50 protein-coding genes and 1 pseudogene (2 of these 51 running past the window's edge) are annotated in these 56,921 nt (G+C 59.8%); 25 read left to right on the forward strand and 26 right to left on the reverse strand.

Going from position 1 to position 56,921, the window contains the following annotated elements; translation table 11 throughout:
• On the forward strand, positions 1–930 hold the 3' portion of the coding sequence (gene ppnN / locus ACZRN6_RS01070) for a nucleotide 5'-monophosphate nucleosidase PpnN (RefSeq protein ID WP_322144005.1). 444 nt of this gene lie to the left of the window's left edge; 930 of the gene's 1,374 nt are visible here — the last part of the coding sequence; its start codon lies off the left edge, out of view; it ends in the stop codon at positions 928–930.
• A 1-nt stretch (position 931) separates the two neighbouring features.
• Here the strand turns inward: ppnN and ACZRN6_RS01075 are convergent, their stop codons facing one another.
• Positions 932–1,324: a RidA family protein gene (locus ACZRN6_RS01075; RefSeq protein ID WP_322144004.1), complete on the reverse strand. Its 393-nt coding sequence runs from the start codon at positions 1,322–1,324 to the stop codon at positions 932–934.
• Between the two features lie 170 nt (positions 1,325–1,494).
• Here ACZRN6_RS01075 and ACZRN6_RS01080 point away from each other — a divergent pair, with 170 nt between their 5' ends.
• The 3 genes and pseudogenes from ACZRN6_RS01080 to ACZRN6_RS01090 all read left to right on the forward strand — a co-directional run.
• A complete protein-coding gene (locus tag ACZRN6_RS01080; RefSeq protein ID WP_322144003.1) occupies positions 1,495–1,737 on the forward strand; it encodes an AbrB/MazE/SpoVT family DNA-binding domain-containing protein in 243 nt (80 codons plus the stop codon).
• Positions 1,734–2,129 carry a PIN domain-containing protein gene (locus ACZRN6_RS01085; protein ID WP_322144002.1) on the forward strand — a complete coding sequence of 132 codons (396 nt, stop codon included), beginning with the start codon at positions 1,734–1,736 and terminating at the stop codon, positions 2,127–2,129. The genes ACZRN6_RS01080 and ACZRN6_RS01085 overlap by 4 nt, the downstream gene beginning before the upstream one ends.
• Before the next feature lie 16 nt (positions 2,130–2,145).
• Positions 2,146–2,367, forward strand: a pseudogene (locus ACZRN6_RS01090) (hypothetical protein); the annotation flags it as partial.
• A gap of 15 nt (positions 2,368–2,382) precedes the next feature.
• Here ACZRN6_RS01090 and ACZRN6_RS01095 read toward each other — a convergent pair.
• Together ACZRN6_RS01095 and ACZRN6_RS01100 are read right to left on the reverse strand one after the other, a co-directional pair.
• Positions 2,383–2,712 (reverse strand): YXWGXW repeat-containing protein, encoded by a 330-nt coding sequence (locus ACZRN6_RS01095; protein WP_464007026.1) that lies wholly within the window; start codon positions 2,710–2,712, stop codon positions 2,383–2,385.
• A gap of 159 nt (positions 2,713–2,871) precedes the next feature.
• Positions 2,872–3,771 carry a DMT family transporter gene (locus tag ACZRN6_RS01100; protein ID WP_464007027.1) on the reverse strand — a complete coding sequence of 300 codons (900 nt, stop codon included), beginning with the start codon at positions 3,769–3,771 and terminating at the stop codon, positions 2,872–2,874.
• 97 nt (positions 3,772–3,868) lie between these two features.
• On the opposite strand from ACZRN6_RS01100, the gene ACZRN6_RS01105 reads away from it, so the two are divergent.
• Positions 3,869–4,717 (forward strand): LysR substrate-binding domain-containing protein, encoded by an 849-nt coding sequence (locus ACZRN6_RS01105; RefSeq protein ID WP_322143999.1) that lies wholly within the window; start codon positions 3,869–3,871, stop codon positions 4,715–4,717.
• Positions 4,718–4,762: 45 nt separating this feature from the next.
• On the forward strand, positions 4,763–7,852 hold the full coding sequence (locus tag ACZRN6_RS01110) for an HD domain-containing phosphohydrolase (RefSeq protein ID WP_464007028.1): 3,090 nt from the start codon (positions 4,763–4,765) through the stop codon (positions 7,850–7,852).
• Between the two features lie 89 nt (positions 7,853–7,941).
• Here ACZRN6_RS01110 and mqo read toward each other — a convergent pair whose 3' ends face one another.
• Complete coding sequence (mqo, locus tag ACZRN6_RS01115) at positions 7,942–9,588, reverse strand: malate dehydrogenase (quinone) (RefSeq protein ID WP_464007029.1); 1,647 nt, start codon at positions 9,586–9,588, stop codon at positions 7,942–7,944.
• A 490-nt stretch (positions 9,589–10,078) separates the two neighbouring features.
• On the opposite strand from mqo, the gene ACZRN6_RS01120 reads away from it, so the two are divergent.
• Positions 10,079–11,266 (forward strand): MFS transporter, encoded by a 1,188-nt coding sequence (locus ACZRN6_RS01120; protein ID WP_464007030.1) that lies wholly within the window; start codon positions 10,079–10,081, stop codon positions 11,264–11,266.
• Between the two features lie 101 nt (positions 11,267–11,367).
• On the opposite strand, the gene ACZRN6_RS01125 is transcribed toward ACZRN6_RS01120, so the two are convergent.
• Complete coding sequence (locus ACZRN6_RS01125) at positions 11,368–11,589, reverse strand: hypothetical protein (protein ID WP_322143995.1); 222 nt, start codon at positions 11,587–11,589, stop codon at positions 11,368–11,370.
• 248 nt (positions 11,590–11,837) lie between these two features.
• Between ACZRN6_RS01125 and ACZRN6_RS01130 the strand changes: the two genes are divergently transcribed.
• The 3 genes from ACZRN6_RS01130 to tal all read left to right on the forward strand — a co-directional run bounded on the left by ACZRN6_RS01130 (position 11,838) and on the right by tal (position 14,278).
• Positions 11,838–11,975: a hypothetical protein gene (locus tag ACZRN6_RS01130; RefSeq protein WP_322143994.1), complete on the forward strand. Its 138-nt coding sequence runs from the start codon at positions 11,838–11,840 to the stop codon at positions 11,973–11,975.
• A 105-nt stretch (positions 11,976–12,080) separates the two neighbouring features.
• Positions 12,081–13,076, forward strand: a complete 996-nt coding sequence (gene dusA / locus ACZRN6_RS01135; protein WP_464007031.1) for a tRNA dihydrouridine(20/20a) synthase DusA — start codon at positions 12,081–12,083, stop codon at positions 13,074–13,076.
• Positions 13,077–13,351: 275 nt separating this feature from the next.
• On the forward strand, positions 13,352–14,278 hold the full coding sequence (tal, locus tag ACZRN6_RS01140; protein WP_464007032.1) for a transaldolase: 927 nt from the start codon (positions 13,352–13,354) through the stop codon (positions 14,276–14,278).
• A gap of 86 nt (positions 14,279–14,364) precedes the next feature.
• On the opposite strand, the gene rssC is transcribed toward tal, so the two are convergent.
• The 3 genes from rssC to ACZRN6_RS01155 form a co-directional block, all read right to left on the reverse strand.
• Positions 14,365–14,847 (reverse strand): anti-sigma factor antagonist RssC, encoded by a 483-nt coding sequence (rssC, locus tag ACZRN6_RS01145; RefSeq protein ID WP_068587814.1) that lies wholly within the window; start codon positions 14,845–14,847, stop codon positions 14,365–14,367.
• Positions 14,847–16,028: a two-component system response regulator RssB gene (rssB, locus tag ACZRN6_RS01150; RefSeq protein WP_177089715.1), complete on the reverse strand. Its 1,182-nt coding sequence runs from the start codon at positions 16,026–16,028 to the stop codon at positions 14,847–14,849. Before rssB ends, rssC begins: the two co-directional genes overlap by 1 nt.
• Positions 16,029–16,374: 346 nt before the next feature.
• Entirely contained in the window at positions 16,375–17,064 is a 690-nt protein-coding gene (locus ACZRN6_RS01155; RefSeq protein ID WP_322143991.1) for an MlaA family lipoprotein, read from the reverse strand.
• Between the two features lie 195 nt (positions 17,065–17,259).
• Between ACZRN6_RS01155 and ACZRN6_RS01160 the strand changes: the two genes are divergently transcribed.
• Together ACZRN6_RS01160 and ACZRN6_RS01165 are read left to right on the forward strand one after the other, a co-directional pair.
• Positions 17,260–17,871, forward strand: coding sequence for an HAD family phosphatase (locus ACZRN6_RS01160; RefSeq protein WP_322143990.1), 612 nt, complete (start codon positions 17,260–17,262; stop codon positions 17,869–17,871).
• Positions 17,872–17,981: 110 nt separating this feature from the next.
• Positions 17,982–18,248 carry a DUF4404 family protein gene (locus ACZRN6_RS01165; protein ID WP_322143989.1) on the forward strand — a complete coding sequence of 89 codons (267 nt, stop codon included), beginning with the start codon at positions 17,982–17,984 and terminating at the stop codon, positions 18,246–18,248.
• Positions 18,249–18,308: 60 nt separating this feature from the next.
• Here the strand turns inward: ACZRN6_RS01165 and queF are convergent, their stop codons facing one another.
• Positions 18,309–19,139: an NADPH-dependent 7-cyano-7-deazaguanine reductase QueF gene (gene queF / locus ACZRN6_RS01170; RefSeq protein ID WP_322143988.1), complete on the reverse strand. Its 831-nt coding sequence runs from the start codon at positions 19,137–19,139 to the stop codon at positions 18,309–18,311.
• 57 nt (positions 19,140–19,196) lie between these two features.
• Positions 19,197–19,721, reverse strand: a complete 525-nt coding sequence (gene copI, locus ACZRN6_RS01175) for a copper-resistant cuproprotein CopI (protein WP_464007033.1) — start codon at positions 19,719–19,721, stop codon at positions 19,197–19,199.
• A gap of 156 nt (positions 19,722–19,877) precedes the next feature.
• Here copI and ACZRN6_RS01180 point away from each other — a divergent pair, with 156 nt between their 5' ends.
• Both ACZRN6_RS01180 and ACZRN6_RS01185 read left to right on the forward strand, forming a co-directional pair.
• Positions 19,878–20,558, forward strand: coding sequence for a heavy metal response regulator transcription factor (locus ACZRN6_RS01180; RefSeq protein ID WP_322143987.1), 681 nt, complete (start codon positions 19,878–19,880; stop codon positions 20,556–20,558).
• Positions 20,558–21,910: a heavy metal sensor histidine kinase gene (locus ACZRN6_RS01185; protein WP_464007162.1), complete on the forward strand. Its 1,353-nt coding sequence runs from the start codon at positions 20,558–20,560 to the stop codon at positions 21,908–21,910. Before ACZRN6_RS01180 ends, ACZRN6_RS01185 begins: the two co-directional genes overlap by 1 nt.
• A 115-nt stretch (positions 21,911–22,025) precedes the next feature.
• Here ACZRN6_RS01185 and ACZRN6_RS01190 read toward each other — a convergent pair whose 3' ends face one another.
• Genes ACZRN6_RS01190 through ACZRN6_RS01200 form a run of 3 tightly spaced genes read right to left on the reverse strand, consistent with a single transcriptional unit; the run spans position 22,026 to position 25,270 of the window.
• Positions 22,026–23,270, reverse strand: a complete 1,245-nt coding sequence (locus ACZRN6_RS01190; protein WP_322143986.1) for a lipoprotein-releasing ABC transporter permease subunit — start codon at positions 23,268–23,270, stop codon at positions 22,026–22,028.
• Between the two features lie 58 nt (positions 23,271–23,328).
• Positions 23,329–24,012 (reverse strand): lipoprotein-releasing ABC transporter ATP-binding protein LolD, encoded by a 684-nt coding sequence (gene lolD, locus ACZRN6_RS01195; protein ID WP_017477213.1) that lies wholly within the window; start codon positions 24,010–24,012, stop codon positions 23,329–23,331.
• Positions 24,013–24,019: 7 nt separating this feature from the next.
• The gene (locus ACZRN6_RS01200; RefSeq protein WP_322143984.1) at positions 24,020–25,270 is read right to left on the reverse strand and encodes a lipoprotein-releasing ABC transporter permease subunit; all 1,251 of its coding nucleotides are present in this window, start codon (positions 25,268–25,270) and stop codon (positions 24,020–24,022) included.
• Between the two features lie 94 nt (positions 25,271–25,364).
• Here ACZRN6_RS01200 and ACZRN6_RS01205 point away from each other — a divergent pair, with 94 nt between their 5' ends.
• Both ACZRN6_RS01205 and ACZRN6_RS01210 read left to right on the forward strand, forming a co-directional pair.
• A complete protein-coding gene (locus ACZRN6_RS01205) occupies positions 25,365–25,949 on the forward strand; it encodes a PilZ domain-containing protein (RefSeq protein ID WP_322143983.1) in 585 nt (194 codons plus the stop codon).
• 66 nt (positions 25,950–26,015) lie between these two features.
• Positions 26,016–26,738 (forward strand): glycerophosphodiester phosphodiesterase, encoded by a 723-nt coding sequence (locus ACZRN6_RS01210; RefSeq protein WP_003218946.1) that lies wholly within the window; start codon positions 26,016–26,018, stop codon positions 26,736–26,738.
• A 42-nt stretch (positions 26,739–26,780) separates the two neighbouring features.
• Here ACZRN6_RS01210 and sthA read toward each other — a convergent pair whose 3' ends face one another.
• A complete protein-coding gene (gene sthA, locus ACZRN6_RS01215; protein WP_063032248.1) occupies positions 26,781–28,175 on the reverse strand; it encodes a Si-specific NAD(P)(+) transhydrogenase in 1,395 nt (464 codons plus the stop codon).
• Between the two features lie 235 nt (positions 28,176–28,410).
• Here sthA and ACZRN6_RS01220 point away from each other — a divergent pair, with 235 nt between their 5' ends.
• Complete coding sequence (locus tag ACZRN6_RS01220) at positions 28,411–28,953, forward strand: chalcone isomerase family protein (protein ID WP_322143982.1); 543 nt, start codon at positions 28,411–28,413, stop codon at positions 28,951–28,953.
• A gap of 197 nt (positions 28,954–29,150) precedes the next feature.
• A complete protein-coding gene (tcuC, locus tag ACZRN6_RS01225) occupies positions 29,151–30,449 on the forward strand; it encodes an MFS transporter (RefSeq protein ID WP_322143981.1) in 1,299 nt (432 codons plus the stop codon).
• Between the two features lie 162 nt (positions 30,450–30,611).
• Here the strand turns inward: tcuC and ACZRN6_RS01230 are convergent, their stop codons facing one another.
• A complete protein-coding gene (locus ACZRN6_RS01230; protein WP_029616136.1) occupies positions 30,612–32,075 on the reverse strand; it encodes a glyceraldehyde-3-phosphate dehydrogenase in 1,464 nt (487 codons plus the stop codon).
• Between the two features lie 339 nt (positions 32,076–32,414).
• On the opposite strand from ACZRN6_RS01230, the gene mfd reads away from it, so the two are divergent.
• The 3 genes from mfd to ACZRN6_RS01245 are packed head-to-tail and all read left to right on the forward strand — an operon-like array spanning position 32,415 to position 39,145.
• The gene (gene mfd / locus ACZRN6_RS01235) at positions 32,415–35,864 is read left to right on the forward strand and encodes a transcription-repair coupling factor (RefSeq protein ID WP_464007034.1); all 3,450 of its coding nucleotides are present in this window, start codon (positions 32,415–32,417) and stop codon (positions 35,862–35,864) included.
• 11 nt (positions 35,865–35,875) lie between these two features.
• Positions 35,876–36,445, forward strand: coding sequence for a CsiV family protein (locus ACZRN6_RS01240; protein ID WP_322143979.1), 570 nt, complete (start codon positions 35,876–35,878; stop codon positions 36,443–36,445).
• Positions 36,446–36,454: 9 nt separating this feature from the next.
• Positions 36,455–39,145 carry a DEAD/DEAH box helicase gene (locus ACZRN6_RS01245; RefSeq protein ID WP_464007035.1) on the forward strand — a complete coding sequence of 897 codons (2,691 nt, stop codon included), beginning with the start codon at positions 36,455–36,457 and terminating at the stop codon, positions 39,143–39,145.
• Positions 39,146–39,238: 93 nt separating this feature from the next.
• Here ACZRN6_RS01245 and nagZ read toward each other — a convergent pair whose 3' ends face one another.
• Both nagZ and ACZRN6_RS01255 read right to left on the reverse strand, forming a co-directional pair.
• Positions 39,239–40,249: a beta-N-acetylhexosaminidase gene (gene nagZ / locus ACZRN6_RS01250; protein ID WP_464007036.1), complete on the reverse strand. Its 1,011-nt coding sequence runs from the start codon at positions 40,247–40,249 to the stop codon at positions 39,239–39,241.
• A gap of 170 nt (positions 40,250–40,419) precedes the next feature.
• Positions 40,420–41,127: a TetR/AcrR family transcriptional regulator gene (locus ACZRN6_RS01255; protein WP_464007037.1), complete on the reverse strand. Its 708-nt coding sequence runs from the start codon at positions 41,125–41,127 to the stop codon at positions 40,420–40,422.
• Between the two features lie 262 nt (positions 41,128–41,389).
• Between ACZRN6_RS01255 and lexA the strand changes: the two genes are divergently transcribed.
• Together lexA and sulA are read left to right on the forward strand one after the other, a co-directional pair.
• Positions 41,390–41,998 carry a transcriptional repressor LexA gene (lexA, locus tag ACZRN6_RS01260; protein WP_322143976.1) on the forward strand — a complete coding sequence of 203 codons (609 nt, stop codon included), beginning with the start codon at positions 41,390–41,392 and terminating at the stop codon, positions 41,996–41,998.
• A gap of 10 nt (positions 41,999–42,008) precedes the next feature.
• Complete coding sequence (gene sulA / locus ACZRN6_RS01265) at positions 42,009–42,482, forward strand: SOS-induced cell division inhibitor SulA (protein ID WP_322143975.1); 474 nt, start codon at positions 42,009–42,011, stop codon at positions 42,480–42,482.
• Between the two features lie 216 nt (positions 42,483–42,698).
• Here the strand turns inward: sulA and ACZRN6_RS01270 are convergent, their stop codons facing one another.
• From ACZRN6_RS01270 to ACZRN6_RS01300, 7 genes are all read right to left on the reverse strand, one after another.
• Positions 42,699–42,932, reverse strand: coding sequence for a hypothetical protein (locus ACZRN6_RS01270; RefSeq protein ID WP_003218969.1), 234 nt, complete (start codon positions 42,930–42,932; stop codon positions 42,699–42,701).
• Positions 42,933–43,040: 108 nt separating this feature from the next.
• Complete coding sequence (locus ACZRN6_RS01275; protein WP_088424509.1) at positions 43,041–43,562, reverse strand: DUF6586 family protein; 522 nt, start codon at positions 43,560–43,562, stop codon at positions 43,041–43,043.
• Between the two features lie 126 nt (positions 43,563–43,688).
• The gene (gene topA / locus ACZRN6_RS01280) at positions 43,689–46,310 is read right to left on the reverse strand and encodes a type I DNA topoisomerase (protein WP_322143974.1); all 2,622 of its coding nucleotides are present in this window, start codon (positions 46,308–46,310) and stop codon (positions 43,689–43,691) included.
• Positions 46,311–46,424: 114 nt separating this feature from the next.
• The gene (locus ACZRN6_RS01285) at positions 46,425–46,661 is read right to left on the reverse strand and encodes a DUF1653 domain-containing protein (protein WP_464007038.1); all 237 of its coding nucleotides are present in this window, start codon (positions 46,659–46,661) and stop codon (positions 46,425–46,427) included.
• Positions 46,662–46,757: 96 nt separating this feature from the next.
• Positions 46,758–47,933, reverse strand: coding sequence for an acetyl-CoA C-acyltransferase FadA (fadA, locus tag ACZRN6_RS01290; protein WP_017137418.1), 1,176 nt, complete (start codon positions 47,931–47,933; stop codon positions 46,758–46,760).
• Positions 47,934–47,960: 27 nt separating this feature from the next.
• Positions 47,961–50,108 (reverse strand): fatty acid oxidation complex subunit alpha FadB, encoded by a 2,148-nt coding sequence (fadB, locus tag ACZRN6_RS01295; protein ID WP_322143972.1) that lies wholly within the window; start codon positions 50,106–50,108, stop codon positions 47,961–47,963.
• 452 nt (positions 50,109–50,560) lie between these two features.
• Positions 50,561–50,998 (reverse strand): hypothetical protein, encoded by a 438-nt coding sequence (locus ACZRN6_RS01300; protein WP_322143971.1) that lies wholly within the window; start codon positions 50,996–50,998, stop codon positions 50,561–50,563.
• 105 nt (positions 50,999–51,103) lie between these two features.
• Between ACZRN6_RS01300 and ACZRN6_RS01305 the strand changes: the two genes are divergently transcribed.
• Entirely contained in the window at positions 51,104–51,541 is a 438-nt protein-coding gene (locus ACZRN6_RS01305) for a universal stress protein (protein WP_464007039.1), read from the forward strand.
• Positions 51,542–51,651: 110 nt separating this feature from the next.
• On the opposite strand, the gene ACZRN6_RS01310 is transcribed toward ACZRN6_RS01305, so the two are convergent.
• Positions 51,652–53,571, reverse strand: coding sequence for an ATP-binding cassette domain-containing protein (locus ACZRN6_RS01310; protein ID WP_322143969.1), 1,920 nt, complete (start codon positions 53,569–53,571; stop codon positions 51,652–51,654).
• A gap of 212 nt (positions 53,572–53,783) precedes the next feature.
• Here ACZRN6_RS01310 and ACZRN6_RS01315 point away from each other — a divergent pair, with 212 nt between their 5' ends.
• Positions 53,784–55,712: a transglycosylase SLT domain-containing protein gene (locus ACZRN6_RS01315; protein ID WP_464007040.1), complete on the forward strand. Its 1,929-nt coding sequence runs from the start codon at positions 53,784–53,786 to the stop codon at positions 55,710–55,712.
• A gap of 60 nt (positions 55,713–55,772) precedes the next feature.
• Here ACZRN6_RS01315 and ACZRN6_RS01320 read toward each other — a convergent pair whose 3' ends face one another.
• A protein-coding gene (locus tag ACZRN6_RS01320; protein WP_464007041.1) for an ABC transporter transmembrane domain-containing protein crosses the window boundary here: on the reverse strand, positions 55,773–56,921 show its 3' portion. It continues 621 nt past the right edge of the window; 1,149 of the gene's 1,770 nt are visible here — the last part of the coding sequence; its start codon lies beyond the right edge, outside the window; it ends in the stop codon at positions 55,773–55,775.

Genomic DNA, 56,921 nt, shown 5'->3' on the forward strand with positions numbered 1-56,921 from the left:
GAGCCGAAGATCGTGGTGTGCTGGGGCGGGCACTCGATCAATACCGAAGAATACAAATACACCAAGAAAGTCGGCCACGAACTGGGCCTGCGCAGCCTCGACGTGTGCACCGGCTGCGGCCCTGGCGTGATGAAAGGCCCGATGAAGGGCGCGACGATTTCCCACGCCAAGCAACGCATTACCGGCGGGCGCTACCTGGGCCTGACCGAGCCTGGGATCATCGCCGCCGAGGCACCGAACCCGATCGTCAACGAACTGGTGATCTTGCCGGACATCGAAAAGCGCCTGGAAGCCTTTGTGCGCGTCGGTCACGGCATCATCATCTTCCCGGGCGGCGCGGGCACGGCTGAAGAGTTCCTGTACCTGCTGGGCATCCTGATGCATCCGGACAACCGCGACGTGCCGTTCCCGGTGATCCTCACCGGGCCGAAACACGCCGCGCCGTACCTGCAACAGCTGCACGCGTTTGTCGGCGCAACCCTGGGGGACGCGGCCCAGGCCCATTACCAGATCATCATCGATGACCCGGCTGAAGTGGCACGGCAGATGACCGCCGGCTTGAAAGCGGTCAAACAGTTCCGCCGTGAGCGCAACGACGCGTTCCACTTCAACTGGCTATTGAAGATCGACGAGGGCTTCCAGCGCCCGTTCGACCCCACCCACGCCAACATGGCCAGCCTGCAACTGAGCCACGCGCTGCCGCCCCATGAACTGGCAGCCAACCTGCGCCGGGCGTTCTCGGGGATCGTGGCGGGCAACGTCAAGGACAAGGGTATTCGCCTGATCGAGCAGAACGGGCCGTATGAGATTCATGGCGACCCGGCGATCATGAAGCCGCTGGATGAGTTGCTGAAGGCATTTGTGGAGCAGCACCGGATGAAACTGCCGGGCGGCGCTGCCTATGTGCCGTGCTATCGCGTGGTGCAGTGAGTCAGCGCTGAACCGCGACGCACTTGATCTCCAGCAGCAAGCCCGGGTTAGCCAGTTCTGATACACCGATGACTGTCCAGGCGCACAACCCGCGGGGGAACAGGCGGTTTTTCACTTCACGGAAAACCGCCATGTGTTCGCTCATGTTCACGTGGTAGGTGGTCATGTCGACCACGTCTTCGAACGTACAACCACCTTCCTCCAATACCCGCCGCAGGCTCTCCCAGGCGGCGACGAATTGCGCCTCGGGGTCGGTGATGACTTCCAGGTTTTGCGTACGGCCGACCTGGCCCGCGCAGTAGAGGGTCTTGCCGACTTTTACCGCCGGGACGTAGCCGGCGCGCTCGACGATGGGGCGCATGGCAGCGGGGATGATGAGCTGGCGATCCGTCATATGTTGTATCTCTTCAGGCCGTTATCAGGCGTGTCGATGGGGATGGTTCGGACTATCGTTTTACCTGTTCCCACCCACCTATGCCAGATGAGCAACCTATGGACCAATTTATCTTGCCCTCCCCTATTCCTTACCCTAAGGTAAGGAGTATCACGAGAGAGGCTGTCAACATGGCTACCGCCACACTCACATCAAAAGGACAAATCACTATCCCCGTTCAAGTCCGGGCCGCACTTGGGCTGGACACTGGTGACCGCGTCGAGTTTGTCGAAATGGAAGATGGCAAATTTGCCATCATCGCGGCCAGCAAAACGGTAACGGACCTCAAGGGGCTGATCCGCAAACCCGCCAAGCCCGTCAGCCTCGAAGAAATGCACCAGGCCATCGCTGCACAGGGAGCAAAAGCGCGATGATCGGACTGGATACCAATGTGCTGGTGCGCTACGTCACCCAGGATGACCCTGTTCAATCGCCAAAGGCATCCAGACTGATCGAATCCCTCACCACGGCCTCACCGGGTTTTGTCAGCCTGGTTTCAGTGGTGGAATTGGTGTGGGTCCTGCAGTCCTGCTACCAGTCAGCCAAGAGCGATGTGGTTGCGGTCCTGGAGACGCTGCTACGCACTCGGGAACTGACCGTAGAGCACGCGGAAGTTATCTGGCAGGCACTGCGGCGATTTACAGGCACCAAGGGCGATTTCGCCGACTGCCTGATTGAACGCTGTGCCCACGCAGCGGGATGCGAATATACGGCGACATTTGACCTCGACGCAGCCAAGGCTACGGGCATGCGGCGGCTTACCTGAAACGCCGCGTTGCGGCAACGTGAAGGGCAAGGCCGCCGGCACGCCGATCAACCTGGATATCCCGCAATACGCACTGCATGTTGACGAAGGCACAGGCAAGCAAACACCGGTGATTCTCATCCAGGCAGAAGAGAACGGCGACGTAGAAGCGGTGGGTTACAAGGAGCTGGGCACCGGCCAGTTGGGCGCGGCGCTGTTCAGGGAAGTTCGGCTTCTGGGTACAAAGAAGCCGATTTAAGCCACCGGAAAACGGTCAGCGAACCCAACCGCCGCCCTGCCAGTGATAGCCGTCATTGCGCTGTACCCAATGCGGATGCACATAGCGATAGCCTGGGCGCTGCGGCTCCCAGTGGCCATGCACGGCCATATAACGCCCGCCTTCCCAACGCCAGTAACCGCGCGACCACAGGTAGCCCGGCCGCCCTTCGGGCTCGACCTCGATAACCTGCACCGGCGGCGGTTGTGGCGCGACGACTTCTACATATTCACGCTGCACCGGTCGTCGATCATGCACGACCCGCTCCTCTACACACCCGGAAGCCGCGACGACCAACGCCGCCAATGCCGCATAACGTAACAACATACAGAACCCTCGGGCGTCACCGCCCAGCGTTTATTCCAGTAAAAAAATGCCCCCTTGTTCCAGCCGCGCTCCTGCTTGGCTATAAGACTTTTTAACAGGTGCCAACTGTCAGGTTGCTGAACCCACAGGCAGACTTAAGGTAAAGAAAAACTGACCTTTTCAGGAGGTACACACGGCCGCTGGCTGTTTAACGCGGACCAGAATCAGCCCCGCCACCACCACGGCGATCCCTGCGTACGTCGATGCATGAATCACGTCGCCAAACATCACGGCGGCCCACACCAGCGTCACGGGTGGCTCCAGGTACACCAACGCCGCCACGTGGGTGGCCGTCATGACCCGCAGCAACAGCCACAGGCTCAGGTAAGCGACGAAGGTAGAAAACACCGTCAGCCAAATGATGGAGATCAATACGTCCGGGGATCGAGGAATACTCAACGTATCGGTGTACAACACTGCTGCGCTAAAGCCGATCAAGGTCAACAACGATTGGATAAACAACGCCAGGCCAAGGTCGCCGGACTGAGCCCGTGCCGCCCGTCGTTCGTACAGCGTGGCCACGGTGAGACCGAGCGCCGACACCAGCGGCAGTAAATAGGTGACCAACCCGACGTCGGTGCCGCCGTTGCGGTATTGCCCGGCGATCACAATCGACACACCGGCGAAACCGATCACCAACCCCAGCCACTGCCAGGCGCCACTGCGCTCGGCCACGCAGCCCGATGACAAAGCAGCCGTCATCAACGGTTGCAATGCCGCAATGATCGCCGCAATCCCCGGCGGCAAACCGTTCTGGATCGCCACGTAGACACAGGTCAAATAGAGAAACTGCGAGAGAAAACCAATCACCGCGTGATGGCGGATGCACGTCCAGGAAACCTTCAGCAGCCGCACGTTCAAAAACACCGCCAGGCACACCGAGACCAACAAAAACCGCCAGAACAGCACGTTGAAAATGCCATCGCTGCGGGTCGCCAATTTCGCGCCGATAAAGCCCGAACTCCACGACAGCACGAACACCATCTGTAACAGCAGCAGCCCCAAGGTTGATCGTTTCATAGAGCCTCCGGTTGGCTTGATTGACCGAAAGGCTAAGGGCCGCGCATGATTCTGTATATTTGAATAAGCCGCACCACTAATCCTTAAAAGTGGAATCATGAGCAAACACCTGAACATCGACCTGTTGCGCACCTTCCACGCGGTGGCCCGCTTTCAGCGATTCAACGAAGCGGCCAATCACGTGCACCGCAGTGCCTCGACCGTGACCACTCAGATTCAAAAGCTCGAAGACCAAGTTGGCCAACGCCTGTTCAGCCGCAACAACCAAGGGGTTGAGCTGACCATGTATGGCAAGAAACTCCTCGGTGAAACCACCGAGTTCCTCAAGAGCCACGACCGTTTGCTGGCGTCCCTTACGCCGCAACGCATGCAGGGCAAAATCCGCCTGGGTTTACCTGACTCGTATGCGCCAGACTTCATGCAGGATTTTCTGCCCCGTCTGGTCGCCGACAACCCGCTGCTGGAACTGGAGGTGGAAGCGCGCTCCAGCGGCGAATTGCTCGCATTGTTCAACAGCAAGCAACTGGACCTGGCCCTGGTTGTCAGCGCCCAGCCTTTGGAGCAAGGCGAACGCCTGGGGAAAATTCAGCCGCTGTGGGTCGCCGCCGAACACTTCAGCTATCCACAGCAGGCGCCGCTGCCGATTGCCGTGCAACTGTCAGGCTGCCCTTATCGGGCTGCGGCGATTCGGGCGCTGAAGGAGCACGGCACTTACTACCGGGTGCTGCTGGAAAGCGCCAGTTCGCCCGCCGTTGAGGCCTGTATCCGCAGCGGGATGGCGGTGGGCCTGATGGAAGAAAGCCGGATGGGTAAGGGATTGACCCGTGTGATTGCCAGGGCCGGATTGCCCCCATTGCCGGTGCATCACCTGTACCTGCTGGGCGATAGCAGCAACCTGTTGGCGCTGCATGTGCATGAGCAGGTCAAAGCCGGCTTCAGCGTCTAGGACGAACCGAACCGCAGCAGCACCGCGTCGACAAATCGCCGCAGCGTGACGCAGTGGCGCTGCCCGCCGGTGACGGGTACACGCCCAGACAGTAAACCCTGTAGAAACCCGCTGGCGAGTATCGTATCCGGCCGGTCCTTACGCGCCGCGGGTCCCGCAAATACGACCTATAGTCACACGACGAACCATTTCGAAGGGTTGCTGCACATGCCATCTCGCCGCGTCCCGCTCTACGTGCATATCTCCTATCTGTTCGTCGGGTTACTGGTGCTATTTGCACTGATCAACCTCAGCTATCAGTTCCTGCAGACCAAGCGATTCATGGCTGATGAAGCACGTCTGCGCTTCGAGATTGCCGGGCAACTCACTCTCAAGGAATTACAAAACCTCTACGGTCCCGCCGAACTCAGCGCGGGCCTGCTGTCCCAACAACGCTTGATGAACGCCACCACGCTGGAAGAGCGGCTCGACAGCATCCCGTTTCTGGTGACCCTGCTCAAGAGCCAGCCTGCGGTGCAGAGCGCATACATAGGCTATGGCACCGGCGACTTCTTCATGGTGTTTCGCGGGAGTGAAAGCTCAACCCTCGATCCCAGGTTCTTGCCCCTGCCAGGTACCGCCTGGGTCGTACAGAACATTCACGCGCGTGACGGCAAGCACGCTGGTGAATACCTGTACCTGGCGCAAGACTTATCCGTCCTGGAGCGCCGGGCCGATCCTGGTGATCAGTACGACCCGCGCACACGCCCGTGGTACGACGGGGCAAAGTCCCAGGGAAAGCTTTTTGTAACAGAGCCATATCCGTTTTTCGATACAGGAGAAGTCGGCGTCAGTTTTGCCCAGCCGACACAAAATGGCGCCGGGGTTGTGGGCGTTGATATCAGTTTGCACTCCATCGACCGACTGCTGCTGTCGGCCAAAATAACCCCGGGGTCGCACCTGACCATACTCAATAGCAAGAACGAGGTGATCAGCTCTGAAAAGGGATCGCGTTTGATCTCAACCAGTAATGGCGAAAACCGCCTGGCGCGCCTGGATGAGCTAAGTCTGCCGGTGACTCAACAATTTGTGGCGGCAGCGGCCACCCAACACAACGACCGATTAAGCCTCGGTACGCGCGACGGTGAATGGCAAGGCATGCGCGTTGCACTGCCGCTGGCAGACACCGGAAATCTCGCGCTATGGATGACAACGCCCTATAGAGAGCTCATGGCCGATGCCATCGCCACTCGAAACAAAGGCTTGCTCATCTCCCTCGCGTTTCTTGCCGTGGGCATCCTTGTTGCGCTGGCAATGTCTCGGGCGGCATCCCGGCCCCTGGCAGCATTGACCCAACAAGCGGGGCAGATAGAACAGTTCAACTTTGAAGCGTCCACGCAAGTTAAATCAAATATCGCTGAAGTGATCGACCTGGCGCATGCGATGGGCAGCATGAAGACGACCATTCAGCATTTTTTGGAACTGTCGAGGGTGCTGTCCAGCGAGACCAACTTTCAGAACCTGCTGGCGCGTTTGCTGATGGAAATGCAGGGGATCACCGGTGCCCAAGGCGGCTTGATCTATCTGGCTGATGCCAATGCCAGCCATTTGAAAGTGGCGCGAGTGCGTTGGGGCAATCAGCTGCGGGAAACAGCCGAGGATACGCCAATTGAACTGGCCGATAACCCGGGCGATCCGCTGGTGCAGGCCCTGAACACACCCCTGGCAAAACCTGAGCGATTAAGCCGGGAACAACTTCAGACCCACTTTGGTTTTCTGGGCGATATCCAAACGTCACTGACGCTTTGGGCGTTACCGCTGAAGGACCGCAACGGTGTATTACTGGGTGCCCTGGCCTTGCTCGTGGATGAGAACGAGCGACCACTTACACCCTCGCTGATGGCATTCGTAGAAGCACTGTCGAGTACGGCCGCCATCGCCCTTAACACCCAGCGGCTGATTGACGAGCAGAAGACGCTGCTGGAGTCGTTTATCCAGTTGATTGCCGGTGCGATCGATGCCAAAAGCCCCTACACAGGCGGCCACTGCCAGCGCGTCCCCGAACTCACCAAAATGCTCGCCCATGCGGCCTGCGCGGAAAAAGACGGGCCATTCAAGGATTTCGCGCTCAGTGAAGAACAGTGGGAAGCGTTGCATATTGCGGCGTGGCTACACGACTGCGGCAAAGTCACTACGCCTGAATACGTAGTCGACAAAGCCACCAAACTTGAAACACTGTATGACCGCATTCACGAGGTGCGGATGCGCTTCGAGGTGCTCAAGCGCGACGCCGAACTCGACTACTGGAAAGGTCTCGCCGCTGGCGGCGCAGCCGAAGCATTACAAACCGAATTGACCGAAAAACTGGCGCAACTGGATGACGATTTCGCCTTTGTGGCCCAGTGCAATATCGGCGGGGAGTTCATGGCGCCGGAGCGCGTTGAGCGCATGCAGCAACTGGCCAACTACACGTGGCGACGCACACTGTCGGACCGTCTCGGCGTCTCCCATGAAGAAAATGCGCGTAAACAACGTTCGGCTGAAGCAGAGCTTCCCACCCTGGAACCATTATTGGCCGACCGCCCCGACCACCTGTTCCCGCGCAGCGAGCGTGAAACCCTCAGTGACGACAATCCTTATGGCTTCAAGGTCAAGGTTCCCGAGCACCTCTATAACCGTGGAGAGCTATACAACCTGTGTATTGGCCGCGGCACCCTGACCGAAGAAGAGCGCTACAAGATCAACGAACACATCATCCAGACCATCAGCATGCTGGAAAAACTGCCGTTCCCGCGCCACCTCCAGCAAGTCCCGGAAATAGCTGGCGGCCACCATGAAAAAATGGACGGCAACGGCTACCCGAAACGCCTCACCCGTGAGCAAATGAGCTGGCCGGCACGCATGATGGGCATCGCGGATATTTTCGAGGCACTGCCGGCCGTCGACAGGCCCTACAAAAAGGGCAAGAAGTTGTCGGAAGCGATCAAGATCATGGGCTTTATGAAACAGGACCAGCACATTGATCCGCAGGTTTTCGACCTGTTCCTGCGCTCGGGAATCTACCTTGAATACGCCAGGCGCTACCTGCCCGACGAGTTGATTGACACCGTGGACATCCAGCCCTACCTGGACGTGAACAGCCCAGAAGACGCTTGACCCACAGCCAACAAAAAGCCCGCTGACCGTTACCGGTTCAGCGGGCTTTTTACATCGGCGGGGTCCTGAGCCAGGACCCCACCAACGTCTTACAGCGCGAGGTCAGAAGCTGGCTTGCTCGGCTCAACCGCAGGCTGGGCAGCCTCGGTGGCCTTAGGAGCGGTCAGCTGCGGAATCGCTGGTGGAGGCGTCAGTTGCAGAATGTTGGCGGTGTAGGCCCATTCTTTAGCCACAGCTTCAGGACTGTCGTTCAGCTTGGTGCCGTAGCTAGGCACGATCTGATGCAGCTTTTCCTGCCAGGCCGGGGAAGCCACCTGATCCTTGAACACTTTCTGCAGCACGGTCAGCATGATCGGAGCCGCGGTGGACGCGCCTGGCGATGCACCCAACAGGCCTGCGATGGTGTTGTCGGCGGAGCTGACCACTTCGGTACCGAGTTTCAGGACGCCGCCCTGCTCTTCGTCACGCTTGATGATCTGCACACGCTGACCGGCTTGCCACAGGCGCCAGTCTTCTTTCTTGGCGTTCGGGAAGTATTCTTTCAGGGCGTTGAAGCGGTCGTCATCCGACAGCATCAGTTGGCCGGCAAGGTACTCGACCAGCGGGTATTCGCGGATACCGACTTTGGTCATTGGCCAGATGTTGTGGGTGGTGGTGCTGGTCAGCAGGTCCAGGTACGAGCCTTCTTTCAGGAACTTGGTCGAGAAGGTGGCGAATGGGCCAAACAGAATCACACGCTTGCCATCCAGCACGCGGGTGTCCAGGTGCGGAACCGACATCGGCGGTGCGCCAACCGAAGCTTTACCGTAGGCCTTGGCCAGGTGCTGCTCGGCAACCGTTGGGTTATCGGTCACCAGGAACGAACCACCCACAGGGAAGCCTGCGTATTCCTTGGCTTCAGGAATGCCCGACTTCTGCAGCAGGTGCAGTGCACCGCCGCCTGCGCCGATGAACACGAACTTGGCGTCGGTTTCAGTCTTGCTGCCGTCTTTCAGGTTTTTGTAGCTGACACGCCAGGTGCCGTCGGCGTTCTTGGTGATGTCCTGCACTTCGCTCGACAGTTTCAGGTCGAACTTCGGCGTAGTTTGCAGGTGAGCGACGAACTGGCGAGTGATCTCGCCGAAGTTCACGTCCGTACCGATCGGGGTCCAGGTGGCCGCGATTTTCTGGTTCGGGTCACGCCCTTCCATCATCAACGGGACCCATTTGGCGATTTGCGCCCGGTCTTCGGAGTACTGCATGCCGGCGAACAGCGGGCTCGCTTGCAGCGCTTCGTAACGCTTCTTCAGGAACTTGATGTTGTCATCGCCCCACACGAAGCTCATGTGCGGAGTGGAGTTGATGAACGAACGCGGGTTCTTCAGGACGCCCTGCTGAACCTGCCACGACCAGAACTGACGGGAGATCTGGAACGCCTCGTTGATCTCGACCGCTTTCGGGATTTCAACGTTGCCGTTCTTGTCTTCCGGGGTGTAGTTCAGTTCAGCCAACGCCGAGTGACCGGTACCGGCGTTGTTCCAGCCGTTGGAGCTTTCTTCGGCCACGCCATCCAGGCGCTCGACCATCTCCATCGACCAGTCCGGTTGCAGCTCGTTGAGCCACACACCCAGGGTTGCACTCATGATGCCGCCGCCGATCAGCAGCACATCGACTTTCTTTGCCTCTTCCGCGTGAACGGACGTGATCCCCATCGACAAAGCCAGCCCCAGCAGGGCAGTGTTTACTTTTTTAAACATCAGTAGCACCTATGATAAAACGCCATCCGCCCCACTGCCCCTGATCCTGGGAGACCCTGATTTACGCCGCGCCAGGCAACGCACCGCAGGTTTCCACATTCATGAGGGCCGCAGGGTGGGCACACAAGGTCGATGCATCGACCTCACTTTTATGTCCCTTCTGCGCTGACTTCTTATCATTATTGGCTTCAGCTACCTGGGCGACAGCCAACCGCCGGGACGTATACGGATGTACGCACGGAGGAAAGACTAGACCAGGACGGCGCGCAGAATATCACGGCAGGCGGCCGATATGCGCTGTTTGGCCAATTGACAGCTCTAAATCGCGGGTTTTGGCGCGAGCGTGTCAAGCCTGGCAGCCGCGACGTGGCGTCACAGGCGCCTTGATGAAACTGAACGATCACGCGTCACGCCGTTCTAGACACCTTCACCGCCGCTTGCGTAGCATCGTCGGCTCTGCACCGTGTCATCCATCCAAACAGAGCGATCCATGTCTATCCACCAAACTCCCGGGCACGTGCTGCCCGCGCGCAGCGCCGCCAAAATGGAAGCTGCCATGGCCGTGGGCGCATTCGCGATCGGCACCGGCGAATTTGCCATCATGGGCTTGATGCCCGACATCGCCCACAACCTCAATCTCAGCGAACCTCAGGTCGGCCATGCCATCAGCGCCTACGCGTTAGGCGTGATGGTCGGCGCTCCACTGCTGGCGATCCTCGGCGCCAAATTGCTGCGCAAACACATGCTCCTGCTGCTGATGGGCCTGTATGCCCTGGGCAACCTGGCCACGGCATTTACCCCGACCTTCGGCTCACTGGTGGCTTTTCGCTTTATCAGCGGCCTGCCTCACGGCGCCTACTTCGGCATCGCCGCCGTGGTCGCCTCCAGCATGGTGCCCAACGACAAACGCGCCGGCGCCGTGGCCCGCGTAATGATGGGCCTGACCCTGGCCATGCTGCTCGGCAACCCCATCGCCACCTTCCTCGGTCAACACTTTGGCTGGCGCTCGGCGTTCGCGCTGGTCAGCGCCATCGCCCTGTGCACCATCGCGCTGGTGTGGCAATTCGTCCCGGACCGCCACGACGAACCGCGCAGCGACCCACGCAAAGAACTGCGCGCCTTCACCAAACCACAGGTGTGGATGGCGCTGTCGATTGGCGCTATTGGGTTTGCCGGGATGTTTTGCGTGTTCAGCTACCTGGCGCCGACCATGCTGGAGGTGACCAAAGTGTCGCCGCAGTGGATCCCATTCGGCTTGGCTGCGTTTGGCGTAGGCGGCATCATTGGCAACATCGCCGGCGGCAAGCTGTTTGACCGCCTGCAATTTCGCGCAGTGGGTTGGATCATCGTGTGGTCGATGGCCGTGCTGATTTTCTTCACCTTCGCCGCGAGTTCGCTGTGGAGCGTACTGCTGGGCATCGGCCTGGTCGGCACCATGATTGCCATGGCCGCACCGCTGCAAATCCGCTTGATGGACATTGCTCATGAAGCACCAAGCCTGGCGGCGGCGTCCAACCACGCGGCGTTCAACCTGGCGAATGCGCTAGGCCCGTGGTTGGGTGGGATGGCGATTACGGCGGGGTATGGATGGACCAGTACTGGATACATCGGTGCTGCAACAGCGTTGGTAGGTTTGGGCATCTACCTGATAGCCCGCCGCATGAAGGGCGGCCATTAACACCACACCTCCAAAGCCCGCCCACGATCCAATGTGGGAGCGAGCTTGCTCGCGAAAGCGGTGGGTCAGTCACCCAGTAAATGACTGCCCCGCCCGCTCAGTCAGTCATCATGCAACAACCCCGAACCATACTCCCCATAGCTACTCCCCAGCGCACTGCCCCCAAAACTCATCTTGGCGGCTTTGCTGGGGCTATGGTCACCAAAGGCCTGGCATCCGCCGGTGAAACAAGGGTCGCTACTCACGCCCGATGAACCCGACGAACAAGCAGCCAACAGCAACGTACCAGCGACCATCGCGACTTTGACGAGATTGGAGATCATTTTAAATTCCCTGTGGACTGGAGGCGTGGGCATACCCTCTTATCGGTGTGAGCGTAGGCCTTAACATCCGTGAGAATTATGAAACCTTACCGGGCGACAGTGTTGGTTCAGCTTGATGTCGTTTTGGCGACGAATTATCCCGGCACATATTCTGATTGGCGATATCAACAGTTAGCTCCTACATATTAAATCCGACCGGGGCATCAATTCAGATGATCCGGCGACCTACATTCAGGGAACCTCAGGTAATGGCTAAAGACGAAAAAACCAGTGAAAGCGTCGCGTCAAAAGCAGCGAAGCTGCTGGCGGATCCGAGCACGCCGCCGGATGTAAAATCTGTGGCCGCGTCGGCGCTGACTCAAGCGCCTGACAAACAGAAGAAATAGGCTGAAACCGTGCCAGGGTGGCTGAAGCTCTGGCACTGACGGCCACGGGAGTGGACCCATTCCTGTTAAACTGTCGGCCCTTCGCCTTTTCCACCTCAGATCCCAATGTCCTCACCTATCGCACCAACCCCATCGTTCTCCCGTCGCTTCTCCGTTGCACCTATGATGGATTGGACTGACAGACACTGCCGCTTCTTCCTGCGCCTGCTCTCCAAAAACACCCTTCTCTACACCGAGATGGTGACCACCGGCGCGATCCTCCACGGCGACCACGAACGCTTCCTGCGCCACAACGAGGCCGAGCATCCACTCGCCCTGCAGTTGGGCGGCAGCGTCCCCGCGGACCTGGCCGCCTGCGCCCGTATGGCCCAGGACGCCGGTTACGACGAAGTGAACTTGAACGTCGGCTGCCCAAGCGACCGGGTGCAAAACAACCTGATCGGCGCGATCCTGATGGCGCACCCTGCTTTGGTGGCGGATTGTGTGAAGGCCATGCAGGACGCGGTCTCGATCCCCGTGACGGTTAAGCACCGCATCGGTATCAATGGCCGGGACAGTTACGCCGAGCTATGCGATTTCGTCGGCCAGGTGAAGGACGCGGGCTGCACCAGTTTCACCGTGCATGCGCGCATTGCGATTCTGGAAGGTCTGTCACCGAAGGAAAATCGGGACATCCCGCCCTTGCGCTACGACGTCGCCGCGCAGTTGAAGCAGGATTTTCCGCAGCTTGAGATCATTCTCAACGGCGGGATCAAGACGCTTGAGCAATGCCAGGAGCATTTGCAGACCTTTGACGGTGTAATGCTCGGTCGCGAGGCTTATCACAATCCGTATTTGCTGGCCGAAGTGGATCAACAGCTGTTTGATAGCACCGCGCCGGTGATCACCCGTGCGGAGGCGCTGGCGCAGTTGCGTCCTTATATAGCCGAACACTTGGCGACAGGTGGCTCGATGCATCACATCACCCGCCACGTGCTGGGGCTGGGGACGGGTTTCCCGGGGGCGCGGAAGTTTCGGCAGTTGTTGTCGGTGGATATTCACAAGGCCAGTGATCCGCTGGCGTTGCTGGATAAGGCTGGGGAATTGTTGGAGGGGCGGTGATTGGGGTGTCAGTGGGTTTATCTGGAGCCTGACACTGCGCTTTCGCGAGCAAGCTCGCTCCCACATTTGAATGGGAGTACATCATGGAGATTGGGTGGTCATCGGGCAGTCAGGTTGAACCTGCTGACTGTTTTGGCCTCTTATTCAGCAGTGGCCGGTGATTCAAACGGCTGTTTTCAGGTTGTTGCCCTCGCAAACGATCGAATGCATTTGCGCCCTTGAGCGGCTGTCAGCGCTCGGGTAATGTCATCAGACCCACAGGACAGAGCACGCCCATGACTTCCAAGCTGGAACAACTCAAGCAATTCACCACCGTAGTAGCCGATACCGGCGATTTTTCGACTCTCGCCAAGCTCAAGCCGCAAGACGCCACTACCAACCCTTCCCTGCTGCTCAAGGCCGCATCGATCCCGGCGTATGCCAAGCTGCTGGATGAGTGCGTTGCCGACTGCAACGGCGACGTAGGCCTGGCCAGCGACCGTTTCGCGGTAGCCGTCGGCCAGGAAATCCTCAAAGTGGTGCCCGGCCGTATTTCCACCGAGGTGGATGCCCGCCTGTCATTCGATACCGACGCGGTACTCAAGCGCGCGCATCGTTTGATCGACCTGTACGACAAGGCCGGCGTTGGCCGCGACCGCGTGCTGATCAAGATCGCCTCCACCTGGGAAGGCATCCGCGCCGCCGAGCAGCTGGAAAAAGAAGGCATCCAGACCAACCTCACGCTGCTGTTCTCCTTCGCCCAGGCCGTGGCTTGCGCTGAAGCCGGCGTGTTCCTGATTTCGCCGTTCGTGGGCCGTATCTACGACTGGTACAAGAAGGCCAACGGCAACGACTACACCGGTACCGATGATCCGGGCGTGCAGTCGGTGACGCGCATCTACAATTACTACAAGGCCAATGGCTACAAGACCGTGGTGATGGGTGCGAGCTTCCGTAACCTGAGCCAGATCGAAGAGCTGGCCGGTTGTGACCGCCTGACCATCAGCCCGGACCTGCTGGAGAAACTGGCTGCCGACGATGGCAAGGTGGAGCGCAAGCTGGCGCCAGGCCATGCAGGTGAGGCTCGTGTGCACTTGACCGAAGCGCAGTTCCGTTGGGAATCCAACGAAGATGCGATGGCCACCGAGAAGCTGGCCGAGGGCATTCGTCAGTTCGCCCGTGACCAGGAAAAACTCGAAGCGCTGTTGACCGCCAAGCTCTAAAAACGGGCGACGGCAAAAAGGGCGGTACCCTCGCGGGTACCGCCCTTTTTCGTGCCTGGCTCTTTTTTAAAAGAGGCAGCTATAACTCAGTGGCGCTCCAGCGCATTCACCAGGTCGTGGAACGCCTCGCGGTTGGAGTCGTTCAAGCCCATCAGGATCTTGTGGGCTTCCAGCACCTTGATCCGTACCACTTCCTCGGACTGGTCCTGGGATGGCAGGTCGGTCAGGCATTCCGGGCACGGGATCGGGCGGTCAACGATGTTGAACACTTGATCAAAACCCATGGACTGCAACAGACGGGTGATGTCTTCGTGGGTGGTGACGACAGTCGGCAGCAGTCCGACCTTCTGCCGAGACAGAATGGACAACTTGGCCAACAACCCAAGGGTGGTGCTATCGATGCTGCGGGTTTCGGTCAGATCGATCACGATCGCCGAGAAATTCAAGGCTGTGAAGATCCGCTCAATCGTCGCGTCCAGCGCCGAACACAAGGTAAGGCGCACTTCACCGACAAACTTCAGGACAAAAGTCCCGTCTTGCTCGGCGAATTGGATTCTTCCGGTACTCATCAAAGATTCCTGCTCAACACCAATAGGGCGATATCATCCGGCATCTCCCCTAGCGTGGCCAATCCAAAAACCTGCCGCAGGCCATCCAGGCTGCCGCCCGCCGACCTGACCCGTTGGGGCAAGGCGGCTTCTTTCTCTTTGAGTGTAGGCTCTGGCAAAAGGTCCAGGATACCGTCGGACATCAGCGTCAGGCTGAATGTCGGCGGTAGCTCCAGGATGTGGTCTTCATAGGTGGCTTCATTGAACAAGCCCACTGGTAAACCACGCCCTTCCAGGTAACGCACACTGTCTGGAGTGTATAAAACCGGCAATGGCAGGTGACCGCCAATGCTGTAGGTCAAAAGACCCGTTTCTTCATCAATCACGCCGCCGACCATCGTCACGTGCTTGCCCAGCTTGCAGCTGATCAGGCCTCGGTTGATGTGGCCCAGCACTTGCGAAGGGGTGAACTCCGGCAAGGTGCCATTGCGCTTGGATTCGAACAACAGCCGTGTGGTCATGAACTTCAACAACACGGTCACGAATGCCGAGGAGGCGCCGTGGCCGGAAACGTCGGCCAGGTAGAACGCGACACGCCGCTCATCAACGCGGAAGTAGTCGACAAAATCACCCGACAGGTACAGCGACGGGATGATCTGGTGGGCAAACTTGAACTCGTCGATGGTCCACGGGCTCACCGGCAGCATATTCATCTGCACCTGGCGACCGGCATTCTGGTCTTCCTGGAGCAGGTTCAGGCTGGCTTCGAGTTCGCGGTTGGCGGTTTCGAGCTTTTCACGGTAACGCTGGTTTTCCAGCAGCAACCGTGCACGATCCAGGGCGCGGCGCACCGAGTGCTCCAGCACCGCCAGGTCTTCCAGGGGCTTGATCAGGTAGTCGGCGGCGCCCAGGCGCAAGGCCTCGACGGCATCGTTCATCACGCCGGCACCGGACACGACGATCACCGGCGTCTGCGGGGAAAGGTCGGTCACCTGGCGGATCAGCTCAAGGCCGCCCACCTGAGGCATGCGCAGGTCGCAGATCACAAGGTCGGGCTTGTCGCGCTCGAATACCTGGAGACCCTGGAGGCCGTTGCTGGCCTGCAGGACGCTGAAGCCACTGTCTTCCAAATAGGCCGCGAGACTCGCGCGCACTACTTCGTCGTCATCGATTATCAGCAGCGTGGCACTGGTTTTCTGCATGTGGGCAAACGGCGCCAGAATTAGGTTGGCGTAGGCAGCTCGACAATGGCCGGGCTCACTACTGGATTCGCTTTCTAGCCTCTCTGTCCTACAAAGCGCCGGGATATTGCCCATGCACAAAGGTAAAGCAGAGGTGCCCTTCTAAGGCGCAGACGGTACTCCCATCCGCCAGGGGTTTCAAGCTCATGGCGATGGTCGCCGGGCGTCTTTACATCGCAAATCACCGGTGGTTATAAGAACGCATAAAACCGCGACGCAAAGTAAGGACGTAACCCACGGGCAAACCTCAAATTCCGCTCGCAAAAAAGGCGGCCCGAGGGCCGCCTTCTGCATTCAAGCCCGAGGCTTAAAAATCGTCTACAACCTTGCCATCCTTGACCTTGTACTCGCGATTTTGCAGGTACGCATTGCGGATGAAGGTGTATTTGTCGCCGCTGATCAGCTTCTCGGAAGACAGCAGGCTGGCGCGGGTGTCGATAATGTCGAGCCCCATGGTGCTGTTACGCCAGTCGATATCATTCATGTAGCGGTACGGTTCGGTGTAGCTGTCCACGTACTTGGACGGCGCGTCACGCAGGGTGCTTGGGCCCAGCAACGGCAGCATCACGTAAGGACCGCTGCCGACACCCCAGTGGCCGAGGGTCTGGCCGAAGTCTTCGTCGTTGCGTTGCAGCCCCATTTTGGTGCCGACATCAATGAAACCCAGCACGCCGAACGTGGTGTTCATCAGCAGGCGGGCAGTGTCGACGCCGGCAGCATGCGGCTTGAGTTGCAGCACGTCGTTGGCAAAGTTGCCGACGTCGCCGATGTTGCGGAAGAAGTTGTGCACACCGTCCTGCACGAACTGCGGGGTGACGAACTGATACCCTTGGGCCAAAGGCTTGAGGGCGTAGGTGTCAACGGTGTCGTTGAAGGTGAAGATCGGGCGGTTGATGCTTTCCCATGGATCATCTTCCGAGGCCGCCTGGGCCGCGAAAGGAACCAGCAACACACTGGCACACACGGTTAGCTGAGCTAGACATTGGCTCCAGCGCATAGCTTGAACTCCTTGAATGGTCTGTCATGGGCGCTATGCCCTGAATGAGGCCGTCAGTATATGACGGAAGTGTCGGATTAGGCAGCCTTGCAGAAATGTCATTCGGCAAATGCACAAAATTCCTACAATTACAGCCGATGTAACTTGCCTGTCATCAGCGTTCGGTAGCGTCACTGTTATTTCAGGGACGTCGAAATGCCACACGCCGAAATTGTTACTGCCAGTGTCCCGTCCCTGACGGCCGTACTGTTCGGGCTTAGTGGCTGCCTGGTGGATTTTGGTTCCCAGGCCCGCGCCGGCTCTGCGCGCTCAAGCGACTCCCATGCCACTGTCGGCGCCCTCAAAATCCTGCGCAGCCTCGAAGAACAGCGCGTTCCTTGCGCATGGCTGGATGAGTTACCTGTTTCGGTTTGCATGCCTTTGGCCGCGGGGTTACCACGTTGGATCAAGGCCGCCAAACCCTCCTCTACCCGCTGGCCCGCGCCCCACGCATGCTGGCAAGCGTTGATGGAACTGAACATCGAACGCCTTGAAGGCTGCGTCCTGGTCAGCGGCGAACCGCGCCTGCTGCAATCGGGGCTCAACGCCGGCCTGTGGACCATCGGCCTGGCATCCTGCGGTTCACTGTGCGGGGTCTCTACGGAGCAATGGCAAGCACTCAGCGAGAAGGAACGCGAGCATAAGCGTGCCAAAGCCACTGTCGCGCTCTATGGCCTGGGCGTGCATTCGGTAATTGACCACCTCGGCGAACTGCACACCTGCCTGGCAGACATCAGCCTGCGCCAGCTCAAAGGCGAGAAGCCCTGATCGAGATCATGCACAGTCGGCGCCAGTGGATTAATCTACAGGTCAGCCCGCAGACCTTTCCCGGCCTGCCGCGGTCTATGCCAGTGCCTATCGATAAAAGGAAGAACGCCATGCCTGCCCGCGAACAACTGCAAGAACAGGTCAAAATTTTGCGCGAGCAATTGGATCAGAATCCAGAAATGCCACTCGAAAAGCGCGAAGAGCTGCAAACATTGATTGCTGAACTGGAGGTTCAGGAGCCGCTGGAAGGCGCCATTCAGGATCCGAGTATCGCCGACGGTGTGAACCAGGCGGTAGAGCGCTTCGAACTGGACCACCCGGGCATCGCCGGGACCCTGCGCAATATTGTGCTGACCCTGGGTAATATCGGGATCTAACAGCCGGGCACCTACCCAATGTGGGGGCGAGCCCGCTCCCACATTTATTTTGTGTGAAGGCTACTGACGAGCCAGGCGCAAGTTCTGGAACTGCAGATCTTCAGTGCTGCGATACGGGTTGATATCCAGCCCACCGCGACGCACATACCGCGCATACACCGTCAGTTTCTCCGGTTTGAGCAAACGCTGCAGATCGAGGAAGATCCGCTCCACACACTGCTCATGGAAGTCCGAATGCTGGCGAAAGCTCACCAGGTATTCCAGCAGGCTGGCGTGGTCCAGCGCCGCACCGCGATACTCCACCGCCACGCTGCCCCAGTCAGGCTGGCTGGTCACCGGGCAGTTGGACTTGAGCAGATGGCTGTGGACGCTCTCTTCCACCACACGCGAATCGTCGCAACGCAGCAGTTCCGGGCGCGGGTGCTCATAGTTGCTGACCGTAATGTCCAGGTCATCAATGCACACACCAGGCAACGCGACCACACCTTCGGCTTCAACCTCGCCCAGGCTGCGGATGCGTACGCCAACCGGCTTGCCGGCGGCTGCACTCAGGTCGGTGTGCAAGGTCGCCTCAAGGCTCTGCACGTCGGCAAACGCAGTCTGGTTCAGTGAGTTGAGGTACAGCTTGAAGGACTTCGACTCGATGATGTTCGGCGAGTCGGCCGGGATACTGAATTCACCGATGGCCACCACGGGCTTGCCGGAAGGCAGCAGCCAGGACAGTTCGAAGCAGTTCCAGAAATCCACGCCTTTATACGGCAGCGTCTCGGCGCTCAGGCCCAGCTCGGCCCACTTGGCGGCGCGGGGAATCGGGAACAACAACGAAGGGGTGTAGGTGCAGATGTATTCACTGGACTTGCCCAGCGGCGAATGTTCGGCTGCGGGATGCATGGCGGAAACCTGGCTAAATAAACGCGGCCATTCTACCCGCCTTTGCACCCCAGTTGCTTACTGGCTGACGGTCAGCTTGCCAACCATGCCCGCCTGGTAGTGGCCAGGGATGTTGCAGGCGAACTCCAGGCCGGTGGTCTTGGCGAAGGTCCAGGTCAGTTCGGCGGTCTTGCCCGGCTCTACGAGTACGCTGTTGGGGTCGTCGTGTTTCATGCCGCCCATGTCGCCATGGCCCATCGCACTGTGGTCCATTTTGCCCATGCCGGTAGCCGTCAGCATGCCGCTGGCCTGCATCTTGAGCATTTCCTGCTGGTGCGCAGCGTGCATCGCCGCGTCGCCCAGGTTGAACTCGTGAAGCAACTGGCCTTTGTTGATCAATACGAAGCGCACGGTCTCACCGGCTTTTACATCAATAGCCTTGGGCGAAAAGGAAATGTCCTGCAGCACCACTTCCACGGTGCGCGTGGCCTTGGCGGCGGGTGCAGCCTCACCGAAGGCGAAGGTTTCGGCCGGGGACGCCAGCACTGGAAAACTCAGCGCCATCAGGCAGCCAGCCAACAGCCAGGGTTTACGCAAAAACATGGTCACACTCCAAAGGTTCTGAATCAGTCTGTGGGACACTTTACAAACGCCGCGCTGCCAGCCAACTGACGGCTAGATTACAACTTTGTCAGCTTGAGCCTGCTGTAGGGCGCGCGCTGTATAACGTCTGTGTTTACGTAAAACCATGAGCCGCCCATGAAACTGCTGATCGTCGAAGACCAACCGAAAACCGGCCATTATCTGCGCCAGGGCCTGGCCGAGGCCGGGTTCAACACCGAACTGGTGGCCGACGGTACCAGCGGCCAGCACCTCGCACTGACCGGCGACTACGACCTGTTGATCCTCGATGTGATGCTGCCAGGCCGGGATGGCTGGCAAATCCTCCAGGCGGTACGCAGCGCCGGGCTCGACATGCCCGTGCTGTTCCTGACCGCACGGGACGCGGTGGAAGACCGGGTGCATGGCCTGGAACTGGGCGCCGACGACTACCTGGTCAAGCCCTTCGCATTTTCCGAATTGCTGGCCCGGGTGCGTAGCCTGTTGCGCCGTGGCAGCAGTACGCCCCAGGAAACCAGCCTGCAACTGGCCGACCTGCGCCTGGACTTGATCCGCCGCCGGGTGGAGCGCGACGGCCAGCGCATCGACCTCACGGCCAAGGAATTCTCCCTGCTGGAACTGCTGCTACGCCGCCAGGGCGAAGTACTGCCCAAATCACTGATTGCCTCCCAGGTATGGGACATGAACTTCGACAGCGACACCAACATCATCGAAGTCGCGATCCGCCGCCTGCGCTTGAAAGTCGACGACAGCTTCCCCAACAAGTTGATTCACACCGTGCGCGGCATGGGCTACGTGCTTGAGGAGCGGTTCAGTTGATCAAGCGGATTTCCCTGACCAGCCGCCTGGCGCTGTTGTTTGCCGGCTGTACCGCGGTGGTCTCGCTGTTGGCGGGCGTATTGTTCAACCACGCCAGCGAGGTGCACTTCATCGAGCTGGACCAGCAGTTGCTCGACGGCAAGCTGATAGCGTTGCGCAGCACATTGCAGGGTGCGGGCACTCCCGAGCTATTTGCGTTACGAGAGGCGAAACTGCGCGAAGAACTCAATCGCCAGCCCGACCTGGCCCTGCGCATCACCGCCGGCAATCAGCGCTGGTTCGATGGTGCACCGGGCGTCACCTTGCCCCAGGAACCAGGCCTGCACAGCGTGCAGAACGCCGGAACCGATTACCGGGTGTACAACGCGCCCCTTGTTTCCGGCAACGCCGACTCGCCACAGCTGACCCTGATGCTCGACATCACCCACCATCAACACTTCCTGCAACGCATGCAGCATCTGATCTGGCTGACCGTCGGCCTTTCCGCCCTGGCCACCGCCCTGCTCGGCGCCTGGGCGGCCCGCAGCGGGTTGCGACCCTTGAGGCGCATGAGCGAAGTGGCTGGCAGCGTGTCCGCCCACTCCCTGACCCAACGTCTGCCCCAGGAACAGATGCCGGCCGAACTGGCGGAACTGGCCCAATCCTTCAACGCAATGCTTGGGCGCCTGGACGACGCCTTCCAGCGGCTGTCGGCGTTCTCTGCCGACATCGCCCATGAATTGCGCACGCCGCTGTCGAATTTGCTGACACAGACCCAAGTCATCCTCACACAGCCACGGGCGCTGGAGGACTACCGCGAGGCCCTGCACAGCAACCTTGAGGAACTGCAATGGATGGCGCAGTTGGTCAACGACATGCTGTACCTGGCCAAGGCAGACCATGGGCTGCTGATGCCCAAGCGCGAAAAACTGATGCTGGCGGACGAAGTGGACGCATTGCTGGAATTTTTTACGCCACTGGCAGAGGACGTCCAGGTGCGGCTGGTTCGGGAAGGCGCCGCCAATACCTCAGGCGACCGCAGCATGTTGCGCCGGGCGATTTCCAATCTGCTGGATAACGCACTGCGGTTCACCCCGCCGGGTGGCGAAGTCAGCGTGCGGATTGCCGAGGGTATGCAAGGCGTGACGCTGAGTGTGGAAAACACCGGGGAAGGCATTCCGGAGGCGTTGCTGCCAAGGTTGTTTGACCGGTTTTACCGCGCAGATCCGGCGCGTCATGAAGGGAGTAGCGAGCATGCAGGGCTGGGGCTGGCGATTACCCAGTCGATTGTGCGGGCCCATGGCGGGCAGATTTTCTGTGAGTCGGGGACGGGATGGTCGCGGTTTGTGATGGCGTTGCCGCGGGGGTATTGATGCAAGCTGTACCGGCCTCATCGCGGGCAAGCCCAGCTCCCACATTAGACTGAGTTGTTCTGGCGAACGCGGTCAAATGTGGGAGCTGGCTTGCCTGCGATAGCGGTCTTAAGAACTACGAATATCTCAGGGCATGCGCCGGCTCAATCTTCGCCGCCCGATACGCTGGGTAGATCGTCGCCAAGAAGCTCAACACAAACCCCGCCGAGCAAATCAGCACCACATCCCCGCCCTGCAATTGCGAAGGCAGGTTGCTGACGAAATACACGTCCGAGCTGAAGATATGCTGCCCGGTCACCCGCTCCAGCCACCCCACCAGTTCACTGACGTTCAGCGCCGCGATCACGCCCAGGATGCCGCCGATCAAGGTGCCGACGATCCCGATCACCGTGCCCTGCACCATGAAGATCGCCATGATCTGCCGTGGCGTGGCGCCGATGGTACGCAGGATCGCAATGTCGGCGCCCTTGTCGTTCACCACCATGATCAAAGTCGCGATGATGTTGAACGCCGCCACGGCAACGATCATCAGCAACAGCAGGCCGATCATGGTCTTTTCCATCTTCATCGCGCTGAACAGGCTGCCCTGGGTGTGGGTCCAGTCGTCCGCCTTGTAGTCGGCGCCGAGGCTGGCGGCGATATCCGCCGAAACCTTGGGCGCCGCGTACAGGTCCTTCACCGCCAGACGCACACTTTGCACCTGGTTCGGTTCCCAATGCTGTATCTCGGCGGCGTCGGCCATGTGGATCAACGCCATGGAGCCGTCCAGCTCCGCCCCCACCTTGAACACACCGACCACATTCAACCGCTGCATGCGCGGGGTGATGCCACCGGGTGCGCTGCTGATTTCCGGGACGATCAAGGTCAGCTTGTCGCCAACGTTCAGGCGGAAACGCCGGGCTGTGATCTCACCGATCACTACACCGAACTCGCCTGGTTTCAGATCTTCAAGACGGCCCTGGACAATATGCTGGGCCACAATCGACACCTTGCCTTCCTGGGCCGGATCAACGCCACTGATCTCGATCGGCTGCATCCCGCCCTTGTAGGAGAGCATGCCGTCCATCTGTGTGAACGGTACCGCAGCGGTGACTTCAGGATTTTTCATCGCCGCCGCCGCCACCGGCTGCCAATCGCTGATCGGCTTGACGCCAACGATGGTCGCGTGGGGCACCATGCCGAGAATGCGCGAGCTCATTTCCCGCTGGAAACCGTTCATCACCGACAGCACCACGATCATCGCCAGCACGCCCAGGGCGAGGCCGATCATCGAGGTCATCGAGATAAACGAAACAAAACGGTTGCGGCGCTTGGCGCGGGTATAGCGCGTGCCGATGAAAATCGATAACGGTCTGAACATTCGCGGGCACCGTTGAAAAAATAGAAAACCCGGCGCCGGGCGCCGGGCTTGAAACAGGTCAGATGGCGACCAGATGACCTTCCTGCAGGTGCAACACACGGTCCATCTGGCGGGCCATGCTCATGTCATGGGTCACCACCAGGAACGCGGTGCGCATCTGGGTGCTCAGTTCGAGCATCAAGTCCTTGATGCCCTGGGCGGTGTGGGAGTCGAGGTTGCCGGTGGGCTCGTCGAGCATCACCAGGCCCGGGTTGTTGACCAGGGCGCGGGCAATCGCCACACGCTGGCGCTCACCGCCGGACAATTCAGCCGGCTTGTGCTCCAGGCGATGGCCCAGGCCAACCCGCTCCAGCAACGCCTTGGCACGCTGGCGCGCCTCGGGAATGGCGGTCTTGCCGATCAACAGCGGCATGCAGACGTTTTCCAGGGCGGTGAACTCAGGCAGCAAGTGGTGGAACTGGTAAACAAAGCCCAGCGAGCGATTGCGCAACTGGCCACGAGCCTTTTCGCCCAGGGCCGACAGTTCTTCGCCGGCCAGCCACACGCTGCCCTGGGACGGCGTATCAAGGCCGCCCAACAGGTTGAGCAAGGTACTTTTGCCGGAGCCGGAACTGCCGACGATCGCCACGCGCTCGCCCGGGTGCAGTTCCAGCTGCAGGTTGGACAGCACCACCACGGACTCCGGGCCTTCCTCGTAGGATTTGCCCAGGTTGCGGCAGCTCAGGATTGCTTTTTCACTCATGCCCGATTCACTCATAACGTAAAGCCTGCGCTGGCTGGGTACGTGCCGCGCGCCAGGCTGGATACAGGGTGGCAAGGAAGCTCAGGACCAACGCCGCAGCACCGATCATCAACACGTCCTGGCTCTGCACCTGGGACGGTAGGTAATCGATGAAATAGACGTCGGAATTCAAGAATTTGTGGCCAATCAACACTTCAAGGCCGGCGATGGCAGCGCTGACGTTCAGCGCGGCGAGAATCCCCACCGCAGTGCCGATCAAGGTACCCACCACGCCAATCACCGTGCCCTGCACCATGAAAATCGCCATGATCTGCCCCGGCGTAGCGCCTAGGGTGCGCAGGATCGCGATATCGCCCTTCTTGTCGTTCACCACCATCACCAGCGTGGAGATGATGTTGAAGGCCGCCACGGCGACGATCAGCAGCAACAGCAGGCCGATCATGGCTTTTTCCATGCGGATGGCCTGGTACAGGTTGCCGTGGGTACGGGTCCAGTCGCGGGCGTAGTACTGGTTTTCACCCAGGTGCTGGGCGATTTCCCACGAGGTACGCGGCGCGTCGAACAGGTCGTTGAACTTCAGGCGCAGGCCCTGGACCTGGTCCGGCTTCCAGCGATGCAGGCGGGCCAGGTCAGTCAGGTTGGTCAGGCCCAAGTAGCCGTCGATCTCACCGGCGCCGACGTGGAAGATGCCGACCACGGTAAAGCGCTTCATGCGCGGGAACATGCCGGCAGGGGTCACGGTGACTTCCGGGGCGACGAAGGTCAGCTTGTCGCCGATACCCACGCCGAGCTTGGCCGCGGCCTTGTCGCCGATCGCGATGCCAAAGCTGCCGGGCGACAAGTCGTCCAGTTTGCCCTGCTGCATGAAGTTATCGATGATCGAGACGTTGCGTTCCTGCGCCGGGTCGATGGCATTGAGCAGGACTTTCTGCACCTTGCCGTCGTTGGTCAACAGGCCCTGCATTTGGGTGAACGGCGCGACCGCCAGCACTTTGGGGTTCTGCTTGACCTTGGCGGCCAGGCTTTGCCAGTCGCTGATGGGCTCACCCGACTCGATGGTCGCGTGGGGCACCATGCCCAGCACGCGCGTGCGCATCTCATGATCGAAGCCGTTCATCACCGACAACACCACGATCATCACGACAACGCCAAGGGCGAGCCCGATCATCGAGGTCAAGGAAATGAACGACACAAAATGATTGCGACGTTTTGCACGGGTATAACGCGTGCCAATAAATACGAAGAGAGGTCTGAACATGTCGGGGCTTGTTCGGAGGAAAAGAAGACGTCCTTGTGGCGGGGTCAGGTAAGCAGCTTTACACTCAGACCATCACCGCTGCCTTGGGTTCGCCATGTCGACATTAGATGAAGAAGATCGCCGCGAATACTACCGTATCGAGGACATGATCGCACTGGAAATTACCCCGCTGTCGGCCCCGGAAGCGTTGAGCAAGGAAGTATTGCTGGATGATTCCCCGCTGTTCAATCTACTCAGCGAGTTACACCTGAGTGAATTCGAATCCCAGCACCTGCTGCGCCAGATCGGCGAGCGGGACCGCACCCTCGCCGCCTTCCTCAAAGTGCAGAACAAACGCATGGATTTGCTCAGTCAGATCATGGCGCAAAGCCTGCTCGGCGAGATCGGGACGCCGCAGCCGGTAGTTATCTCTGAAGGTGGCATCGAGTTCCTGAACCCCACGGCGATCCAGCCCGACAGCCACCTGGCGGTCAAGCTGGTGCTGATGCCCCAGGCGCTGGGCCTGTTGCTGCGAGCTAAAGTCACCCATTGCGATGCCAAGACCGGCGGCTTTGAGATCGGCACGGAATTCGAAGCCATGACCGATGCCCAACGCCAGTTGCTGGCGCGCTATATCCTGCAGAAACAGGCCCAGGAACGGCGCCTGGCGCGGGAAAAAAGCGACGAATCCGACACCTGAATACGAACACTGAATGGCGCGTCGCGTCATCCATCCAGCCAGGAACCCTGGCGTAAAGGAGCAACTGTGACCCTGATTTATGGCCACCGCGGTGCCAAAGGCGAAGCACCGGAAAACACCCTGACCAGCTTCCAGGAATGCCTCAAGCACGGCGTGCGCCGTTGCGAACTGGATTTGCACCTGTCCATGGACGGCGAGCTGATGGTCATTCACGACCCAACCCTCAAGCGCACCACCGACCGGCGCGGCAAGGTCGTCGAGTATTCAGCCGCCGACCTGGTCAAGATGGACGCGCGCAAAGGCGGCCCGGGCTGGGTCAACCCCTGCCCGATCCCACGCCTGGAAGAACTGTTTGAACAGTGCGACTTCGATCACTGGCAACTGGAAGTCAAAAGCGCATCGCGCACCCGTGCGGCAACCACCGTGCTGGCGATCCGCGAAATGGCCCAGCGTTTCGGGCTGATGGACAAGGTCACCGTCACCTCAAGCTCGCGGGAGGTGTTGAAAGCGGCGCTGGACCTCACCCCGGACCTGTCCCGTGGGCTGGTAGCCGAATACGCCTGGCTCGACCCGTTGAAGGTCGCGGCCAACTATGGCTGTGAGATTCTGGCGTTGAACTGGACGCTGTGCACCCCTGAGCGTCTGGAAAAAGCCCAGCGCCAGGGTTTGCACGTGTCCGTGTGGACCGTCAACGAACCCGCGCTGATGCGCAGGCTCGCCGACTTCGGCGTAGATAGCCTGATTACAGACTTTCCCGGTTTGGCCACTGCCACCCTCGGGAATTACTGAAATCGGTCTCCCCGGCCGGCTCAGGCCACCGGCCGGAGCCGCTCAAAAAAGCCGGTTGAGACCGTCGTAGGCCGCTACCCGATAGGCTTCAGCCATGGTCGGGTAGTTGAACGTGGTGTTGACGAAATACTTCAGGGTATTTTGTTCACCCGGCTGATTCATGATCGCCTGGCCGATGTGCACGATCTCCGACGCCTGATAGCCGAAGCAATGCACGCCGAGCACTTCGAGCGTTTCACGGTGGAACAGGATCTTCAGCATGCCTTGCGGCTCACCGGCGATCTGCGCACGCGCCATGCTCTTGAAGAACGCCTTGCCGACTTCGTAAGGCACCTTGGCCTTGGTCAGTTCGTGCTCGTTCTTGCCGATCGAGCTGATCTCCGGAATGGTGTAGATCCCGGTCGGCACGTCGTTGACGTAGCGCCAGCTGCCGTTGTCGACAATGCTGCCCGCCGCAGAACGGCCCTGGTCGTGCGCGGCACTGGCCAGGCTTGGCCAGCCGATCACGTCACCGGCACCGTAGATGTTCGGTACGCAGGTGCGATAGTTCTCGTCCACTTCGATCTGGCCCCGGCTGTTGACCTTGACCCCGATATTTTCCATGCCCAGCTTGTCGGTGTTGCCAGTACGGCCGTTGCACCACAGCAAGGCGTCGGCCTTGATCTTCTTGCCGGATTTGAGGTGCAGGATCACACCGTTGTCCAGGCCTTCGACCCGTTCGTACTCTTCGTTGTGGCGCACGGTGATGTTGTTGTTGCTGAAGTGGTAACTCAACGCCTGGGAAATTTCCGAGTCGAGGAAGCTCAACAACTGGTCGCGGTTATCCACCAGCTCGACCAGTACACCCAGGCCACTGAAGATCGAGGCGTATTCACAGCCGATCACGCCGGCGCCGTAGATGATCAGTTTGCGTGGGGTGTGGCCCAGGCTGAGGATGGTGTCGCTATCGTAGATACGCGGGTGGTGAAAATCGATATCCGCCGGGCGATACGGGCGCGAGCCGGTGGCGATGATGATGTGCTTGGCCACCAGCTTCTCGACCACGCCGTTGGCGCAGACCACTTCGACGGTTTGCTCATCGGCAAAGCTTCCGGTGCCGAAGAACAGGTCGACGCGGTTACGGGCATAGAAGCCGGTACGCGAGGCAACCTGTTTGGAAATGACTTTTTCAGCGCTCTTGAGCACGTCCGGGAACGAGAACCAGCGCGGCTCACCAATGGCCCGGAACATCGGGTTGGTGTTGAACTGCATGATCTGGCGCACCGAGTGACGCAAGGCCTTGGACGGGATGGTACCCAGGTGGGTGCAGTTACCGCCGACCTGGCGACGGCTATCGACCATCGCCACCTTGCGCCCTGCTTTGGCGGCGTTCATCGCCGCACCTTCTCCAGCTGGGCCGGAACCCAGTACCACCACGTCGTAGTTGTAGACAGCCATGCGTACTCCTCAGAACAGGCCAGGGCGCACGGTTGGACGCCTGGCTAAATCATGCCGCGGCCAGCGGTCATGAAGGATCAATGTGGCTCAAGTGTGTGAGCCGGGGCACAGTCTATAGAAGGCTCAACGTCGCGCACATTAACCCTTGGTCGCGTCGTAGGCCAGTTTTGCCTTTACTACACGGCGCTCGTTATTGAATTAACCTGTAGGTAAGCACCTTCCAGAGCGGGCCATTATGCGACATGTGGTTATTTGTTTATTACTGATGTTTTCGGTCCCGGTGTTGGCGAATGAGGCTGATCGCCTCAAACAAGCCGATTTTGCGGCGCAATCTCATCAACTGGTTCTGAAAAACCAGGCCGTCCTGACCTACCTGTGGGCAGATGTGTATGCGGCGGCGCTGTTCGCCCAACCTGACCTGAGCGCCAAACAGGCCCTGGACCAGCAAAAAGACCTGCGCCTGGAGCTGTATTACTTTCGCGATATCGACCGCAACGATGTGATCAAGGCGGCGACGGCCACCCTTGAACGCCAGCAGAAAGCCACCGCCCTCGCCCGCCTGAAGCCCGAACTGGATCAATTGCACAAAAGCTTTCGCGATATCCGCAGCGGTGACCGTTATGCCCTGGATTTTCGGCCACAGCGCGGGTTGAGCCTGGAAATCAACGGCACGGTGGTTTTCAGCAGCCGCGATGACGCGCTGGCAAAGGCTTATCTCGGCATCTGGCTGGCACCGAAAGGCCTGTCCGACAGCCTGCGAAATACCCTCCTCAATTGATCGCTCCCGCATTGGACTTTCATCACCCGCAGCCCTGCGGCAATTTGCCAGCTTGCTATCGGTTTTTTGTTGCCTGTGGTGGCTTATACACATATCGTTACAAAACTGTTCAGCGCCAGCTTCGTGCCAGGGCTTTTAACAGCAAGGACGGTTGCGACCAGGGATTACTAATAAGATAGCCAAAATGAGTGCATGACATGTCCACCACAACGGGCAAGGGCAAGGCGATCTTTCGCGTTGTCAGCGGTAACTTCCTCGAGATGTTCGACTTCATGGTCTATGGCTTTTACGCCACGGCCATTGCCAAGACATTTTTCCCCACCGACAGCGCTTTCGCATCCCTGATGCTGTCCCTGGCGACCTTCGGTGCCGGGTTCCTGATGCGTCCGCTGGGCGCGATTTTCCTCGGTGCCTACATCGACCGTCACGGCCGTAAAAAGGGCTTGGTGATCACCCTGGCGATGATGGCTGCTGGTACCGTGTTGATCGCCTGTGTGCCCGGGTATGCCACCCTGGGCGTTGCGGCGCCGTTGATCGTGCTGTTCGGTCGCCTGCTGCAAGGCTTCTCCGCCGGTGTCGAGCTGGGCGGCGTGTCGGTGTACCTGGCGGAAATCGCCACACCGGGCCGCAAAGGTTTCTTTGTCAGTTGGCAGTCCGCCAGCCAGCAAGCGGCTGTGGTGTTCGCCGGCCTGCTGGGCGTGGGCCTGAACCACTGGCTCAGTCCGGAAGAAATGGGTGACTGGGGCTGGCGCGTGCCGTTCCTGATTGGTTGCCTGATCGTGCCGGTGATCTTCGTGATTCGTCGCTCCCTGGAAGAAACCCCGGAATTCCAGGCGCGTAAACACCGCCCTACCCTGCAGGAAATCATCCGTTCGATCGGTCAGAACTTCGGCATCGTTATCGCGGGCATGGCATTGGTGGTGATGACCACCGTGTCGTTTTACCTGATCACCGCCTATACCCCGACCTTCGGCAAGGCCGAATTGCACTTGTCGGATTTCGATGCGCTGCTGGTGACCGTGTGCGTGGGCATCTCGAACTTCATCTGGCTGCCGGTGATGGGCGCGGTGTCCGACAAGATCGGGCGTAAGCCCCTGCTGCTGGGGGCGACTATCCTGGCAATCCTCACCGCCTATCCGGCGCTGTCGTGGCTGGTGGCCAACCCGAGTTTCAGCCATCTGCTGATCGTGTTGCTCTGGCTGTCGTTCTTGTATGGCTCGTACAACGGCGCAATGGTTGTAGCGCTGACCGAAATCATGCCGGTAGAAGTACGCACCACGGGTTTCTCCCTGGCCTACAGCCTGGCGACAGCAACCTTCGGTGGCTTTACTCCAGCGGCCTGTACCTACCTGATCCACGTGCTGGACAACAAGGCAGCGCCGGGCATCTGGCTCAGCGGCGCGGCAGTACTGGGCTTGGTGGCCACACTGATCCTGTTCAAGGGCAACCGTCATGAGCTGCGTACCGCGCAGGCTTCGATAGTCGGCGGCGCTTGATCGATCGCTATCGCAGGCAAGCCAGCTCCCACAGTTGAATGTATTCACACATCAACATGTGGGAGCTGGCTTGCCTGCGATGAGGCCGGTACAAGCAACACAAAACCCAAAGACACAAAAAAGCCCCGAACCAGTCGGGGCTTTTTCATTTACTGCTGATGCTTAACGCGGGAATGCTGGCGGGTTAACCCCGGCCATATCTTCCATCACACGAACCACCTGGCAGCTGTAACCGAATTCGTTGTCGTACCAAACGTACAGAACAACGCGGTTATCCTGGGTGATGGTTGCCTCGGCATCCACCACACCGGCGTGGCGCGAACCCACGAAGTCGGTGGAAACCACTTCCTGGGAATTGACGAAGTCGATTTGCTTATGCAGATCGGAGTGCAGCGCCATGTAGCGCAGGTACTCGTTCATCTCTTCACGGGTGGCGGCTTTCTCAAGGTTCAGGTTGAGAATGGCCATCGACACGTTCGGCGTCGGAACACGAATCGCGTTGCCAGTCAGCTTGCCGGCCAGCTCGGGCAGAGCCTTGGCAGCAGCGGTGGCAGCACCGGTCTCGGTGATCACCATGTTCAGCGCGGCGCTACGGCCACGGCGATCGCCCTTATGGAAGTTGTCGATCAGGTTCTGGTCGTTGGTGTACGAGTGAACCGTTTCAACGTGACCGTTAACGATGCCGAACTTGTCGTTCACCGCTTTCAGCACCGGCACGATGGCGTTGGTGGTGCAGGAAGCAGCAGACACGATCTTGTCGTCAGCGGTGATTTCGCCGTGGTTGATGCCGTGCACGATGTTCTTCAGCTTGCCCTTGCCAGGCGCCGTCAAAACAACGCGGTCGATACCCGGGCAAGCCAGATGCTGGCCCAGGCCTTCGGCGTCGCGCCATACACCGGTGTTGTCCACCAGCAGGGCGTCCTTGATGCCGTACTGGGTGTAATCCACCTCGGCCGGGTTCTTCGCGTAGATCACCTGGATCAGGTTACCGTTGGCGGTGATGGTGTTGTTTTCTTCGTCGATGACGATGGTGCCGTTGAACGGACCGTGTACCGAGTCACGACGCAAGAGGCTTGCGCGTTTGGTCAGGTCGTTTTCTGCACCTTTGCGAACCACGATGGCACGCAGGCGCAGGCCGTCGCCGCCACCGGTTTTTTCGATCAGGATGCGTGCCAGCAGACGGCCGATACGACCGAAGCCGTACAGCACCACGTCGGTGCCTTTGCGGGCAGCAGCGTTTTGCTGGCCAACCACATCGGCCATTTCTTCACGGACGAACTGCTCGGCGGTGCGGCCAGCGCCTTCCTTGCGGAATTTGTAAGCCAGCTTGCCCAGGTCTACCGAAGCCGCGCCGAGCTTGAGCTCGCTCATGGCTTTAAGCAGGGGGAATGTTTCGTGGACGGAGAGTTCGCTGTCGTCGGCGGAACGATGGCGAGCAAAGCGATGAGCCTTGAGAATCGCGATGACTGATTGGTTGATCAGGCTGCGGCCATAGATCGAGCTCACCACATTGTTATTGCGGTATAGCTGACCGATAAGCGGAATCATCGCTTCAGCGAGTGCTTCACGGTCGATCCATTCACCAAGACACTGGTCGGGCTTCTGAGTCACGGGAACCTTCCACATGTAGGGGCAGAAAAAAGGGGCTACATTATGCCGCCCGACCGCCCCCGGAGCAATGCGCACCCAGCAACAAAACCCCTTGCAAAAAAATATCGCCGCGCTGGAGCCCAGTAAATACGTGGCTTTCAGGGCACCCCCTGTTGGACCAATGTGACAAAGTGTCCGTAACCCTCCGAAACATACGCCGATTTCGGCACTACATAATGAGTCAAAAGGCGCCTTTGTTTGTCTTAGCCACTACATTTCCTACAAACCGTAATAGGCTCAGTCAGCAACTGACAGGCGGCACCCGGGGCCGTTACAATTACCGACTTTGTCGCAACGCTTGGAGCTCAACCTTCCGTGCCCGTTCTGCGTCTACCGATTCTCCCTGCTGCGGCAGGTAAACAGCACTGGGGCAACCTGCCCGGTGCCGCCCTCAGCCTGGCTATCGCCGAGGCTGCCAGCGCTGCCAAGCGCTTTACCCTGCTGCTCACCGCCGACAGCCAAAGTGCCGAGCGGTTGGAACAGGAGCTGAGTTTCTTCGCCCCCGATTTGCCGGTACTGCATTTCCCGGACTGGGAAACCCTGCCCTACGATCTGTTCTCGCCGCACCAGGACATCATTTCCCAGCGCATCGCCAGCCTGTACCGCTTGCCGGAACTGGCCCACGGCGTGCTGGTGGTGCCGATCACCACGGCCTTGCACCGCCTGGCGCCGACCAAGTTCCTGCTGGGCAGCAGCCTGGTGCTGGACATTGGCCAGAAGCTCGACGTGGAACAGATGCGCACCCGGCTTGAAGCCAGTGGTTATCGCTGCGTCGACACGGTGTACGAGCATGGTGAGTTCGCGGTGCGGGGTGCGTTGATCGACCTGTTCCCGATGGGCAGCAAACTGCCGTACCGGATCGACCTGTTCGACGACGAAATTGAAACCCTGCGCACCTTCGATCCGGAAAACCAGCGCTCCATCGACAAGGTGCAGTCGATCAAGCTGCTGCCGGCCCGGGAATTCCCGTTGCAAAAAGACGCGGTCACACGCTTCAAGGCGCGTTTCCGCGAACGTTTTGATGTGGACTTCCGTCGTTGCCCGATCTTTCAGGATTTAAGCAGCGGGATTACCCCCGCCGGTATCGAGTACTACCTGCCACTGTTCTTCGATGAAACCTCGACCCTCTTTGATTACCTGCCCCAGGACACCCAAGTGTTCTCGCTGCCAGGCATCGAACAGGCGGCGGAGAACTTCTGGAATGACGTGCGCAACCGTTATGAAGAACGCCGCGTCGACCCGTCGCGCCCTTTATTGCCACCGGCCGAATTGTTCCTGCCGGTGGAAGACTGCTTCGCCCGCCTGAAGCACTGGCCTCGCGTAGTCGCCAGCCAGCAGGACGTGGATACAGGTGCCGGCCGCGAGCGCTTCCCGGCGCAAGCGCTGCCGAACCTGGCGATTGAAGCCAAGGCCAGTCAGCCGCTGGAAGCGCTGTCGAATTTCCTCGGTGACTTCCCCGGCCGCGTGTTGTTTACCGCCGAGTCCGCCGGGCGCCGCGAGGTGCTGCTGGAACTGCTGGAACGTCTCAAGTTGCGCCCGAAAACCGTCGACAGTTGGCCGGACTTTGTCGCAAGCAAGCACCGCCTGGCGATCACCATCGCGCCGCTGAACGAAGGTCTGCTGCTGGATGATCCGGCCCTGGCCTTGATTGCCGAGAGCCCGCTGTTCGGCCAACGCGTGATGCAGCGTCGTCGTCGCGAAAAACGCGCCGACGCCAACAACGATGCGGTGATCAAGAACCTCACCGAACTGCGCGAAGGCGCGCCGGTGGTGCATATCGACCACGGTGTGGGTCGCTACCTGGGCCTGCAGACCCTGGAGATCGACAACCAGGTGGCTGAATTCCTCACCATGGAATACGCCGAGGGCGCCAAGCTCTACGTGCCCGTGGCCAACCTGCACCTGATCGCCCGCTACACCGGCAGCGACGACGCACTCGCGCCATTGCACCGCCTGGGCTCCGAGACCTGGCAGAAAGCCAAGCGCAAGGCCGCCGAACAGGTACGCGATGTGGCCGCCGAGCTGCTCGACATTTATGCCCGCCGTGCCGCGCGCGAAGGTTATGCGTTTGCCGACCCAAAAGCCGACTACGCGACCTTCAGCGCCGGCTTCGCCTTCGAAGAAACCCCGGACCAGCAAACCACTATCGACGCGGTGCGGGCCGACATGCTGGCGCCCAAGCCGATGGACCGCCTGGTGTGCGGCGACGTGGGCTTCGGCAAGACCGAAGTGGCGATGCGCGCCGCCTTTATTGCGGTGCATGGCGGCCGGCAGGTGGCGATCCTGGTGCCGACCACCCTGCTCGCCCAACAGCACTACAACAGCTTCCGCGACCGCTTTGCCGACTGGCCGGTGACCGTAGAAGTGATGAGCCGCTTCAAGTCGGCCAAGGAAGTGAACGCGGCCATCGCCGACCTGGCGCAAGGCAAGATCGACATCGTCATCGGCACGCACAAGTTGCTGTCGGACGATGTGAAGATCAAAAACCTGGGGCTGGTGATCATCGACGAAGAGCACCGCTTCGGTGTGCGTCAAAAAGAACAGCTGAAAAACCTACGCAGCGAAGTCGACATCCTGACCCTCACCGCCACGCCGATTCCGCGCACGCTGAACATGGCGGTGTCGGGCATGCGCGACCTGTCGATCATCGCCACGCCACCGGCGCGCCGCTTGTCGGTGCGTACCTTCGTCATGGAGCAGAACAAAAGCACGGTCAAGGAAGCCCTGCTGCGGGAGTTGCTGCGTGGCGGCCAGGTGTACTACCTGCACAACGATGTAAAAACCATCGAGAAATGCGCCGCCGACCTCGCCGAACTGGTGCCGGAAGCCCGGATCGCCATCGGCCACGGGCAGATGCGCGAACGCGAACTCGAACAGGTTATGAGCGACTTCTACCACAAGCGCTTCAACGTGCTGATCGCCTCGACCATCATCGAGACCGGCATCGACGTGCCCAGCGCCAACACCATCATCATCGAGCGCGCCGACAAGTTCGGCCTGGCGCAGTTGCACCAGTTGCGCGGCCGAGTCGGGCGCAGCCACCACCAGGCGTATGCCTATTTGCTGACGCCACCGCGCCAGCAGATCACCTCCGACGCCGAGAAGCGCCTGGAAGCGATCGCCAACACCCAGGACCTCGGCGCCGGCTTTGTGCTGGCCACCAACGACCTGGAAATCCGCGGCGCCGGCGAATTGCTGGGCGACGGCCAGAGCGGGCAGATCCAGGCGGTGGGTTTCACTCTTTATATGGAGATGCTCGAACGGGCGGTCAAAGCCATCCGCAAGGGCGAGCAACCAAACCTCGACCAACCACTGGGTGGCGGCCCGGAAATCAACCTGCGCTTGCCGGCGTTGATTCCCGAAGACTACCTGCCCGATGTGCACGCGCGGCTGATTCTGTACAAACGCATCGCCTCGGCCTCCGACGAAGAAGGCCTCAAGGACCTGCAGGTGGAGATGATCGACCGCTTCGGCCTGCTGCCGGAACCGACCAAGAACCTGGTGCGCCTGACCCTGCTGAAATTGCAGGCCGAACAGCTTGGTATAAAGAAAGTCGATGCCGGGCCGCAAGGCGGGCGTATCGAGTTCGAAGCACAGACGCCGGTGGACCCATTGGTGCTGATCAAGCTGATTCAGGGCCAACCCAATCGCTACAAGTTCGAAGGGGCTACGCTGTTCAAATTCATGGTGCCGATGGAACGCGCCGAAGAACGCTTTAATACACTGGAGGCGCTGTTTGAGCGCCTCATCCCGAAATCTGCTTGAAGGACGCCCCAATGCGCCTGTTCCGCATTTTGAGCTTGTTGTTGGTGGTCGTTGCCCCTTCGGCGTTCGCCGACAGCCCGTACCTGGTGGAGATGATCCTGGTGCGCCAGAACGCCGAGCCGGTGATCAACAGCCGTGCAGCGCCAGAAAACTGGGACGCCGGCGCGCCACGCCTGCCGGCCGACAAAATGAGCCCGCCGCGGCTGGGCAACATCGTCGAAAAACTCAATGCCGACAATAGCTACACGGTGTTGCTGCACCGCACGTGGGAACAAAACCTCGGTGAGCAGCCGGTCAAGCTGGCGATCAGTGACGGCACGGAACAGTTCGGCCAGTTCCCGATTGAAGGCACCCTGAGCCTGCAACTTGGGCGTTTTACCGATATTGACGCAGACTTCTGGGTCAACCAGTTCGACGCCAACGGCAGCGTGATTGCCAGTGAGCACCTCAGCCAGCAAGACGTGCGCACCAAGAACAACCAGCTCAACTACCTGGACGGCGGCCACCTCGCCCTGTTGATCAAGATCACTTCGCTGACCGCCAAACCGCCCAGCGCACCGCCGCCCGACGTCCAGGACTGATCCAGCACCATGCCCCTGACGTCATCGTTGACCAAACCCCTGGCCCCTTCGTGGGCCAATCGCTTTAAAGAGCAAAGCCTTGAGCGCGGCCGGCGCTACGCCCTGGAAAACCGCGTGCGCATTGTGGAATCCGGCGACAGCACCATCATTGCCAGCTGCGAAGGCTCGGGCGGCAATGTGTACCGCCAGACCATCTCCCTGCGCGAATCCGCCAAAGGCGCGTTGATCCTGGTAGACAGCCGCTGCACCTGCCCCGTGCACACCAACTGCAAACACATCGCCGCCGTGCTGCTCAAGGTCCAGGAAACCCTGGCCTACCCGGCGGCGGCCCAGGATGCCGAGTTGCTGGAGAAACTCCAGGCGGTGCTGGATAACCGCGTGGTACTGCCGCAAGTGTTGATGGAAGACGTGCAGCCGGTACCACGTTTGTGGCTGGCGAGTATCGAGTTCAGCGCCTTTGAGCCGCGCAACGGCAAGATGCAGCGTTATATCCAGCACCGGGCGGCGTTGTCCTTCAACTACCTGGGCAACTACGTCAGCGGCCAGAAGAACGCCGACATCATCGTGCGCCAGGAGCAGCAGAGCCTGCGGATCAAGCGCCACCCCGAGCTGGAGCAACAGTTTCGCGAACAACTGCGGCTGCTGGGCTTCAAGATCGCCACGCGCCAGAGCAAGGCCCTGCCGGAAAGCGCCGGCGAGCTGTTCGAGATGGTCAATGACAGCGCCTGGCTGAACTTCACCCTGAATGCCTCCCCTACCCTGCGCGCCCAAGGCTGGGAACTGCAGATCGATGAGGATTTCGGTTTCGACCTGAGCGCCGTCGACGACTGGTATGCCAGCGTCGACGAAGTGCCGGAGCGTGACTGGTTCGACCTGGAACTGGGGATCATCGTCAACGGCGAGCGCCTGAGTTTGCTGCCGATCCTGTTGAACCTGATGCGCTCCCACACCGAGATCCTCAACCCGGAAAAACTCGCCCGGCGCCGCGATGACGAGTTGATTTTGGTGAACATTCCAGGCCTGCCCAACGGCCATGGTCCATTGCAAGTGGCGCTGCCCTACGGCCGGCTGAAACCGGTGCTGGCGACCCTGGGCGAGTTCTACCTGCAAGAGCCAGGCACTACCGCGCTGCGCCTGGCCAAGGCCGACGCCATTCGCCTCAACCCGCTGGAAGACCTGCCACTGCAATGGGAAGGCGGCGAAAAGATCCGCAACTTCGCCCAGCGCCTGCGGGACATCAAGGATTTCAGCTGCGAAGCGCCCGAAGGTTTGAACGCGACATTGCGCCCTTATCAGCTGGAAGGCCTGAGCTGGATGCAGTCGCTGCGCCAGCTCGACGTCGGCGGGATTCTCGCGGATGACATGGGCCTGGGCAAAACCCTGCAAACCCTGGCGCATATTCTGAGCGAGAAAATCGCCGGGCGCCTGGACCGACCGTGCATGGTGGTGATGCCCACCAGCCTGATCCCGAACTGGCTCGATGAAGCGGCGCACTTCACGCCGCAGCTCAAAGTACTGGCGCTGTATGGCGCCGGGCGTAAGAAACATTTCCAACAGTTGCAGGACTACGACCTGCTGCTGACCACCTACGCCCTGCTGCCCAAAGACATCGAGCAACTGGCCGCCCTGCCCTTGCACGTGTTGATCCTCGACGAAGCGCAGTACATCAAGAACCCCAACAGCAAGGCGGCCCAGGCGGCCCGCGAACTGAATGCCCGCCAACGCCTGTGCCTCAGCGGTACGCCGCTGGAAAACCACTTGGGCGAGCTGTGGTCGCTGTTCCACTTCCTGCTGCCGGGTTGGCTGGGGGACGTAAAAAGCTTCAACCGCGATTACCGCGTACCGATCGAAAAGCGCGGCAGCGACGTGCGATTGCAGCACCTCAATGGTCGGATCAAGCCGTTCCTGCTGCGCCGTACCAAGGAACAGGTGGCGACGGAATTGCCGCCCAAGACCGAGATCATCCACTGGGTTGACCTCAATGAAGCCCAACGCGATGTGTACGAAACCATGCGCCTGGCGATGGACAAGAAAGTCCGCGACGAGATCACCCGCAAGGGCGTGGCCCGCAGCCAGATCATCATCCTGGAAGCGCTGCTCAAGCTGCGCCAGGTGTGCTGTGATTTGCGCTTGGTCAATGATGCAACGTTGCCGGCCAAGGGCAGCAGCTCGGGCAAGCTCGACAGTTTGCTGGAGATGCTGGAGGAGTTGTTTGCCGAAGGGCGCAGGATTCTACTGTTTTCCCAGTTCACCTCGATGTTGAGCCTGATCGAAGCCGAATTGAAAAAACGCGGCGTGGCCTACGCACTGCTGACCGGGCAAACCCGGGATCGGCGCACGCCGGTGAAGGACTTCCAGAGCGGCAAACTGCAGATTTTTCTGATCAGCCTGAAGGCAGGCGGTGTCGGGCTTAACCTGACGGAAGCAGACACGGTGATTCACTACGACCCGTGGTGGAACCCGGCCACCGAAAACCAGGCGACCGACCGTGCGTATCGCATTGGCCAGGAGAAGCCGGTATTCGTCTACAAGATGATTGCCCGGGGCACCGTGGAAGAGAAAATCCAGCATTTGCAGAAGGAAAAATCTGATCTGGCGGCGGGCATTCTGGATGGGCGCACGACGGGGGATTGGAAGCTGGGGAATGAGGACATTGAGGCGTTGTTTGCGCCGCTGCCTCACAAGCAAGAGAAGCGCTGACTTTAAGACCGCTATCGCGGGCAAGCCCGCCCCCACACCTGGAATGCATTTCCCTGTGGGAGCTGGCTTGCCTGCGATGGACGCGAGACGGTCTTAATCGATCAATTGAGCATCTCGCAGCGCACCCAACGCCGCCAACCAACGCGGATCCTGCTTGTACTCGGTCGAAGCCACAGCCTGCCCTCGCATCCGCGCAATACGCGCCGACGGCGTGACCTTCATGCGCTGGGCAGCACTCAATGCCAGTTCGGCAGCAGCCCGGTCATTGCACACCAAGCCCATATCGCAGCCCGCAGTCAGCGCTGCCTCGATACGGCCGGCGGCATCACCGACTACATGAGCGCCGGCCATAGACAGGTCGTCACTGAAGATCACCCCGTCAAACTGCAACTCGCCGCGCAGGATGTCCTGCAACCAGCGCCGGGAGAAACCGGCCGGTTGCGCGTCGACCTGTGGATAAATCACATGGGCCGGCATGACCGCCGCCAGTTGATTGCTCAAGCGTGCAAACGGTACCAGGTCATTGGCGCGAATCTGTTCCAGGCTGCGCTCATCATTGGGAATGGCGACGTGGGAGTCGGCTTCGGCCCATCCGTGCCCAGGGAAGTGTTTACCTGTGGCTGCCATGCCGGCGCTGTTCATGCCGCGGATAAAAGCCCCGGCGAGCACGGCGGCGCGCTCGGGGTTGCCTTCAAAGGCGCGAGTGCCCACGACTGCGCTGCGCTGGTAATCGAGGTCGAGTACCGGGGCGAAGCTCAGGTCCAGGCCGACCGCCAGCACTTCAGTGGCCATGACCCAGCCGCACTGCTCGGCCAGTTGCTCGGCATTCGGGTTGTCCGCCAGGGCTCGCATCGCCGGCAGGCGCACGAAACCCTGGCGCAAGCGCTGTACGCGGCCGCCTTCCTGGTCGACGGCCAGCAACAGGTCCGGACGCACAGCGCGAATCGCGGCGCTCAACTCACGCACCTGGCGCGGGTGCTCGATATTGCGCGCAAAAATGATCAGGCCGCCCACCTCGGGCTGACGCAACAGGTGACGATCTTCAGCCGTCAGCCAGGTACCGGCGACGTCCACCATCAAAGAGCCTTGCAGGGCTTGGGTCATAAAGCTTCCTTAAATAACGCACGCAGCCCGAAGCCCTCGCGAGATCGCATCGCCAGTATTGGGTCTGGAGACGGACGTTCAGCGAGAGCAACAGGGTGTGGGTAAATAGCTGAAATCGGCATGGGCAGCTAGCTTAGCGGATGCAAGCGGCCGCGCACACCCGGCATGGGTTAAACCTTGGCCGGGGCCGGTACCGACTTACTGCGGGGGCGCAACTGGGCGGCCGCCATGCTCTGGTCGGTGACGCCGGTTTCGGCACGCATGCCGGCGGCGAGGAACGGCACCATCAGGCGCATTACCTGCTCGATGGAGGTGTTGACGCCAAAGTCAGTCTCGGCAATCGCCCGCAACGCCTTGATCCCGGACATGCTGAACGCCGCGGCACCGAGCATGAAGTGCACGCGCCAGAACAGTTCGATCGGCGGGATACGCGGCGCGGCTTCGTTGACCAGCAGCATATAGCGGCGGAACACCTTGCCGTACATGTCTTCCAGGTAGCGACGCAGGTGGCCCTGGCTCTGGCTGAACGCCAGGCCCAGCAAGCGCATGAAGATCGACAGGTCATTGCCGCTGCGAGGCTGAACCACCAAGGCTTGCTCGACGAGGATTTCCAGCAGGTCTTCCAGCCTTGGCTTGTTTTCAGGCTTGGCCTGGCGACGCTCCAGCTCACGGTCGAGGCTGATGCAAAAAGGCCCCAGGAAACGTGAGAACACCGCCTGGATCAGCGCTTTCTTGGAGCCGAAATGGTAATTCACTGCCGCCAGGTTAACCCCGGCCTTGCTGGTAATCAGCCGCAATGAAGTTTCAGCAAATCCTTTTTCCGCGAACAACTGCTCGGCAGCATCGAGAATGCGTTCAACGGTTTCCGACTGGGCCATGGCTACTCCGCCTGACAAACACTTGTTTGAAACATACGTTTCAAGCTATGTCTTGTCAAGCCTGCAGGTCCGTTTGCGGCTGGTCGGTCACCGATTTCATGGCCATTTAATCACATTCGCCAAGGTCTGTAGGTTGCGCTATCTCCAGCCTGTAGGAAGGACGACAAACGACCGTCCAGCGGAGTGACTGAAAACGGTGATTGCCAAGCGCAGTCCACTGTATATAATCCCAGTCACTGTATAAAAAGACAGAGCGATCAACATGCTAAAACTGACGCCACGCCAAGCTGAGATTCTGGCTTTTATCAAGCGCTGCCTCGATGACAACGGCTACCCGCCGACCCGGGCAGAAATTGCGCTGAAACTGGGATTCAAGTCACCCAACGCCGCCGAAGAACACCTCAAGGCCCTCGCCCGCAAAGGTGCGATCGAGATGACCCCGGGTGCTTCACGCGGCATTCGCATCCCTGGCTTCGAAGCCAAGGTCGACGAGTCGACGCTGCCGATCATCGGCCGGGTCGCAGCCGGTGCGCCGATCCTGGCGCAACAGCACGTCGAGGAGTCCTGCAACATCAACCCGACCTTCTTCCATCCCCGTGCCGACTACCTGTTGCGAGTCCACGGCATGAGCATGAAGGACGTGGGTATTTTCGACGGCGACCTGCTGGCCGTCCACACCACACGTGAAGCCCGCAATGGCCAGATCGTCGTCGCCCGTATTGGCGATGAAGTGACGGTTAAACGCTTCAAGCGCGAAGGCAGCAAGGTCTGGCTCCTGGCCGAGAACCCTGAATTCGCGCCGATTGAAGTGAACCTGAAAGACCAGGACCTGGTGATTGAAGGCTTGAGCGTCGGCGTTATTCGCCGCTAACGGAGGCATCATGCAGTTCCTACAGACCCCACAACACACTCAACTGTCGCTGTTTGAGGCCTTTATGGCCCAGCCCCTTGCGCCCATCCTCAAGGAAACGGTCGAAGCGCCCTGGAGCGCCGAACCCGAGGCGTTCAGTGAGCTGTCGTTGCGCGGTGCTGCCGGGAACTGCCTGAGCCTGCTGGCGCCGATTCTTCGTGAATTGAGCGAGGAACAGGACGCCCGCTGGCTGACGCTGATCGCCCCGCCGTCCAGCCTGACCCAGGCCTGGCTGCGGGACGCCGGCCTGAACCGCGAGCGTATCCTGTTGCTGCAACCGCGCGGCGCTCAAAGCGCCCAACAGTTGACTTGCGAAGCCTTGCGCCTGGGCCGCAGCCATACGGTGGTCAGTTGGTTGAACCCGCTGACCACAGCGGCCAGGCAGCAACTGATCAGCGCCGCACGTACGGGCGATGCACAGAGCTTGAACATTCGGTTGGGATAAAACGATATGCCGCTACGATGTGCCACTGGCCAGCCCTGTGGAGGGGCTTGTGGCAGGGATTATTGTGGTGAGCGGGCTTGCCCCGCGCCGGGCTGCGAAGCGGCCCCAAAACAGGCACTGTGGAATACCTGATACATCGCGTTCATTCTATTGAGGCCCGCTTCGCAGCCCTGCGCGGGGCAAGCCCGCTCACCACAATAGGTCCACTCAACACAATCAGTGAAGAATCCGCGGGCCGTCTTCCTTCTCTGGCTCGCCTTCAGCCAGGCGCCCCGCCATCTGCACACCTACGCTCAACATGGCTTTTGCCACTTCCACGTGCTGGCCTTGCAGGAACGCTTTTGCGTCCTCGGAAAAGTCCAAAATCACCAGAGAACCCTCGTCCTCAGCCCGGCGCAGCTCGATTCGGCCGTCAGGCAGTTCAACAATTTCCAGAAAGGACGTTGGCATAAAAGTCTGTTCTCCACGAAAGGCCGGCATTATATCAGTCATCAGAGGGGCCTAGCTGAGGATCTGAACAGCTTTCTTTACGGCTTGATGAATGGCACCCAAGTTAACTCAGCACTCGTTCAAACCATCACGAAACCGAATGGCCAGCTTCTTTAGCTCTTGCCGCCAGCTTTCCAGCTCTTCCCGGCTTAACGGCTCTGGCCCTTCTTCGTCCAGGCTCACGGCCACGATCAACGGCTGGGTCACATCACCTTTGGGGGTGTGCTTCACGCGCGGAGGCTGGAACATTTCGGCGTGGGCTACCAGCAATCGTGCCAGCCAACTGTCCGGGCTTTGCGCCATCTCCACCAGCTCGGCCAATTCCGGGATAGCCATGGACTCCAGCACATCGCGATTGATGATCATCTCTGCGCGCGGCGAACCGGCCTGAGGCAGGCGATAGAACCCGGCGATCTCATGGCACAGGCCAAGCAAGGCGCCATACAGGTGGAATAGCGCGGCTTCACGCCCGGCCTGTACCAGTGCGATAGCGTTCATCTCCTTGCCTTCCTCGGCGCGGCCAAGGGCTTCCAGGGACAAACCCGCGAAGTAAATTTTCTGGTTGGTACGGGTATAGAGTTCGTTGGCCATGAAGGCAGTCTCCACAACGAATAAGGCGTGATGCTGGCTGAACAGTGTCACGGATCAACCAAGCCCACTGCAAGCGCAAAAAAAGGCCGCCTGGAAAGGCGGCCTTTGTTCATGTGGCTGATCGAATCAGGCGCCTTGGCGCTTGTCCTCGACTTTCCACTTGCCACCGTCGTAGAACGCTTTCCAGCCGGTAGGCTTGCCTTCAACTTCGGTCTGCACGTACTGCTCCTTGGTCTTGCGGCTGTAGCGGATCACGGCCGGGCGACCGTCCGGATCCTTCTTCGGCGCTTCGCAGAGGAAGTGGTACTTCGGATCGATCTCATCTTTGTGCGGCACGATCTCGATTACCAGCGGAGCACGGGTCTCGCGGTTTTTCGGGAACTGGCTGGCAGCCAGGAACAACCCCGAAGCGCCGTCACGCAGGATGTAGGTGTCGTTTACCTTCTCGCACTTGAGTTCAGGCATCTTCACCGGGTCCATCTTCGGCGGTGCCGCGTCACCGCTTTTCAGCAGTTTGCGGGTGTTCTTGCAGGTCGGGTTGGTGCAGCCGAAGAACTTGCCGAAACGGCCGGTCTTGAGCTGCATCTCGCTGCCACACTTATCGCATTCCAGGCTCGGGCCTTCGTAGCCCTTGATGCGATAAGTGCCTTCTTCGATCTCGTAGCCGTTGCAATCCGGGTTGTTACCGCAGATGTGCAGCTTGTGCTTCTCGTCCAGCAGGTAGGCGTCCATCGCTGTGCTGCAGATCGGGCAACGGTGCTTGCCACGCAGTACCAGCGACTCGGATTCACCCTCGTCATCGGCAGCGATTTCATCGCCCGGCACCAGGTTGACGGTGGCCTTGCAACGCTCCTTCGGCGGCAGGCTGTAACCCGAGCAACCGAGGAACACGCCGGTGGATGCGGTACGAATCTGCATCGGGCGGCCGCAGGTGAGGCACGGAATGTCGGTCATCACCGGCTGGTTGGCACGCATGCCGTTCTCGGCGCTTTCAGCCACTTCGAGTTTCTTCTTGAAGTCGCCGTAGAACTCGTCGAGTACGTTTTTCCAGTCGCGTTCGCCCTGGGCCACGTCATCGAGGTTCTCTTCCATGCCGGCGGTGAAGCCGTAGTCCATCAGGTTGGAGAAGCTCTCGGACAGGCGCTCGGTGACGATGTCGCCCATCTTTTCCGAGTAGAAACGGCGGTTGTGCAGCGCCACGTAGCCGCGGTCCTGGATGGTGGAGATGATCGCCGCGTAGGTCGAAGGACGACCGATACCGCGTTTTTCCATCTCTTTTACCAGGCTGGCTTCCGAATAACGCGCCGGCGGCTTGGTGAAGTGCTGGGACGGGTCGAGCTTGATCAGCTTCAACACATCGCCCTGGGCCATGTCCGGCAGCACGTCATCGTCGCCCGGTTTGGCGATTTGCGGCATCACACGGGTGTAACCGTCGAACTTGAGGATGCGGCCCTTGGCGCGCAGCTCGAAGTCACCAGCACCCACGCTGACGGTAGTAGACAAGTATTGCGCCGGCAGCATCTGGCACGCCAGGAACTGGCGCCAGATCAGCTCGTAGAGGCGTTCAGCGTCGCGCTCCATGCCACTGAGCTTGCTTGGCTCGGTGTTGGCGTCGGAGGGACGAATCGCTTCGTGAGCCTCTTGTGCGCCTTCCTTGCTGCTATAGACGTTCGGCTTCTCCGGCAGGTACTTCTTGCCGAACTCGCTTTCAATATACGTGCGCGCCATCGCCACCGCGTCTTGCGACAGGTTGGTGGAGTCGGTACGCATATACGTGATGTAGCCCGCTTCGTACAAGCGCTGGGCCATCATCATGGTCTTCTTCACCCCAAAGCCCAGGCGGTTACTCGCGGCCTGTTGCAGGGTGGAGGTGATGAACGGCGCCGACGGCTTGCTGCTGGTGGGTTTGTCTTCACGCTTGACGATGCTGTAGCTGGAAGACTTGAGCTTCTCCAGCGCGGCCATGGCCTGGGCTTCGTTGAGCGGCTTGAAAGCCTCGCCTTTCTCGCGGGCCACTTCAAAGCGCACGTTGTTGCCTTTGGCAGTGCCCAGGTCAGCGTGAACTTCCCAGTATTCTTCGGGGTTGAACGCACGAATCTCGCGCTCACGCTCCACCACCAGCTTTACCGCAACCGATTGCACACGGCCGGCCGACAGGCCACGGGCGATTTTCGCCCAGAGCAGCGGCGAAACCATGTAACCCACGACGCGGTCGAGGAAGCGACGGGCCTGCTGGGCATTGACGCGGTCAATGTCCAGTTCGCCCGGCTTGGAGAAGGCTTCCTGGATCGCCTTCTTGGTAATTTCGTTGAACACCACCCGCTTGTAGCGGCTGTCGTCACCACCGATGGCTTCCCGCAGGTGCCAGGCAATAGCCTCCCCTTCGCGGTCCAAGTCGGTTGCGAGATAGATGGTGTCAGCATCTTTGGCGAGCCGGCGCAGCTCTTCGATGACCTTTTCCTTGCCCGGGAGGATCTCGTACTTGGCTTTCCAGCCATGATCGGGATCGACACCCATGCGCGAGACCAGCTGCTTGCGCGCTTTCTCTTTAGGCGTGAGCACCGGACCTTCGCCCGCAGCCGCCTTGCCGCGCTTGGCGGCTGGCTCCTTGCTGGCGCTAGCCGAACCGCTGGTGGGCAGGTCTCGGATATGGCCGATACTCGACTTCACCACGTACTCGTTACCCAAGTACTTGTTGATGGTCTTGGCCTTAGCCGGGGATTCCACAATGACCAGCGATTTGCCCATGGATCGGAAAATTCCTGAATTCGAGAAGTGAAAGGCGGTTGGCGCCTGACGCGGCAACGCTATATATAGTGGCAACAAGGTGAGGTCAAGCGCAGCATTCTGCGCGGCCTGCCTTTATTGCGCGGAAAAAAGGCTGGGTTCGACCTCGATCAAAGCAAAGCGCGGGACCTGTTCGCCGTCAACTTCGACGGTCTCCAGGAACATGCTCAAGGGACGCACCCAAAAGCCGTAATCGCCATACAGTGCTTGGTAAAACACCACTTCCTCTTCGGTCTCGGAATGCCGCGCCACATTAAAAACACGGTACTTGGGACCTTTATAATGCTGGTAGAGCCCTGGTTCGACTTTCATGCTCTGGCCCTCTTACAAAATTTGTTAAAAAAAAAATAAAAAATTCCAAAAAACAAAAACCGGGGCACTGGGCCCCGGCTTCCGTCAGCGAAACGTTTAGATACGTTCGAAGACGGTGGAGATGCCTTGGCCGAGACCAATGCACATGGTTGCAACCCCAAGGTTGCCGCCATTTTGCTTCATCACGTTAAGCAACGTGCCGGAGATACGTGCACCGGAGCACCCGAACGGGTGACCCAAGGCAATCGCGCCGCCGTGCAGGTTAACCTTCTCGTTCATCTTGTCGAGTACTTTCAAATCTTTCAGCACTGGCAGGGCCTGTGCGGCGAAAGCTTCGTTGAGCTCGAAGAAGTCGATGTCGGAGATGGTCAGGCCTGCGCGCTTCAATGCTTTTTGTGTGGCCGGTACTGGACCATAGCCCATGATTGCCGGGTCCACACCTGCAACTGCCATCGAACGGATCACGGCCATCGGCTGGATACCCAGGTCCTGGGCACGCTGGGCCGACATCACGATCATGCACGAGGCACCGTCAGTGATTTGCGACGAAGTACCGGCTGTCACGGTGCCGCCCTTTGGATTGAAGGCAGGTTTCAAGGCCGCCAGGCTTTCCAGGGTGGTGTCCGGACGAATGGTCTCGTCGTAGTCGAACAGTTTCAGGAAACCGTTCTCGTCGTAGCCGTTCATCGGGATGATTTCATCCTTGAACTTGCCTTCCACAGTCGCCTTGTGGGCGAGCTGGTGGGAACGCACGCCGAATGCATCCTGGGCTTCGCGGGTAATGCCGTGCATTTTACCGAGCATTTCTGCGGTAAGGCCCATCATGCCCGAGGCTTTCGCCGCGTACAGGGACATGTGCGGGTTCGGATCGACACCGTGCATCATGCTGACGTGGCCCATGTGCTCCACGCCGCCGACCACGAACACATCACCGTTACCGGTCATGATCGCTTGCGCAGCAGTGTGCAGCGCGCTCATGGACGAGCCACACAGGCGGCTGACGGTCTGGCCGGCAGCGGTGTGCGGGATCTGCGTCATCAAGGAAGCCATGCGGGCGATGTTCCAGCCCTGCTCCAGGGTCTGGTTGACGCAGCCCCAGATCACGTCTTCGACTTCGTTAGGGTCGACCTTGACGTTGCGCTCCAGCAATTTGCTGATCAGGTGCGCCGACATGTCTTCGGCACGGGTGTTGCGGTGCATGCCGCCCTTGGAGCGGCCCATCGGAGTACGACCGAAGTCGACAATCACGACGTCTCTTGGATTCAAGCTCATAAATATTCTCGCTCTAGTCGTGGGCGCTTAACCGAAGAAGCTCTGGCCGTTCTTGGCCATCTCGCGCAGCTTCGCGGTCGGGTGGTACAGCGGGCCCAAATCAGCGTATTGATCAGCCAGGGCAACGAACTCGGCCACACCGATGGAATCGATGTAACGCAGCGCACCACCACGGAATGGAGGGAAACCAATGCCGTAGACCAGGCCCATGTCGGCCTCGGCTGCGGTTTCAACGATGCCGTCTTCCAGGCAACGCACGGTTTCCAGGCACAGGGCGATCATCATCCAGTTGACGATGTCCTCGTCGGACACTTCACGCTGCTCGTAGATGACCGGCGCGAGTACTTCGTGAACCGATGGGTCGGCCACTTTCTTCTGCTTGCCCTTCTTGTCGGTCTCGTAGGCGTAGAAACCCTTGCCATTCTTCTGGCCCAGGCGCTTGGCTTCGTAGAGCGCGTCGATCGCCGAGCGGCGGTCGTCTTTCATGCGGTCCGGGAAGCCTTCAGCCATTACGTCGCGACCGTGGTGGCCGGTGTCGATGCCGACCACGTCCATCAGGTACGCCGGGCCCATTGGCCAGCCGAATTTTTCCATGACCTTGTCGATACGCACGAAGTCCACACCGGCGCTGACCAGCTTGGCGAAACCGCCGAAGTACGGGAACAGCACGCGGTTGACCAAAAAGCCCGGGCAGTCGTTGACCACGATCGGGTTCTTGCCCATTTTCTTGGCGTAGGCAACGGTGGTGGCAACCGCCAGCTCGCTGGACTTCTCGCCACGAATCACTTCCACCAGCGGCATCATGTGCACCGGGTTGAAGAAGTGCATGCCGACGAAGTTTTCCGGGCGCTTGAGGGCCTTGGCCAGCAAGGTGATGGAAATGGTCGAGGTGTTGGACGCCAGGATAGTGTCTTCTTTAACCTGGGCTTCAACTTCAGCCAGTACCGCCTGCTTGACCTTCGGGTTCTCGACAACCGCTTCGACCACCAGGTCGACGTGGCCGAAATCACCGTAGGACAGCGTAGGACGAATGCCGTTAAGCACTTCAGCCATTTTCGCAGCCGTCATGCGGCCTTTATCAACGCGGCCCACCAGCAGTTTCGCGGCTTCTGCCAGACCCTGCTCGATACCGTGCTCGTTGATGTCTTTCATCAGGATCGGCGTGCCTTTGGACGCCGACTGATAGGCAATACCGCCACCCATGATACCGGCGCCGAGTACGGCGGCCTGTTTCACGTCGCGGGCGATTTCGTCGTAGGCCTTGGCCTTTTTCTTCAGTTCCTGATCGTTCAGGAACAGACCGATCAAGCTCTGCGCGGCAGAGGTCTTGGCCAGTTTGACGAAACCGGTGGCTTCGATTTCCAGGGCTTTGTCGCGACCGAAGTTCGCGGCCTTCTGGATGGTCTTGATCGCTTCAACCGGCGCCGGGTAGTTCGGGCCGGCCTGGCCTGCCACGAAACCTTTGGCGGTTTCGAACGACATCATCTGTTCGATGGCGTTGAGCTTGAGTTTTTCGAGCTTTGGCTGACGCTTGGCCTTGTAGTCAAATTCGCCGCTGATGGCGCCTTTGATCAGGTTCAGTGCGGCTTCTGCCAGCTTGTCGGGAGCCACAACGGCATCCACGGCGCCGACTTTCAGCGCATCTTCAGCACGGTTTTCCTTGCCGGCGGCAATCCACTCGATGGCGTTGTCGGCACCGATGATGCGCGGCAGGCGCACGGTACCGCCGAAGCCTGGGTAGATGCCCAGCTTGACTTCAGGCAGGCCGATTTTCGCGGTGGCAGACATCACGCGGAAGTCGGCGGCCAGGCACATTTCCAGACCGCCACCCAGGGCGATGCCATTGATCGCGGCAACGGTCGGCACGTTGAGGTCTTCGAAATCGCTGAAAATCTTGTTGGCTTCGAGGTTGCCAGCCACAAGCTCGGCATCGGGCAGCTTGAAGTTGTCGACGAATTCGGTGATGTCAGCGCCGACGATGAATACGTCCTTGCCGCTGGAGACGATCACGCCCTTGACCGATGCATCTGCTTTGATGGTGTCTACAGCCTGACGCAATTCATTCAGGGTTAGACGGTTGAACTTGTTGACGGACTCACCCTTGAGGTCGAATTTCAATTCGACGATGCCACTTTCAAGAGCCTTAACCGTGATGGCTTTACCTTCGTAAATCATCAACTGATCTCCACGATATGGAAGCTGAACAGTACACGTCGGACGCAGGATTCAGCGTAGACACTGACGTTACCGTCGATGCTAACGCCAATTTGCCAGGCACACCCGCCAACGCGATAGTCGGGATTCTGTACGAACGGTCTGAAAGACAAACGCTCAATTCATACGCCCGTTTGATTTGGGTACGTCACCTTCAGCCAAATCCGCCGAATTGTCAATCGCCCGAAAGGGCAGTAAAAACGCGACTTTTCAGTCATTTCAGAAACCCGGGCAGCCGGCATCGCCCTGCCAATGTTTAATCATTCACGAAATCAATAATGGGAAATTTGATTTAAAGGGCTGTACAGAACTGAATATGCGGCTAGGCTAGCGGCACGTTAAACGAATTACCGGCCTGCCTGGCCAACTCCAGCCCGATGATGCTTTCGGGCTTTTTAATGCCCGCAGAAATCTCAGGCGAGTGCCTTGAGCACCGCGTCAATGTCCTGCAACACGCTCAACTCGCCCTTCTCGCCCCAGTACAGGGTGATCATTTGCTTGTCGGCTTCGACTTTGTAGACATTGGCCGGCAGCTTCGCAAAATGCGGCAACAACTTTTCGTCGACACACGTTTCCTGCCATTGATTGACCCACACACCCGGCTCCAACTGCCAATAACTCCAGGTGACCAACTTGGTGCCGCGCCGTGGCCGGTGATATTGCGCACACGGGCTCGGCGGCTCGTGCTTGAGCCAGTGCGGCCAGTCCTGGGGCGTCAGCTGCATAGCCAAACCGATGCGTCGCGCCTCCATGCGCAGGGCCATGCGCCCGCTCGAATGGCGCGAAGGACGCAACCACGCCAGGGGGCTTAAAACCAGCGCAAGGATTGACACCACTATCCAGACCGTCATATGTGTACTCCCGAATTTCTTGATGAGCGGATTTGACCTGACGCAACCCCATCCGCTTGAAACCAGCCATACTGAACTTATCGCTGTCCCTTGGAGGAACCCCTCATGCCCTACGAACATATTCTGGTCGCCGTGGACCTGACCGAAGAATGCGACCCCGTGATCAAGCGGGCCGTGGGCCTTGCTGGCGACTCGGTGAAACTGTCCCTGGTGCATATCGTCGAACCGATGGCCATGGCCTTTGGTGGCGACGTGCCGATGGACCTTTCGCAGCTGCAACAGCAGCAGTTCGAACAGGCCAAGGAACGCCTGGAGCGGCTGATCAACAAATACCCGGCCCTGAAAAAAGACCAGAGCCACCTGACCTACGGCCAGCCGCGCCAGGAAATCCACCACCTGGCCAAAGAGCAAGGTTGCGACCTGATCGTGGTCGGCAGCCATGGCCGCCACGGCCTGGCGTTGTTGCTGGGTTCCACCGCCAACGACGTGCTGCACGGCGCACCGTGCGATGTGCTGGCAGTAAAACTGGTAAAGGGCTCGTAAGACCAACGGCGATCTAATGTGGGAGCAGCTCCCACATTTGAACTGTATTTCATATAAAAAAACCGGTGCTCATATAAATGAGCACCGGTTTTTTATTGCACTTGAATCACTCAGGCATCCAGCTCGGCCCAGCGTTCAACCAGCACTTCCAGCTCGTTGTTCAACTGCTCAAGCGATGCAATCACCTTGGCGGTTTCTGCAGCAGGACGCACATAGAAACCCGCGTCAGCCATTTCCGCTTCAACCGCGGCAATCTGCTGTTCCTTGGCGTCGATATCGCCCGGCAGTGCTTCCAGCTCGCGCTGCAGTTTGTAGCTGAGCTTTTTCTTCGCGGCCGGCGCTTCTTGTGCAGGCGCTGGAGCCTCAGCCACCGGCGCAACCACGGCCGAAGTCAGGTCGGCCTTGCCGGACTTGCTCTCGGTCACGCCCAGCAGGCGCGGCGAGCCGCCCTGACGCAGCCAGTCCTGATAACCACCGACGTATTCACGTACCAGGCCTTCGCCCTCAAACACCAGGGTGCTGGTAACCACGTTGTCGAGGAATGCCCGGTCGTGGCTGACCATCAGTACGGTGCCGTTGAAGGTCAGCAAGACCTCTTCCAGCAGTTCCAGCGTTTCCACGTCCAGGTCGTTGGTCGGTTCATCGAGCACCAGCAGGTTGGCCGGCTTGCTGAACAGCTTGGCCAGCAGCAGGCGCGCACGCTCACCACCGGACAAAGCCTTGACCGGCGTACGCGCACGCTGCGGGCTGAACAGGAAGTCGCCCAGGTAGCTCAACACGTGGCGGCTCTGGCCGTCGATGTCGATAAAGTCGCGCCCTTCGGCGACGTTGTCGATCACGGTTTTTTCCAGGTCCAACTGGTGGCGCAACTGGTCGAAGTAGGCCACGTCGATGCGTGTGCCCTCTTCCACTGTGCCGCTGGTGGGTTTCAGGCCGTTGAGCATCAGCTTGAGCAAGGTGGTCTTGCCGGTACCGTTGGCGCCAAGCAGGCCGATACGGTCGCCGCGCTGCAGGACCATCGAGAAGTCCTTGATCAGGAACGGGCCGTCCGGGTGATGGAAGCTCACGTTTTCCAGGACCATCACTTGCTTGCCCGACTTGTCGGCAGTATCCAGCTGAATGTTGGCCTTGCCGGTGCGCTCACGACGCTCGCTGCGCTCGTTGCGCAGGGCCTTGAGGGCGCGTACGCGACCTTCGTTACGGGTACGACGTGCCTTGATGCCCTGGCGGATCCAGACTTCTTCCTGGGCCAGCTTCTTGTCAAACAATGCGTTGGCGGTGTCTTCGGCAGCCAGGCTGGCTTCCTTGTGCACCAGGAAGCTGGCGTAGTCGCCGTTCCAGTCGATCAGGCCGCCGCGATCCAGTTCGAGGATGCGCGTGGCAAGGTTTTGCAGGAAGGAACGGTCGTGCGTGATGAACAGCACGGCGCCCTGGAAATCCTTGAGGGCTTCTTCAAGCCAGGCAATTGCGCCGATGTCCAGGTGGTTGGTCGGCTCATCGAGCAGCAGCAGGTCGGGTTCGGAAACCAGGGCCTGGGCCAGCAGGACGCGGCGACGCCAGCCGCCGGACAATTCGGCGAGGGTCTTGTCGGCCGGCAACTGCAGGCGGCTCAGGGTGCTGTCGACCAATTGCTGCAGGCGCCAGCCGTCACGGGCTTCGAGGTCCTGCTGGACGTGCATCAGCTTGTTCAGGTCTTCTTCGGTGACGCAGTTCTGCGCCAGGTGATGGTATTGGGCAAGCAATGCGCCCACACCATCCAGGCCTTCGGCAACCACGTCGAACACTGTCCGTCCGTCGGCCACCGGCAATTCCTGCGGCAATTCGCCGATCTTGAGGCCTGGGGCGCGCCATACAGAGCCTTCGTCAGGCTTCTGATCGCCCTTTACCAGCTTCATCATGCTGGACTTGCCGGTGCCGTTGCGGCCGATGATGCACACCCGCTCACCACGGGCGATCTGCCAGGACACCTTGTCCAACAACGGCATAGCGCCGAAAGCAAGGGACACATCGCTTAATTTGAGCAGGGTCATACGCTTCTCCAAAAACTGGGCGCGCATTCTACCTGACTTAGGGCTCGAGGCGGCCGGCATTTTCGCCGCTGACACGTTCTGTTGGACATTTGAGATGAACTTGAACGAAGCGACCGGCAAAGCTTTCACCGATTGCGGGCAAAAGGCTAAGCTAGGGGCAATCAGTGTCGGCGACGTCGGCACTAGTCCAGTTTCCTTTGCACGGACGTCTCATGCGCAGTCGCCTTTTCAGCTTTTTATCTTGTCTGCTTCTTTCTGCCACCGCCGTTCAATCCGCCCAGGCCGTGGACCTCACCACCCAACGTCAATATTACGATGAAGCCAAACGAGCCCTCGCCAAAGGTGACAGCGGCCCGTATTTCCAATACAGCCAGGCCCTGGCCGACTACCCGCTGACGCCGTACCTGGCCTACGATGAACTGACCGCACGCCTGAAAACCGCCAGCAACGAGGAAATCGAACAATTCCTCGCCAAGAACGGTGACCTGCCCCAGGCCAACTGGATGAAACTGCGCTGGTTGCGCTGGCTGGCAGACCGTGGCGACTGGCAAACCTTTGAAAAGTACTACGACGCCAAACTCAACTTCGTCGAACTGGACTGCCTTCACGGCCAATTCCAGCTGACCCACAACCTCAAGGCCGAAGGCTACAAAACCACCGAGAAGCTGTGGCTCACCGGTAAGTCCCAGCCTGCCGCCTGTGATGCAACCTTTGGCCAGTGGGCCGCCGACGGCCAACTGACCGAACAGAAAATCTGGGACCGCGCCAAGCTGGCTGCCGAAGCGCGCAACTACCCGTTGGCCAACAGCCTGGTAAAAACCCTGCCGACCCTCGGCGCCCAGGGCCGCCTGATGGTCGACGTGGCGCAAAAACCCGACATGCTCGGCGACCCATCGCGCTTCCTGCCGGCCAACGAGGCCATGGCCGACGCCGTTGGCCTGGGGCTTCGCCGCCTGGCACGCCAGGACCCGGACAAGGCCATGGCCCTGCTCGACGGTTATGCCAACAGCATGCACTTCTCTCGTGACGAAAAAGTGTCTATCGCCCGGGAAATCGGCCTGACCCTCGCGCGCCGCTACGACCCGCGTGCCCTCGACGTGATGACCAAATATGACCCGGAGCTGCGGGACAACACCGTTTCCGAATGGCGCCTGCGCCTGCTGTTGCGCCTGGCGCGCTGGGAAGACGCCTACCAGTTGACCCGCAAGCTCCCGCAGGACCTGGCCACCACCAACCGCTGGCGCTACTGGCAGGCCCGCAGCCTGGAGCTGGCAGAGCCGAAGAACCCGCAAGCCCTGGTGATGTACAAGGGCCTGGCCAAGGAGCGTGACTTCTATGGCTTCCTGGCGGCGGATCGCTCCCAATCCCCGTACCAACTGAACAACAAGCCGCTGGTGATGAGCCAGGCGCTGGTCAACAAGGTGCGCAACACACCGGGCGTACGCCGTGCCCTGGAGTTCTACGCCCGTGGCCAAATTGTTGATGGCCGCCGCGAGTGGTACCACGTCAGCCGGCACTTCAACCGCGACGAGATGGTCGCCCAGGCCAAGTTGGCCTATGACATGAAGTGGTACTTCCCGGCGATCCGCACCATCAGCCAGGCGCAGTACTGGGATGACCTGGACATTCGCTTCCCGATGGCCCACCGCGACACCCTCGTGCGTGAAGCCAAGATCCGCGGCGTGCATTCGAGCTGGGTGTTTGCGATCACCCGCCAGGAAAGCGCCTTCATGGACGACGCCCGCTCCGGCGTGGGTGCCACCGGCCTGATGCAACTGATGCCCGGCACCGCCAAGGAAACCGCGCGCAAGTTCAGCATCCCGCTGGCCTCGCCACAGCAAGTGCTCGACCCGGACAAGAACATCCAGCTCGGCGCCGCTTACCTGAGCCAGGTCCACGCCCAGTTCAACGGTAACCGCGTGCTCGCCACCGCCGCCTACAACGCCGGCCCGGGCCGTGTTCGCCAATGGCTGCGCGGCGCCGACCACCTGAGTTTCGACGTGTGGGTTGAAAGCATCCCGTTTGATGAAACCCGCCAGTATGTGCAGAACGTGCTGTCTTATTCGGTGATCTACGGGCAGAAGCTCAATGCACCACAGCCGCTGGTGGATTGGCATGAACGGTATTTTGATGATCAATAAGTAACGCCGCCAAAAAAAATGCCCGCATTGAGAGATGCGGGCATTTTTATGGGCGGTAATTTAGTGCGTGTTCGATTCACCCTCACTGAACTGCAGCGCCGCCAGCCGCGCGTACAGCGGATTACTCGCGATCAACTGCTGATGCGTACCCACCGCTACCAGCTTCCCTTGGTCCATCACAGCAATCCGGTCGGCGTTCTTCACCGTGGCCAGCCTGTGGGCGATCACCAGCGTGGTGCGCCCTTGCATCAGCTGCGGCAACGCTTGCTGGATCAAGTGTTCGCTCTGGGCATCCAGCGCGCTGGTGGCTTCGTCCAGCAGCAGGATCGGTGCATCCACCAGCAACGCTCGGGCGATGGCCAGGCGTTGGCGCTGGCCACCGGAGAGCCCCATGCCGCCGTCGCCCAGGTGAGTCTGGTAGCCATCGGGCATTTGCAGGATGAAATCGTGGGCGTGGGCGATGCGCGCCGCCTCTTCAACCTGAGCGATGGTGGCAGACGGATTGCCGTAGCGGATGTTCTCTTCAACGGTGCCGAAAAACAGCGCCGGGCTCTGGGACACCAGCGCGAAACAGCGGCGCAGGTCCAGGGGGTCAAGGTCAGTCAGGGGGTGACCTTCCAGCAGGACGCGACCTTGCTGGGGATCGTAGAAGCGCAGCAACAGGTCGAAGATTGTCGATTTACCAGCACCGGACGGACCGACCAGGGCCAGAGTTTCGCCAGCGTTGATCACCAGGTTCAGGCCATCAATTGCATAGTTGTCTGGGCGTGACGGGTAGGAAAAGCGCAAATCCTGCAGCTCCAACCGGCCACTGACCCGCTCCGGCAGCTTGATCATGTTTGCCTCGGGCGCCTTGATCTCACTGCTCGATTGCAACAATTCCCCAATCCGCTCCGCTGCACCTGCGGCGCGCTGGAGCTCGCCCAACACCTCACTCAATGTGCCGACAGAACTGCCGACGATCAGGCTGTAGAACACGAACGCCGCCAGCTCGCCACTGGAAATACGCCCGTCAATCACGTCCATGCCACCCACCCAGAGCATCACGCCCACGGCGCCCAGCACCAGCATGATCACCAGGGTAATCAGCCACGAGCGCTGCAGGATACGCTTGCGGGCTGTGGTGAAAGCCTCCTCCACCGTCACCGCGAAGCGCTGCTCGTCCTGCACCTGGTGGTTGTAGGCTTGCACGGTCTTGATCTGGCCAAG

Source organism: Pseudomonas sp. A125, assembly GCF_055409485.1.

What these genes read in the sequence shown, in the direction of transcription:
- ACZRN6_RS01075 (WP_322144004.1), bottom strand. Translation starts at nt 1,324, where the DNA reads ATGACGGATCGCCAGCTCATCATCCCCGCTGCCATGCGCCCCATCGTC.
- ACZRN6_RS01080 (WP_322144003.1), top strand. Translation starts at nt 1,495, where the DNA reads ATGGCTACCGCCACACTCACATCAAAAGGACAAATCACTATCCCCGTT.
- ACZRN6_RS01085 (WP_322144002.1), top strand. Translation starts at nt 1,734, where the DNA reads ATGATCGGACTGGATACCAATGTGCTGGTGCGCTACGTCACCCAGGAT.
- ACZRN6_RS01095 (WP_464007026.1), bottom strand. Translation starts at nt 2,712, where the DNA reads ATGTTGTTACGTTATGCGGCATTGGCGGCGTTGGTCGTCGCGGCTTCC.
- ACZRN6_RS01100 (WP_464007027.1), bottom strand. Translation starts at nt 3,771, where the DNA reads ATGAAACGATCAACCTTGGGGCTGCTGCTGTTACAGATGGTGTTCGTG.
- ACZRN6_RS01105 (WP_322143999.1), top strand. Translation starts at nt 3,869, where the DNA reads ATGAGCAAACACCTGAACATCGACCTGTTGCGCACCTTCCACGCGGTG.
- mqo (WP_464007029.1), bottom strand. Translation starts at nt 9,588, where the DNA reads ATGTTTAAAAAAGTAAACACTGCCCTGCTGGGGCTGGCTTTGTCGATG.
- ACZRN6_RS01120 (WP_464007030.1), top strand. Translation starts at nt 10,079, where the DNA reads ATGTCTATCCACCAAACTCCCGGGCACGTGCTGCCCGCGCGCAGCGCC.
- ACZRN6_RS01125 (WP_322143995.1), bottom strand. Translation starts at nt 11,589, where the DNA reads ATGATCTCCAATCTCGTCAAAGTCGCGATGGTCGCTGGTACGTTGCTG.
- ACZRN6_RS01130 (WP_322143994.1), top strand. Translation starts at nt 11,838, where the DNA reads ATGGCTAAAGACGAAAAAACCAGTGAAAGCGTCGCGTCAAAAGCAGCG.
- dusA (WP_464007031.1), top strand. Translation starts at nt 12,081, where the DNA reads ATGTCCTCACCTATCGCACCAACCCCATCGTTCTCCCGTCGCTTCTCC.
- tal (WP_464007032.1), top strand. Translation starts at nt 13,352, where the DNA reads ATGACTTCCAAGCTGGAACAACTCAAGCAATTCACCACCGTAGTAGCC.
- rssC (WP_068587814.1), bottom strand. Translation starts at nt 14,847, where the DNA reads ATGAGTACCGGAAGAATCCAATTCGCCGAGCAAGACGGGACTTTTGTC.
- rssB (WP_177089715.1), bottom strand. Translation starts at nt 16,028, where the DNA reads ATGCAGAAAACCAGTGCCACGCTGCTGATAATCGATGACGACGAAGTA.
- ACZRN6_RS01155 (WP_322143991.1), bottom strand. Translation starts at nt 17,064, where the DNA reads ATGCGCTGGAGCCAATGTCTAGCTCAGCTAACCGTGTGTGCCAGTGTG.
- ACZRN6_RS01160 (WP_322143990.1), top strand. Translation starts at nt 17,260, where the DNA reads ATGCCACACGCCGAAATTGTTACTGCCAGTGTCCCGTCCCTGACGGCC.
- ACZRN6_RS01165 (WP_322143989.1), top strand. Translation starts at nt 17,982, where the DNA reads ATGCCTGCCCGCGAACAACTGCAAGAACAGGTCAAAATTTTGCGCGAG.
- queF (WP_322143988.1), bottom strand. Translation starts at nt 19,139, where the DNA reads ATGCATCCCGCAGCCGAACATTCGCCGCTGGGCAAGTCCAGTGAATAC.
- copI (WP_464007033.1), bottom strand. Translation starts at nt 19,721, where the DNA reads ATGTTTTTGCGTAAACCCTGGCTGTTGGCTGGCTGCCTGATGGCGCTG.
- ACZRN6_RS01180 (WP_322143987.1), top strand. Translation starts at nt 19,878, where the DNA reads ATGAAACTGCTGATCGTCGAAGACCAACCGAAAACCGGCCATTATCTG.
- ACZRN6_RS01190 (WP_322143986.1), bottom strand. Translation starts at nt 23,270, where the DNA reads ATGTTCAGACCGTTATCGATTTTCATCGGCACGCGCTATACCCGCGCC.
- lolD (WP_017477213.1), bottom strand. Translation starts at nt 24,012, where the DNA reads ATGAGTGAAAAAGCAATCCTGAGCTGCCGCAACCTGGGCAAATCCTAC.
- ACZRN6_RS01200 (WP_322143984.1), bottom strand. Translation starts at nt 25,270, where the DNA reads ATGTTCAGACCTCTCTTCGTATTTATTGGCACGCGTTATACCCGTGCA.
- ACZRN6_RS01205 (WP_322143983.1), top strand. Translation starts at nt 25,365, where the DNA reads ATGTCGACATTAGATGAAGAAGATCGCCGCGAATACTACCGTATCGAG.
- sthA (WP_063032248.1), bottom strand. Translation starts at nt 28,175, where the DNA reads ATGGCTGTCTACAACTACGACGTGGTGGTACTGGGTTCCGGCCCAGCT.
- ACZRN6_RS01220 (WP_322143982.1), top strand. Translation starts at nt 28,411, where the DNA reads ATGCGACATGTGGTTATTTGTTTATTACTGATGTTTTCGGTCCCGGTG.
- tcuC (WP_322143981.1), top strand. Translation starts at nt 29,151, where the DNA reads ATGTCCACCACAACGGGCAAGGGCAAGGCGATCTTTCGCGTTGTCAGC.
- ACZRN6_RS01230 (WP_029616136.1), bottom strand. Translation starts at nt 32,075, where the DNA reads ATGTGGAAGGTTCCCGTGACTCAGAAGCCCGACCAGTGTCTTGGTGAA.
- ACZRN6_RS01240 (WP_322143979.1), top strand. Translation starts at nt 35,876, where the DNA reads ATGCGCCTGTTCCGCATTTTGAGCTTGTTGTTGGTGGTCGTTGCCCCT.
- ACZRN6_RS01245 (WP_464007035.1), top strand. Translation starts at nt 36,455, where the DNA reads ATGCCCCTGACGTCATCGTTGACCAAACCCCTGGCCCCTTCGTGGGCC.
- nagZ (WP_464007036.1), bottom strand. Translation starts at nt 40,249, where the DNA reads ATGACCCAAGCCCTGCAAGGCTCTTTGATGGTGGACGTCGCCGGTACC.
- ACZRN6_RS01255 (WP_464007037.1), bottom strand. Translation starts at nt 41,127, where the DNA reads ATGGCCCAGTCGGAAACCGTTGAACGCATTCTCGATGCTGCCGAGCAG.
- lexA (WP_322143976.1), top strand. Translation starts at nt 41,390, where the DNA reads ATGCTAAAACTGACGCCACGCCAAGCTGAGATTCTGGCTTTTATCAAG.
- sulA (WP_322143975.1), top strand. Translation starts at nt 42,009, where the DNA reads ATGCAGTTCCTACAGACCCCACAACACACTCAACTGTCGCTGTTTGAG.
- ACZRN6_RS01270 (WP_003218969.1), bottom strand. Translation starts at nt 42,932, where the DNA reads ATGCCAACGTCCTTTCTGGAAATTGTTGAACTGCCTGACGGCCGAATC.
- ACZRN6_RS01275 (WP_088424509.1), bottom strand. Translation starts at nt 43,562, where the DNA reads ATGGCCAACGAACTCTATACCCGTACCAACCAGAAAATTTACTTCGCG.
- topA (WP_322143974.1), bottom strand. Translation starts at nt 46,310, where the DNA reads ATGGGCAAATCGCTGGTCATTGTGGAATCCCCGGCTAAGGCCAAGACC.
- ACZRN6_RS01285 (WP_464007038.1), bottom strand. Translation starts at nt 46,661, where the DNA reads ATGAAAGTCGAACCAGGGCTCTACCAGCATTATAAAGGTCCCAAGTAC.
- fadA (WP_017137418.1), bottom strand. Translation starts at nt 47,933, where the DNA reads ATGAGCTTGAATCCAAGAGACGTCGTGATTGTCGACTTCGGTCGTACT.
- fadB (WP_322143972.1), bottom strand. Translation starts at nt 50,108, where the DNA reads ATGATTTACGAAGGTAAAGCCATCACGGTTAAGGCTCTTGAAAGTGGC.
- ACZRN6_RS01300 (WP_322143971.1), bottom strand. Translation starts at nt 50,998, where the DNA reads ATGACGGTCTGGATAGTGGTGTCAATCCTTGCGCTGGTTTTAAGCCCC.
- ACZRN6_RS01305 (WP_464007039.1), top strand. Translation starts at nt 51,104, where the DNA reads ATGCCCTACGAACATATTCTGGTCGCCGTGGACCTGACCGAAGAATGC.
- ACZRN6_RS01310 (WP_322143969.1), bottom strand. Translation starts at nt 53,571, where the DNA reads ATGACCCTGCTCAAATTAAGCGATGTGTCCCTTGCTTTCGGCGCTATG.
- ACZRN6_RS01315 (WP_464007040.1), top strand. Translation starts at nt 53,784, where the DNA reads ATGCGCAGTCGCCTTTTCAGCTTTTTATCTTGTCTGCTTCTTTCTGCC.